Annotated in this window: 57 protein-coding genes and 1 riboswitch (2 of these 58 cut by a window edge); of the genes, 33 read left to right on the top strand and 24 right to left on the bottom strand. The window is 69.4% G+C overall.

Features of this window, described 5'->3' with window-relative positions; genetic code table 11:
- Positions 1 to 1,194, bottom strand: the 5' portion of a protein-coding gene (locus F9C11_RS08780) for a DUF2339 domain-containing protein (protein WP_409186853.1). The gene continues 543 nt to the left of window position 1, outside the view; the window shows 1,194 of its 1,737 coding nt (coding positions 1–1,194); the start codon lies at positions 1,192 to 1,194; the stop codon falls past the left edge of the window.
- A gap of 925 nt (positions 1,195 to 2,119) precedes the next feature.
- Between F9C11_RS08780 and dusB the strand changes: the two genes are divergently transcribed.
- Positions 2,120 to 3,292, top strand: coding sequence for a tRNA dihydrouridine synthase DusB (gene dusB, locus F9C11_RS08775; RefSeq protein WP_409184382.1), 1,173 nt, complete (start codon positions 2,120 to 2,122; stop codon positions 3,290 to 3,292).
- Positions 3,293 to 3,992: 700 nt separating this feature from the next.
- Here the strand turns inward: dusB and F9C11_RS08770 are convergent.
- Entirely contained in the window at positions 3,993 to 4,412 is a 420-nt protein-coding gene (locus F9C11_RS08770; protein ID WP_409184381.1) for an Hsp20/alpha crystallin family protein, read from the bottom strand.
- 164 nt (positions 4,413 to 4,576) lie between these two features.
- Here F9C11_RS08770 and F9C11_RS08765 point away from each other — a divergent pair, with 164 nt between their 5' ends.
- From F9C11_RS08765 to phoU, 6 genes are all read left to right on the top strand, one after another.
- A complete protein-coding gene (locus F9C11_RS08765) occupies positions 4,577 to 5,410 on the top strand; it encodes an alpha/beta fold hydrolase (RefSeq protein ID WP_409184380.1) in 834 nt (277 codons plus the stop codon).
- 148 nt (positions 5,411 to 5,558) lie between these two features.
- Positions 5,559 to 6,122 carry an isopentenyl-diphosphate Delta-isomerase gene (gene idi / locus F9C11_RS08760; protein WP_409184379.1) on the top strand — a complete coding sequence of 188 codons (564 nt, stop codon included), beginning with the start codon at positions 5,559 to 5,561 and terminating at the stop codon, positions 6,120 to 6,122.
- 114 nt (positions 6,123 to 6,236) lie between these two features.
- On the top strand, positions 6,237 to 6,896 hold the full coding sequence (locus tag F9C11_RS08755) for a GGDEF domain-containing protein (protein ID WP_409184378.1): 660 nt from the start codon (positions 6,237 to 6,239) through the stop codon (positions 6,894 to 6,896).
- Between the two features lie 712 nt (positions 6,897 to 7,608).
- On the top strand, positions 7,609 to 7,854 hold the full coding sequence (locus F9C11_RS08750) for a hypothetical protein (protein WP_409184377.1): 246 nt from the start codon (positions 7,609 to 7,611) through the stop codon (positions 7,852 to 7,854).
- A 2,351-nt stretch (positions 7,855 to 10,205) separates the two neighbouring features.
- Positions 10,206 to 11,588, top strand: a complete 1,383-nt coding sequence (locus F9C11_RS08745; RefSeq protein WP_409186852.1) for an LCP family protein — start codon at positions 10,206 to 10,208, stop codon at positions 11,586 to 11,588.
- A gap of 84 nt (positions 11,589 to 11,672) precedes the next feature.
- Positions 11,673 to 12,347: a phosphate signaling complex protein PhoU gene (phoU, locus tag F9C11_RS08740; protein WP_037808604.1), complete on the top strand. Its 675-nt coding sequence runs from the start codon at positions 11,673 to 11,675 to the stop codon at positions 12,345 to 12,347.
- A 105-nt stretch (positions 12,348 to 12,452) separates the two neighbouring features.
- Here the strand turns inward: phoU and pstB are convergent, their stop codons facing one another.
- The 6 genes from pstB to F9C11_RS08710 form a co-directional block, all read right to left on the bottom strand.
- Positions 12,453 to 13,229, bottom strand: coding sequence for a phosphate ABC transporter ATP-binding protein PstB (gene pstB, locus F9C11_RS08735; protein WP_009084706.1), 777 nt, complete (start codon positions 13,227 to 13,229; stop codon positions 12,453 to 12,455).
- Positions 13,230 to 13,232: 3 nt separating this feature from the next.
- Complete coding sequence (gene pstA, locus F9C11_RS08730) at positions 13,233 to 14,147, bottom strand: phosphate ABC transporter permease PstA (RefSeq protein WP_409184376.1); 915 nt, start codon at positions 14,145 to 14,147, stop codon at positions 13,233 to 13,235.
- Positions 14,148 to 14,150: 3 nt separating this feature from the next.
- On the bottom strand, positions 14,151 to 15,071 hold the full coding sequence (gene pstC / locus F9C11_RS08725) for a phosphate ABC transporter permease subunit PstC (RefSeq protein ID WP_409186851.1): 921 nt from the start codon (positions 15,069 to 15,071) through the stop codon (positions 14,151 to 14,153).
- A gap of 188 nt (positions 15,072 to 15,259) precedes the next feature.
- Positions 15,260 to 16,390, bottom strand: coding sequence for a phosphate ABC transporter substrate-binding protein PstS (pstS, locus tag F9C11_RS08720; RefSeq protein ID WP_409184375.1), 1,131 nt, complete (start codon positions 16,388 to 16,390; stop codon positions 15,260 to 15,262).
- Between the two features lie 240 nt (positions 16,391 to 16,630).
- Positions 16,631 to 17,530, bottom strand: a complete 900-nt coding sequence (gene mshD, locus F9C11_RS08715) for a mycothiol synthase (protein WP_409184374.1) — start codon at positions 17,528 to 17,530, stop codon at positions 16,631 to 16,633.
- Positions 17,531 to 17,552: 22 nt separating this feature from the next.
- Entirely contained in the window at positions 17,553 to 18,284 is a 732-nt protein-coding gene (locus tag F9C11_RS08710; protein ID WP_409186850.1) for a winged-helix domain-containing protein, read from the bottom strand.
- 174 nt (positions 18,285 to 18,458) lie between these two features.
- Here F9C11_RS08710 and F9C11_RS08705 point away from each other — a divergent pair, with 174 nt between their 5' ends.
- The 11 genes from F9C11_RS08705 (at position 18,459) to F9C11_RS08655 (ending at position 26,735) form a co-directional block, all read left to right on the top strand.
- The gene (locus F9C11_RS08705; RefSeq protein ID WP_409184373.1) at positions 18,459 to 19,361 is read left to right on the top strand and encodes a DUF2993 domain-containing protein; all 903 of its coding nucleotides are present in this window, start codon (positions 18,459 to 18,461) and stop codon (positions 19,359 to 19,361) included.
- A gap of 5 nt (positions 19,362 to 19,366) precedes the next feature.
- Positions 19,367 to 19,801, top strand: a complete 435-nt coding sequence (locus F9C11_RS08700; RefSeq protein ID WP_409184372.1) for a TlpA family protein disulfide reductase — start codon at positions 19,367 to 19,369, stop codon at positions 19,799 to 19,801.
- 409 nt (positions 19,802 to 20,210) lie between these two features.
- Complete coding sequence (locus tag F9C11_RS08695) at positions 20,211 to 20,645, top strand: DUF4395 domain-containing protein (protein ID WP_409184371.1); 435 nt, start codon at positions 20,211 to 20,213, stop codon at positions 20,643 to 20,645.
- A 31-nt stretch (positions 20,646 to 20,676) separates the two neighbouring features.
- Positions 20,677 to 21,513: a sulfurtransferase gene (locus tag F9C11_RS08690; RefSeq protein WP_409184370.1), complete on the top strand. Its 837-nt coding sequence runs from the start codon at positions 20,677 to 20,679 to the stop codon at positions 21,511 to 21,513.
- Entirely contained in the window at positions 21,513 to 21,818 is a 306-nt protein-coding gene (locus F9C11_RS08685) for a DUF1416 domain-containing protein (protein WP_409184369.1), read from the top strand. Before F9C11_RS08690 ends, F9C11_RS08685 begins: the two co-directional genes overlap by 1 nt.
- A 102-nt stretch (positions 21,819 to 21,920) precedes the next feature.
- Positions 21,921 to 23,255 carry an MFS transporter gene (locus F9C11_RS08680; protein WP_409184368.1) on the top strand — a complete coding sequence of 445 codons (1,335 nt, stop codon included), beginning with the start codon at positions 21,921 to 21,923 and terminating at the stop codon, positions 23,253 to 23,255.
- Between the two features lie 129 nt (positions 23,256 to 23,384).
- Positions 23,385 to 23,996 carry an FABP family protein gene (locus F9C11_RS08675; protein WP_409184367.1) on the top strand — a complete coding sequence of 204 codons (612 nt, stop codon included), beginning with the start codon at positions 23,385 to 23,387 and terminating at the stop codon, positions 23,994 to 23,996.
- Positions 23,997 to 24,012: 16 nt separating this feature from the next.
- The gene (locus F9C11_RS08670) at positions 24,013 to 24,615 is read left to right on the top strand and encodes a 5-oxoprolinase subunit B family protein (RefSeq protein ID WP_409184366.1); all 603 of its coding nucleotides are present in this window, start codon (positions 24,013 to 24,015) and stop codon (positions 24,613 to 24,615) included.
- Positions 24,615 to 25,466, top strand: coding sequence for a biotin-dependent carboxyltransferase family protein (locus F9C11_RS08665; RefSeq protein ID WP_409184365.1), 852 nt, complete (start codon positions 24,615 to 24,617; stop codon positions 25,464 to 25,466). Before F9C11_RS08670 ends, F9C11_RS08665 begins: the two co-directional genes overlap by 1 nt.
- Before the next feature lie 2 nt (positions 25,467 to 25,468).
- Positions 25,469 to 25,891 carry a hypothetical protein gene (locus F9C11_RS08660; protein WP_409184364.1) on the top strand — a complete coding sequence of 141 codons (423 nt, stop codon included), beginning with the start codon at positions 25,469 to 25,471 and terminating at the stop codon, positions 25,889 to 25,891.
- Entirely contained in the window at positions 25,884 to 26,735 is an 852-nt protein-coding gene (locus F9C11_RS08655) for an aminoglycoside phosphotransferase family protein (RefSeq protein ID WP_409184363.1), read from the top strand. Before F9C11_RS08660 ends, F9C11_RS08655 begins: the two co-directional genes overlap by 8 nt.
- Here the strand turns inward: F9C11_RS08655 and F9C11_RS08650 are convergent.
- Positions 26,623 to 27,468 carry an aminodeoxychorismate lyase gene (locus F9C11_RS08650; RefSeq protein WP_409184362.1) on the bottom strand — a complete coding sequence of 282 codons (846 nt, stop codon included), beginning with the start codon at positions 27,466 to 27,468 and terminating at the stop codon, positions 26,623 to 26,625. The two genes, F9C11_RS08655 and F9C11_RS08650, sit on opposite strands and share 113 nt — an antisense overlap.
- Before the next feature lie 31 nt (positions 27,469 to 27,499).
- Here F9C11_RS08650 and F9C11_RS08645 point away from each other — a divergent pair, with 31 nt between their 5' ends.
- From F9C11_RS08645 to F9C11_RS08635, 3 genes are read left to right on the top strand one after another with little or no spacing between them, the layout of a single operon-like run.
- Positions 27,500 to 28,621: a YgfZ/GcvT domain-containing protein gene (locus F9C11_RS08645; RefSeq protein WP_409184361.1), complete on the top strand. Its 1,122-nt coding sequence runs from the start codon at positions 27,500 to 27,502 to the stop codon at positions 28,619 to 28,621.
- A 49-nt stretch (positions 28,622 to 28,670) separates the two neighbouring features.
- Positions 28,671 to 29,237 (top strand): aerial mycelium formation protein, encoded by a 567-nt coding sequence (locus tag F9C11_RS08640; protein ID WP_409184360.1) that lies wholly within the window; start codon positions 28,671 to 28,673, stop codon positions 29,235 to 29,237.
- Positions 29,234 to 30,178 (top strand): asparaginase, encoded by a 945-nt coding sequence (locus tag F9C11_RS08635; protein ID WP_409184359.1) that lies wholly within the window; start codon positions 29,234 to 29,236, stop codon positions 30,176 to 30,178. Before F9C11_RS08640 ends, F9C11_RS08635 begins: the two co-directional genes overlap by 4 nt.
- On the opposite strand, the gene F9C11_RS08630 is transcribed toward F9C11_RS08635, so the two are convergent.
- Complete coding sequence (locus tag F9C11_RS08630) at positions 30,159 to 31,055, bottom strand: hypothetical protein (protein WP_409184358.1); 897 nt, start codon at positions 31,053 to 31,055, stop codon at positions 30,159 to 30,161. The genes F9C11_RS08635 and F9C11_RS08630 overlap by 20 nt on opposite strands.
- A gap of 207 nt (positions 31,056 to 31,262) precedes the next feature.
- On the opposite strand from F9C11_RS08630, the gene F9C11_RS08625 reads away from it, so the two are divergent.
- The 3 genes from F9C11_RS08625 (at position 31,263) to F9C11_RS08615 (ending at position 32,957) form a co-directional block, all read left to right on the top strand.
- The gene (locus tag F9C11_RS08625) at positions 31,263 to 31,445 is read left to right on the top strand and encodes a DUF3073 domain-containing protein (RefSeq protein ID WP_037716129.1); all 183 of its coding nucleotides are present in this window, start codon (positions 31,263 to 31,265) and stop codon (positions 31,443 to 31,445) included.
- 114 nt (positions 31,446 to 31,559) lie between these two features.
- On the top strand, positions 31,560 to 32,420 hold the full coding sequence (locus F9C11_RS08620) for a 3-hydroxybutyryl-CoA dehydrogenase (RefSeq protein ID WP_409184357.1): 861 nt from the start codon (positions 31,560 to 31,562) through the stop codon (positions 32,418 to 32,420).
- 69 nt (positions 32,421 to 32,489) lie between these two features.
- Positions 32,490 to 32,957: a hypothetical protein gene (locus F9C11_RS08615; protein WP_409184356.1), complete on the top strand. Its 468-nt coding sequence runs from the start codon at positions 32,490 to 32,492 to the stop codon at positions 32,955 to 32,957.
- Here the strand turns inward: F9C11_RS08615 and F9C11_RS08610 are convergent.
- Genes F9C11_RS08610 through F9C11_RS08595 form a run of 4 tightly spaced genes read right to left on the bottom strand, consistent with a single transcriptional unit; the run spans position 32,950 to position 37,043 of the window.
- Complete coding sequence (locus F9C11_RS08610; protein ID WP_409184355.1) at positions 32,950 to 33,735, bottom strand: ECF transporter S component; 786 nt, start codon at positions 33,733 to 33,735, stop codon at positions 32,950 to 32,952. The genes F9C11_RS08615 and F9C11_RS08610 overlap by 8 nt on opposite strands.
- Positions 33,732 to 35,330, bottom strand: coding sequence for an ABC transporter ATP-binding protein (locus tag F9C11_RS08605; RefSeq protein WP_409184354.1), 1,599 nt, complete (start codon positions 35,328 to 35,330; stop codon positions 33,732 to 33,734). Before F9C11_RS08605 ends, F9C11_RS08610 begins: the two co-directional genes overlap by 4 nt.
- Positions 35,327 to 36,406: a CbiQ family ECF transporter T component gene (locus F9C11_RS08600; protein WP_409184353.1), complete on the bottom strand. Its 1,080-nt coding sequence runs from the start codon at positions 36,404 to 36,406 to the stop codon at positions 35,327 to 35,329. Before F9C11_RS08600 ends, F9C11_RS08605 begins: the two co-directional genes overlap by 4 nt.
- On the bottom strand, positions 36,393 to 37,043 hold the full coding sequence (locus F9C11_RS08595; RefSeq protein WP_409184352.1) for a hypothetical protein: 651 nt from the start codon (positions 37,041 to 37,043) through the stop codon (positions 36,393 to 36,395). Before F9C11_RS08595 ends, F9C11_RS08600 begins: the two co-directional genes overlap by 14 nt.
- Positions 37,044 to 37,055: 12 nt before the next feature.
- A riboswitch (cobalamin riboswitch) is annotated at positions 37,056 to 37,186 on the bottom strand.
- A gap of 47 nt (positions 37,187 to 37,233) precedes the next feature.
- On the opposite strand from F9C11_RS08595, the gene F9C11_RS08590 reads away from it, so the two are divergent.
- Together F9C11_RS08590 and F9C11_RS08585 are read left to right on the top strand one after the other, a co-directional pair.
- Positions 37,234 to 38,127 carry a Gfo/Idh/MocA family protein gene (locus F9C11_RS08590; RefSeq protein ID WP_409184351.1) on the top strand — a complete coding sequence of 298 codons (894 nt, stop codon included), beginning with the start codon at positions 37,234 to 37,236 and terminating at the stop codon, positions 38,125 to 38,127.
- 164 nt (positions 38,128 to 38,291) lie between these two features.
- On the top strand, positions 38,292 to 39,023 hold the full coding sequence (locus F9C11_RS08585; protein WP_409186849.1) for a GNAT family N-acetyltransferase: 732 nt from the start codon (positions 38,292 to 38,294) through the stop codon (positions 39,021 to 39,023).
- 53 nt (positions 39,024 to 39,076) lie between these two features.
- Here the strand turns inward: F9C11_RS08585 and F9C11_RS08580 are convergent, their stop codons facing one another.
- From F9C11_RS08580 to F9C11_RS08545, 8 genes are all read right to left on the bottom strand, one after another.
- The gene (locus F9C11_RS08580; protein WP_409184350.1) at positions 39,077 to 40,291 is read right to left on the bottom strand and encodes a cytochrome P450; all 1,215 of its coding nucleotides are present in this window, start codon (positions 40,289 to 40,291) and stop codon (positions 39,077 to 39,079) included.
- Between the two features lie 91 nt (positions 40,292 to 40,382).
- Entirely contained in the window at positions 40,383 to 40,811 is a 429-nt protein-coding gene (gene arfB / locus F9C11_RS08575; RefSeq protein ID WP_409184349.1) for an alternative ribosome rescue aminoacyl-tRNA hydrolase ArfB, read from the bottom strand.
- Positions 40,812 to 40,844: 33 nt separating this feature from the next.
- Positions 40,845 to 41,915 carry a phosphoribosylformylglycinamidine cyclo-ligase gene (gene purM / locus F9C11_RS08570; RefSeq protein ID WP_037354000.1) on the bottom strand — a complete coding sequence of 357 codons (1,071 nt, stop codon included), beginning with the start codon at positions 41,913 to 41,915 and terminating at the stop codon, positions 40,845 to 40,847.
- A gap of 31 nt (positions 41,916 to 41,946) precedes the next feature.
- Positions 41,947 to 43,494, bottom strand: coding sequence for an amidophosphoribosyltransferase (gene purF, locus F9C11_RS08565; protein WP_409184348.1), 1,548 nt, complete (start codon positions 43,492 to 43,494; stop codon positions 41,947 to 41,949).
- 583 nt (positions 43,495 to 44,077) lie between these two features.
- Positions 44,078 to 44,467, bottom strand: coding sequence for a hypothetical protein (locus F9C11_RS08560; protein ID WP_409184347.1), 390 nt, complete (start codon positions 44,465 to 44,467; stop codon positions 44,078 to 44,080).
- Positions 44,454 to 44,693 carry a DUF397 domain-containing protein gene (locus F9C11_RS08555; RefSeq protein ID WP_409184346.1) on the bottom strand — a complete coding sequence of 80 codons (240 nt, stop codon included), beginning with the start codon at positions 44,691 to 44,693 and terminating at the stop codon, positions 44,454 to 44,456. Before F9C11_RS08555 ends, F9C11_RS08560 begins: the two co-directional genes overlap by 14 nt.
- A 469-nt stretch (positions 44,694 to 45,162) precedes the next feature.
- A complete protein-coding gene (locus F9C11_RS08550) occupies positions 45,163 to 46,041 on the bottom strand; it encodes a helix-turn-helix transcriptional regulator (protein WP_037354011.1) in 879 nt (292 codons plus the stop codon).
- Between the two features lie 169 nt (positions 46,042 to 46,210).
- A complete protein-coding gene (locus F9C11_RS08545; protein ID WP_409184345.1) occupies positions 46,211 to 46,591 on the bottom strand; it encodes a sterol carrier family protein in 381 nt (126 codons plus the stop codon).
- 59 nt (positions 46,592 to 46,650) lie between these two features.
- On the opposite strand from F9C11_RS08545, the gene F9C11_RS08540 reads away from it, so the two are divergent.
- Positions 46,651 to 47,304, top strand: coding sequence for a type VII secretion system-associated protein (locus F9C11_RS08540; protein ID WP_409184344.1), 654 nt, complete (start codon positions 46,651 to 46,653; stop codon positions 47,302 to 47,304).
- Positions 47,305 to 47,423: 119 nt separating this feature from the next.
- On the top strand, positions 47,424 to 48,212 hold the full coding sequence (locus F9C11_RS08535) for a lysozyme (RefSeq protein ID WP_409186848.1): 789 nt from the start codon (positions 47,424 to 47,426) through the stop codon (positions 48,210 to 48,212).
- A 46-nt stretch (positions 48,213 to 48,258) separates the two neighbouring features.
- Here F9C11_RS08535 and F9C11_RS08530 read toward each other — a convergent pair whose 3' ends face one another.
- Positions 48,259 to 48,393, bottom strand: coding sequence for a hypothetical protein (locus F9C11_RS08530; protein ID WP_378303814.1), 135 nt, complete (start codon positions 48,391 to 48,393; stop codon positions 48,259 to 48,261).
- On the opposite strand from F9C11_RS08530, the gene F9C11_RS08525 reads away from it, so the two are divergent.
- The 3 genes from F9C11_RS08525 (at position 48,386) to F9C11_RS08515 (ending at position 51,272) form a co-directional block, all read left to right on the top strand.
- Positions 48,386 to 49,276: a lysozyme gene (locus tag F9C11_RS08525; protein WP_409184343.1), complete on the top strand. Its 891-nt coding sequence runs from the start codon at positions 48,386 to 48,388 to the stop codon at positions 49,274 to 49,276. The genes F9C11_RS08530 and F9C11_RS08525 overlap by 8 nt on opposite strands.
- A gap of 186 nt (positions 49,277 to 49,462) precedes the next feature.
- Positions 49,463 to 50,317, top strand: a complete 855-nt coding sequence (locus F9C11_RS08520) for a hypothetical protein (protein WP_409184342.1) — start codon at positions 49,463 to 49,465, stop codon at positions 50,315 to 50,317.
- Between the two features lie 4 nt (positions 50,318 to 50,321).
- Positions 50,322 to 51,272, top strand: coding sequence for a pentapeptide repeat-containing protein (locus tag F9C11_RS08515; protein ID WP_409184341.1), 951 nt, complete (start codon positions 50,322 to 50,324; stop codon positions 51,270 to 51,272).
- Positions 51,273 to 51,314: 42 nt separating this feature from the next.
- Here the strand turns inward: F9C11_RS08515 and purL are convergent, their stop codons facing one another.
- Complete coding sequence (gene purL / locus F9C11_RS08510; RefSeq protein ID WP_409184340.1) at positions 51,315 to 53,642, bottom strand: phosphoribosylformylglycinamidine synthase subunit PurL; 2,328 nt, start codon at positions 53,640 to 53,642, stop codon at positions 51,315 to 51,317.
- 108 nt (positions 53,643 to 53,750) lie between these two features.
- On the opposite strand from purL, the gene F9C11_RS08505 reads away from it, so the two are divergent.
- Positions 53,751 to 55,385, top strand: coding sequence for an ABC transporter ATP-binding protein (locus F9C11_RS08505; protein ID WP_409184339.1), 1,635 nt, complete (start codon positions 53,751 to 53,753; stop codon positions 55,383 to 55,385).
- Positions 55,382 to 56,575: the 5' portion of an ABC transporter ATP-binding protein gene (locus tag F9C11_RS08500; RefSeq protein WP_409184338.1), read on the top strand. The gene runs 549 nt beyond the window's last position; only the first 1,194 of its 1,743 coding nucleotides appear in the window; its start codon is at positions 55,382 to 55,384; its stop codon lies beyond the right edge, outside the window. The genes F9C11_RS08505 and F9C11_RS08500 overlap by 4 nt, the downstream gene beginning before the upstream one ends.

Below are 56,575 nucleotides of genomic sequence, written 5' to 3'. Positions count from 1 at the left end.
TAGCGCGAACCGGTTCCGAGTGAACTTCGCCGCGAAGGCGAGCACTACCGCTTCGCCAAGCAGGACAGCTCCCCCATCGAACTGCGTGACGGTCGCCTGCATCGCGGCGACGAGGCCAGCGATTCCGGCGACAGTACCGGAATTCCCCCGCACGATGGGCCAGGTCGCGATGAGCACAACCGCCGTTCCGCCCGCCAGAAGCACGGATTCCGGCCGGTTCAACACCAGCGCGGCAACCAAGATCGGCAGCGGCGCAACAGCAAGGACGGACAGCGAGTAAGGCTCATTATCGTTGCGTCGCAACGTAATCATCGCTGCCGCCGCGCTGACTACACCGGCGGCAATCACTGCCCACACCGGCAGGGTCCGCAGCCCGACACCGATCAGCGCCGATGTCAAGGGAGGAATGGCTGCAGTAAACGAAAGTGGCCACCATGACCGACGGAGCTGGACAGGGACGGTCGCGATCTGGATCATGAGAAGGAACGTCACGAGTTCGTCGCTGAAGCCCCAGGTGATCAGGGGCGCGCACACACCGCATCCTCCCACCACGGCATTCGCCAAGAGAGAGGAATCCCATTTGACCGCAAGCAAAAGGCCGCCCACCGCGATCGCCAAGCCGACCGCGAGCCCGGCGGGAACCGGCAGGAAATCGTACAAGGAGGTGGCAGCGACAGTGTCGAGGTAGAGCGTCGCGATCCCAGTGGCGACAAGGGCGAACGCACCGGTGCGCGCAGCCGGTTTGCGGTGCAGCCAAGCACCCGCGCCGACAAGGATGCCACCGAACACCGCGCCAACTGCTACCCGCGGCAACGGACCGAGCCAGCCGCGCTGGATGGCCAGAATCAGCAGCAGGACGACCCCGAGCAGAGTCACCGCACCACCGATCCACGCCAGCAGCCGCGAACCGGCGCCCTCACGGCTGAGCCGCTCCCGGAGTGTCGGAGGCGGGGTGTACAGCGGTGGGGCGTAAGGCCGTTGACCGTAAGGCGACTGGGCGAAGGGCGGTTGGCCGTACGGCGGCCGTGGGGCAGTTGCCTGCGGGTGTTCTTGGGCGGACTGGCCGGCCGCGAACTGACCGGCGGCGTGCGGTCCGTGACCCGGATGGGCAGCGGACTGTCCGGCTGCGGCATGGTCCGCGGCGGGCTGGCCAGGTTCGGGTCGCGGCGTCGACGGGTGGGTCGTGCTGGCCATGGGCTGGGCGGAATACGGAGCTGCGTAAGGGTTGTACGGGTAGTAGCCCGGGTGGGGGTGGAACGTCGTCCCGTGCGCGGCCGAGTAGGCCGGGTACAGGTACGGGCCGGTGCCCTGCGTAGTTGGGTAGCCCTGGGCGGGTGCGTGGCCCGGAGCAGTCGGGTAGCCCTGTGCGGCGGGGTGACCAGGCGCGGGCGGCTGGACTGGTCCGGCAGCGCGGGCAGGCTCAGCGGCTTGGCCCGGCTCGGCGGGCTGGCCCGGATCACCGAGAGGACCGGGCGTGGCTGTCTGGCCCGACGCGACAGGGTGGCCAGGTTCGGCCACGGCCCCAGGCTGCTGCGGGTGGCCGGGTTCGGCGATCGGACCCCGCTCGGCAGGGTGGCCTGACGCGGTCAGCTCGCCCGGCTCGGCGTCCTGACCAGACGCAGCCTCGCCCGGCTCGGTGTGCTGACCAAGGGCAGCAGCCTTGCCTGGCTCGGCGTGTTCACCGAGCGCGGCAGCCTGGCCCGGCTCAACGTCCTGGCCAAGCGCGGCAGCCTCGCTCGGCGCGGCGGAGGAGCTTTCCGCACCCGAGCGGTCGGAGCTGACGGGCTGAGCGGTGCCGGACGGGTAGCCCGGCCGCGACGCGTCCCCAGCCGACTCGTCGCTGCCCGGGTGGCCTGGTGCCGACTGGGAGGCCGGGTTGAGCGCGGGCGTCTCGTCGGGCTGGTCGGTGGCCAGCTCGGGCTGGGGACGCACCGCGCGGAGTTCGGCGCCTACGTGGGTCAGGCGACGGCCGAGGGCGTCCAGTTCGCCGGCCAGGCGGTGGAGCGTTGCAGCTTCCGTGGTCATACCGGACATCGTCGGCGAAACGGCACGATGATCGGATCCGTAGCACTACTCAACGCTGGACACGAGACGGTCTCGCGACCGCGGACCTGCCCGGATGCGTGTGCCGTACGTCACGGGCGACAATGGACGCGTGACTGCCACATTGAGCGCGCCCACGTTGAAGATCGGCCCCTACCAGGTCGATCCGCCCGTGGTGCTCGCTCCGATGGCCGGGATCACCAACGTCGCCTTCCGACAGCTGTGCGCCGAGTACGGTGCCGGCATCTACGTCTGCGAAATGATCACCGCCCGCGCGGTCGTCGAGCGGCATCCCGGCACCATGCACATGATGACCTTCGGCGAGCACGAAAAACCGAGGTCCATGCAGCTCTACGGGGTCGACCCGAAGACGATGGCCGAAGCGGTCCGGATCATCGTCGGCGAAGGGCTGGCCGACCACGTGGATAGTAACTGGGGTTGCCCTGTCGCCAAGGTCACCAGGAAGGGTGGCGGGGCGGCGCTTCCCTACAAGCGGAAACTGTTCGCCGACATCATCTCCGCCTGCGTGAAGGCAGCCGAACCGGCCGGTGTTCCGTTCACCGCGAAGTTCCGCGTCGGGATCGACGACGACCACCACACGTTCCTCGACGCCGGGCGCATTGCCGAAGCCGAGGGCGCGGCTGCCGTCAGCTTGCACGCGCGTACGGCCGCGCAGCGCTACTCCGGGCAGGCCGACTGGTCGAAGATCGCGGCGCTGAAAGAGGCCGTCACCAGCATCCCGGTGCTGGGCAACGGCGACATCTTCAGCGCGGACGACGCGCTCCGCATGGTCGCCGAGACCGGTTGCGACGGGGTGGTCGTCGGGCGCGGCTGCCTCGGTCGGCCGTGGTTGTTCGGCGAGCTCGAAGCCGCCTTCCAAGGGCGCGAGATTCCGGCCGGACCGAACCTCGGCGAAGTCGCGCGCGTCCTGCGGCGGCACACCGAGCTGCTCATCGAGCACGACGGCCACGACAAGGCCATGCGCGACATCCGCAAGCACATGGCCTGGTACCTGATGGGCTTCCCGGTCGGCTCCGAGCTGCGGCGCGGCTTCGCGATGGTGACGAGCCTGAACCAGCTGGACGACCTGATCGCGCAGCTGGACCACGACGCTCCGTTCCCGAGCGCCGCGACCGGTCCGCGCGGGCGGCAGGGTTCGCCGGGCAAGGTGACGCTCCCGCACGGCTGGCTCGACGACCCGGACGACGACTGCGTTCCCGAAGCCGAGGACATGCACTCCGGCGGCTGAAAGTTCGGCCATCAGACGGCCAGGTCGACCCAACGCAGCTCGGTCATCCGGTATCTGCGGCAAAGGGCACGGACCGTGACCACCAGCTAAGAATCCGTCGTGACAAAGGGAATTCGCCGTCAGGGTCGCGACAGCGACCGCACATCGGCAACCTGCCGAACGCACGACCTGATCTACGCGAGTCTCAGCGACGCGCCCAACCCGCCACTACGAGAGGCTCGCTGCACAAACCCAGTCCGAGCAGGAGATTTGCCGTTTCCCGCCGCAGCCGTCGGCGGATCGCCTGGGCCGCGGTCGCCATGTCCGCCTTCGGCGTCGGGTTGTTCTCCGCCGCGACGTACCTGACCGGCGATCCGACGCTGAGCCGGATCCCGCGATCGCTTGGCACTTGACGATCGTGCTGCACGCCCTGTCCGCGAGCCTGGTGCTGCTGATCGGACCGCTCCAATTCGCGGCGACATTGCGCGCCCGACGGTCCAGACCTACGTGCGAGCATGATCTTCGCCGCGGTCTCCACTTCGCAGCGGCGACGGCATCTCCGCCCAAATCGCCTTCTACCTGTTGGCCATCGCGTGGCTCTACACGCTCTACCGCGGCGACCACCGGCGGAAATCCTCCGTTGACCTGCACAGATAGCAACTGTCCCCAGGTTATCCACAACCCACTGTGGATAACCTGGGGACAAATTGGGGTCACGACCTCAGGCGTCGATCTCCTGCGGCGCGCCGCCGACGGTGATCTTGCGCGGCTGGGCCTTCTCGGCGACCGGGATGCGCAGCGTCAGCACGCCGTCGACGTAGTCCGCGGCGATGCGCGTGGTGTCGAGCGTGTCGCCGAGGAACAGCTGGCGCGAGAACTTGCCGCGCGGGCGCTCGGACACCTGGACCTGCGCGTCCTCGACCGCGACCGGCGTGCGCTCGGCGCGGACTGTGAGCACGTTGCGCTCGACGCTCACGTCAATGGAGTCGCGGGCGATCCCCGGGAGGTCGAACTGGACGACGTACTCGTCGCCGGCGCGGTAGGCGTCCATCGGGACGGAGCGCGGCGCGGTGCCCTGACCGCCGAAGAACTGCTGGGTCAGGCGGTCGAACTGGGCGAACGGGTCGGTGCGGATCAGCATGTCGAATCCCCTTTCGGACAACTGCGGCCAGCTGCTGGGGCGCTGACCAAGCCTTGCAAAGTTGCTAACGAGCGACTCAACTTATTTGTTCCCTTATGGCTCAGATCACAGGGATGGCGCGAGACCGGCCAAAACTGTCGGTGCCGGTCCGTAGAGTGCGTCTCGTGATCGACCAGCTGACCATCCCGACCGACGCGGGATCCTTCGACGCCATCGCCGCCGGCCCCGAAGACGGCCGCCCGGTACTGCTGCTGCACGGCTTTCCCCAGGCCGCCGTGGAGTGGGAACACCAGGTGGCGACGCTCGGCGTGCTCGGCTACCGCGCGGTCGCACCGGATCAGCGCGGTTATTCGCCGGACGTGCGGCCCGAACGCCCGGCCGAATACGGCATCGCGACGCTGGTGTCCGACGTCCTGGCCATGGCCGACACGCTCGGCTGGAGCAAGTTCGACCTGGTCGGCCACGACTGGGGCGGCGCGGTCGCTTGGTGGACGGCCGACGAGCACCCGGAGCGGCTGCGCAGCCTCACCGTGGTCTCCACGCCACACCCGGGCGCACTCGCCGAGGCGATGCGGACGGACGAGGACCAGCACCTGCGGTCGGCCTATATGACGGAGTGGCGGCAGACGCCCGCGACCGAACGCCGAATGCTCGCCGACAACGCGAAGGCGTTGCGCGACATCTTCGACCGGCGCATCCCGCCGAGCAAGATCGACGAGTACGTGCAGCGGCTGTCCGAACCGGGTGCGCTCACCGCCGCGCTGAACTGGTACCGAGCCGGGCGTCCGGGCGGGAAAATCGGCAAGATTTCGGTGCCTGCGATGTACGTGTGGTCCACAGAGGACGTCGCGTTCGGATCCACGGCCGCGCTCGACACGGCGAACTGGTGCACCGGGCCGTACCGGTTCGAAATGCTGGAGGAGGTGTCGCACTGGGTAGCGGAAGAAGCGCCGGAGGCATTGACCTCGTTGATCGTCGAGCACCTCGGAAGCCGGTGACGGCGGGGGCTTCCCGTGCCACCGTTCGGCTGGGTGTCCGGCGAGCTGCGGTTTCGAGCGTTGCGTGAAGATCCGACACTCGAATCGGGCGAAACGGCCACCCGGCTCGCGGTATCGGCCGGGTGGTGCGTGGTGTTCAGTATCCGGAGTGGACACCAGCACTGAAGCCGAAACCGAACGCGTCGTCTTCGTGACCGAGGACGGCATACCCACCGGGGAGACCGGGCCGAAGCTCGCCAGCCATCACGCGGACACGCGGCTGCACCTCGCGTTCTCCTGCTATGTCCTGCGCCGTTCGGACAACGCCCTGCTGATCACCCAGCGCGCGCTGCACAAGAAGGTGTGGCCGGGGGTGTGGACCAACAGCGTGTGCGGGCATCCGGCTCCCGCTGAAGCGTTGGAGGCCGCAGTGCGCAGGCGGGCTTCGTACGAACTCGGGCTGCCCGCGCTCGAGGACCTCGAGTGCGTGCTGCCCACGTACCGCTACCGCACGCCGCCCTTCCAGGGGGTCGTGGAGAACGAGTTCTGTCCGGTGTTCGCCGCCTGGACGGACGTCGATCCGCGGCCGAATCCCGAAGAAGTGGGCGGCTGGCGATGGATTTCCTGGGCTGATTACACACAGTGGATCGCGGATCCGGGTACTGCCGCGAGTTACTGGGCTCGTGATCAATTCGCGCAGCTCAAGGACAAAAAGCCCTTCTCCGCGCTCTAAGCCCGGAACTGCGCTGCGTGACAACGGCGGAACTCCGTCGTCCACTTGAGCGAAATTCACCTTCGTCCGTACCGATCACTCAAGCCACCGCTCCTTTACGACGAAAACGATGGAGTGGCGGAGGTCAGAGTGTCGGCGGACGACGAACTCGGAACGGGGGAGACCGCGCCAGACCTGCTCTCGTTGCACGAGTCGATCGCGGACCTGTTCGCGACACGCGGCGATTGGCACCGGGCCTACCGGCACCTGCGCTCCGCGCTCGACATCGCGCGAGCGGGCAGCCTGCGCGATCCGCTCACTTCCAGCTACAACCGCCGGTACCTCGACCAGCGGCTGCCCGAACTGCCCGCCGCGGTGGCCGTCGCACTGGTCGACCTCGACCGGTTCAAGTCCGTGAACGATACGTACGGTCACCTTCTCGGCGACCGCGTCCTCTGCCGAGTCGCCGATCTCCTGCAGGAGGGACTGCCCGCCGATGCGTTCTGCGCACGGTACGGCGGCGAGGAATTCGCTCTCGTCCTGCCGGGACTCGATCACCGGGACGCAGTCCGGCTCGCCGATGCCGCGCGCCGTCGGGTCGCCCGTCATCCCTGGTCAGAACTCCGCCCGGGCCTGCGGGTGACGATCAGCGTCGGCCTCGCGCACGGCACCGGATCGGGACCGCGCCAGCTCCATCGGGCCGACAATCTCCTTTACGCCGCGAAGCGGGCCGGACGCAACAAGGTCGCTTTTCACGACCGCGAGACCGCTCAGGTAATTACGCACTCTGAGTAACGCACGGCTGCGATTACTCCATTCATTGAACCCGATCTTCACCTGTTCGTCCGCTTCAGTGCGTCTTAGGGCGACGCAAGGTGAAGAAATTCGCGGGAGGGTGTCGTCACGAACGGCGGGTATCCGTACGATAACGAAAAGCTCCCCCGGTACGACGAGTCCTGGGAGACCCGGCGAAGCCGCCGGGTGTTCAAAGGTAAGCCGCCCCAGCCAGGCGCCTGACGTGCGAGAGGAGACCGAGTGCCCGACGAGCGCACCACCCCAGGCACCGGTCGCCATTCCGACACCACCGCACGTCCCCGCGGCGGACGCCGCCGTTCGATGGACACTCACGGCGGCATCAGCGTGTCCGACGTGGTCGCACGGCACACGGGTGAGCGACCGGCCTTCGCCGACGATCCCGGCACGCGGCATGCGGAACCGGTGAGCCGGCTCGCGGAACCGGGCACCCGGCGGGCAGAGCCGGGCCGTCGCCGCGCGGACCCCGAGCCGGGGCGACGGCGGGCGGAGCCGGACTCCGGTTTCCTCGGCGCGGGCGGCGGTTCGCCGGTCGAGCCGGGTCGGCGGCGGGCGAATGGGCACGCCAACGGGGTCAGTCGGCACGCGGAGCCGGGAGACGGCGCGGAGCTGAGCGGCCTGGTGAACGGGCGGCACGGCGAGCCCGCGGAAGACGACGCCGCAGCGGCCGGTGGACGCGCGAACGGACACGTCAATGGGATCGGCGGTCGGCACGGTGGGCCAGCCGTCGGAGATTTCGGCCGACGAGCCAAGCGGCGCAGCGAGCTTGCGGACGATGACGCTGTATCGGACGACGGGCACGTCAACGGGGTCGGCAGTCGCCTCGGCGAGCCAGCTGCAGGAGATATCAGCCGACGGGCCGAGCGGCGCAGCGAGCCTGCGGAAGAAGACGCTGTATCGGATGGCGGGGTCGGCAGTCGCCACGGTGAGCCAGCCGTAGGAGATATCGGCCGACGAGCCAAGCGGCGCGCCGAGCCCTCGGAAGGAGTTGGCAGTCGCCCCGGCGAGACGGTCGGAGACGCCAGCTCAGGGAGACGGGCCAAGCGCAGCAACGAGTCTGCAGAAGAGGTGCCCGCTGGCGGGTGGACGAACGGGGTTGGCGGCCGACACGGTGAGCCAGCCGGAAACGACGCTGATTCCGTCGGGAGACGAGCGAACGGGCGCGGTTACCGAACCGCTGGGATGGCGGAAGACGACGCTGCTTCGACTGGTCGAGGCAGCGTCAATGGCGTCGGCAATCGGCACAGCCGAGAAGTCGCGGACGGTTCCGGGGCGAGCGGGGCAGCAGACGTATCCGCGGCCCAGGTCAACGGGGTCGGCGATCGGCGTGCCAGTTCTTCGGACGACGCGGGGGTCCCCGGCGGACGTCGGGCGAACCGGCTCGACGGGCCCGCGCGAGTGGGCGGGCGGGCGCTGCTTGGTGGAGCGGTGCCGGACAGTATCAGCGACCCGGATGCGTCCGGTGGAGGTGCGCGGCGTCGGGGGACTTATCGCGCTGAGCCGGGTGAAGGGCTTGGAGAGACGGGCAGTCGGCGGGCTCAGCCTGCTGACGTTCGGCACGCCGCGCCGGACTCGGATGAGCGGCTCGGGGAATCCGACGCACGTCCTGAGGCTGGTCTGGTCCAGAGGGCTGGCCATCGCGGGGAGCCGGGTGGGTCCGAAGCTTCGCCGGTGGAACCGGGCGGACGGGTTCGGCCTGGTTCGGGCGAGGCCGGGGAACCGCGGGGGCTTCGTGGTCAGGGGATCGCCGGAGTCGGCGAGGGGCTAGCTCGGTCCGCGGAGGACGGTGGGCTGCCGGGAAGCGCCGAGGTGGGTTCTCCGGAGCTGGGGATGCGACCGCGGCGTCGGCGGGCGGACGGGCTTCCGCCCCGGCCTCGGCAGGGCGGCGGCGTTCCGGTGTCGCCGGAGCCGCCCGGGCCTCGGCGGCCGCACGGTGCGGAGAACGCTCCTGGTCAGCGGATGGCCGGTCCGGATTCCGGCGGGCATCGGTTGCCTAGCCCGGAGTTGGACGGGCCGCACACCGACGGGCCAATCTCCGCCGCGCGACGGAAGCCCCGTCCGGAACCGGACGCGCAACGCATGGCCGGACCGCGACCAGCGGGGCCGGACTCTCCTCGACCAACGCCGCCCGGGCCTGGCTCGGCGGCGCAGCGGATGCCTGGTCCGCAGCTGGACCCCCAGCCCATGGCTGGGCTGGATGCCGATGGGTCAGCCGGACCCGGCTCGGCCGCACAACGAATGTCCCGTCCGGAACCGGACGCACAACGCATGGCCGGACCGCGACCAGCGGGACCGGATTCTCCTCGACCAACGCCGCCTGTGCCCGGCTCGGCAGCGCAGCGGATGCCTGGCCCGGAACTGGACCCGCAACCCCTCGCCGGGCTGGATTCAGACGGGCCAGCCGGACCCGGCTCGCCCGTGCAACGCATGGCCGGACCGCGCGCAGCAGGGCCAGACTCCCCTCGACCAGCGCCGCCCGCGCCCGGCTCGGCGGTGCAGCGGATGTCTGGTCCAGACCTGGACGCACCGCGAGCGGCTGGGCCGCGCCCGGCAGGGTCGGTTGTCGATGGGGCAGCGGGGCACGGGCAACGGGCAGCCGGTCCTGAGGCGCCGGGTGGGCTCGATCCCGACGGGCAGCGCGCGACCGGGCAGGATTCCGGCGGCCACCGGGTGCCTAACGCGCCCAGTCGGCGACCGGCCGGTCCGGGAGTAGCTGGGCGCCGGTCGGGCGAACCGGCTGGCGGCGCGGAACCTGAGGACGAGCTTGAACGGACGCAGCTGAGTCCGGCCCTCGCGCCGGACCAGCGGCGGGGTAAGGGAGCGGCGCGGGGGCGTGCGGGGCTCGAGCAGACCCAGCTCAGCCCCGCGCTCGACGGTGACCGGCCACGCCCGACGAATGGCTCCACGCCAGCCGGGAGGCCAGACCCAGAACGAACCCAGCTCAGCCCCGCACTCGACGGTGACCGGCCACGCCCGACGAATGGCTCCACGCCAGCCGGAGGGCCAGACCCGGAACGGACCCAGCTCAGCCCCGCGGTGAACGGGGGGCGTCCTCGGCGCAGACCGGTGCCGAAGGGGCGGCAAGGCGCGTCGGAGGAGGAGCGGACCCAGCTCAGCCCGGCGCTCGCCGGGAACTCGGCGGACCGGACGCAGTTCACGCCGGTCAAGGGAGTCGGTCTCGGGGCGAAAGCTCAGCTCAGCCCGGACGAACCGGGTCCGGCCGTCGAAGGGCCGAATGGCAAGCGGCCTCGGCGTACTCCGGCGAAGCCTGCCGCGGCGGTTCGGGCGGAGATGGATCCGCTCACGATGACCGACGAGATGGAGGCTATCGACGAGGCCACTCAGTACCGTCGCAAGATCGATCACAGTCTTGCTCGGTTCTCCGCCGCGCATGACGACGCCGCCGCGGAGGAAGCGAAGCGGCGCGAACGGCGGGAGCGTCTCACTACCCGTTCGATGGCCTTGCTCGAGCAGACTCGGACTGCGCTGCAGCGGGTGGTGCTGCTCGACAAAGAGGAAGAAGAGCAGCCTGCCGAAAAGCCGGAGCAGACGCGGCTGCAGGAGAAGAAACAGCGGCATACCGCGCGCAACGTCCGGATCGGGCGGATCGCGTTGATCGTGGTCGTCGTGCTTATTTTTGTCGGCACGGGCGTCGCGTGGGGTGCGGTTACCTGGTTTGACGCCAAGTTCGCTCAGGTATCCGCGCTGGACGAGAACTCTTCCGACATCCAGAACGCCGAGGGGCAGGCCAACGACGAGAACTTCCTCATGGTCGGCTCCGATTCCCGCGACGGTGCGTCCTCCGAAGAAAACGTCGGCGACGCGGCCAATATCCCCGGCGCGCGGTCGGACACAGTCATGGTCGCGCACGTTCCCGCGGACCGGAAACGGGTCGTCGTCGTTTCGTTCCCTCGCGACCTCGAAATCGACCGGCCCGATTGCAACCGGTGGGATCCGGCCAAAGCCCAGACTACCGACGAGGTCGTGCCCGAGCAGAAAATCGCGAAGCTCAACACGGCCTACGCGATCGGCGGTCCGCAATGCATGACGAAGGTGATCCAGAAAGTCACCGGCCTGCGGATCAACCATTTCGTCGGCATCGACTTCAACGGGTTCAAGGAAATGGTCGACGCGGTGCACGGGGTGACCGTGCACAACGAGAAACCGATCGACGACACCGTGCTCGGCAAGGTGCTGGCCGAAACCGGCGACGTGACCATTTCCGGCGACCAGGCGCTGAGCTACGTGCGCGCGCGGCACGTCAAGGGCGACCCGACCTCCGACTACGGCCGGATCAAGCGGCAGCAGGCGTTCATCGGGGCACTGCTCAAGAAGGTCATGTCTTCGGATGTCGTGCTGGACCCGGGGAAACTGTCCGGCTTCATCACCGCTTTCGCGCACGCGACGTTCGGCGACAACCTCGGCGTGCAGCAAATGATGACGCTCGCGCAGTCGATGCGCGGACTCGACCCGGCGAACATCAACTTCATGACCGTGCCCACCGTCGGCCTGCCGAACAAGCGCGGCAACGAAGTCCTGGTCCAGGAAAAGACCAAGAGCCTCTTCGACGCGTTGCGCGACAACACCCCGCTCCCGGGCAACCAGCCCGCCGGCACCGCGGCGAACGCGCCGCCCGCCAACGCGGATTCGCGTAAGAGCGCCAACTCCGGCTGAGCACTTCGGATTCGTTAGGCGGGGTTCATATGCGGTTCACCCAGCGATGCGGTATTCGGACAGTCCACGACGTAGGGTGTGCTCATGCGTGAGGCCTACCATGTCGAACTCGATCAGCTCGCCGAAAACCTGGCCGCGATGTCGGTCCAGGTTGCCGACGCCATGGAGCGGGCCACCAAAGCACTGCTGGAGGTCGACCTCGGCCTCGCCGAGCAGGTGATCAGCGACGACGCGAAGGTCGACGACGCGCGTGCCGAATGCGAGGAGCAGGCGTACGCGCTGCTGGCGCTGCAGGCCCCGGTCGCGACCGATCTGCGCACCGTGCTCGCCGCCATCCACGCGGCGGAAAGCCTGGAGCGCATGGGAGATCTCGCCCTGCACGTCGCCAAGGCCGCCCGCCGCCGCCACCCCGACCCGGTGCTGCCGGAAGCGGTCAAGCCGTACTTCGCCGAGATGGGCCGGGCCGCGGTCAAGCTCGCCCGCCAGGTCGAGGCGATCATCAAGACCAAGGACGTGTCCGCGGCCAAGGACCTCGAGGCCGAGGACGACCAGGTCGACGACCTGCACCGGCACCTGTTCACCGTGCTGATGGACCGCGAATGGCCGCACGGCGTCGCCTCCGCGGTCGACGTCACGCTGCTCGGCCGCTTCTACGAGCGCTACGCCGACCACGCGGTGTCCGTCGCCAAGCGGATGATTTTCGTGGTCACCGGCCGGATGCCCGGCTACGGCACCGACGACGAGGACCTGACCATCTGAGACACCACGACAAAAACCGCCGCCCGAGCCAACGGGTGGCGGTTTTTTAGTGCCCGGAAAACGGCCGCCCTGGCAGGGAAACCAGGGCGGCCGTCCACAGTGGAATCAGCCGAAGCGGCCCGAGATGTAGTCCTCGGTGGCCTTCTCGTCCGGGTTGGAGAAGATCTTCTCCGTGTCGTTCAGCTCGATCAGCCTGCCCGGCTGGCCGACGCCGGCCAGGTTGAAGAACGCGGTCTGGTCCGAAACCCGCGCCGCCTGCTGCATGTTGTGCGTCACGATGACGATCGTGTAGTCCTTCTTCAGCTCGCCGATCAGGTCCTCGATGGCCAGCGTCGAGATCGGGTCCAGCGCCGAACACGGCTCGTCCATCAGCAGCACGTCCGGCTGCACCGCGATCGCCCGCGCGATGCAGAGCCGCTGCTGCTGCCCGCCGGAAAGGCCGCCGCCCGGCTTGTTCAGCCGGTCCTTGACCTCGTTCCACAGGTTCGCGCCGCGCAGCGCGCGCTCGGCGACCTCGTCGAGCTGCTTGCGGCTCTTCACCCCGCCGAGCCGGAGACCGGCCACCACATTGTCCTTAATGGACATCGTGGGAAACGGGTTCGGCCGCTGGAACACCATGCCGATGGTGCGCCGCACCTGCACCGGGTCCACCGCCGAGGCGTAGATGTCCTCGCCATCGAGCAGCACCTGCCCGTCGACCCGAGCCCCCGGGATGACCTCGTGCATCCGGTTCAGCGTGCGCAGCACGGTCGATTTGCCACAGCCCGACGGCCCGATGAACGCGGTCACGTTCCGCGGCGGGACGTTCAGCGTGACGCTGTCCACGGCGTGGAACTTGCCGTAGTAGATGTCCAGGTCTTTGACGTCGATTCGCTTGGCCATGACTCACTTCTTCTTCGGGGCGACGATGCGGGAAAGGACCGTGGCGAGCAGGTTGATCACGGCGATGATGAGCACCAGGGTGAGCGCGGCTCCCCAGATCCGGTCGAAGCCGACGCTGCCGGGGTCCATCGAGTTGGTGGCGCGTTCGTTGTTCATCACCAACGGCAGCGACGCCTGCTCCCCGCTGAAGATGTTCCAGTTGACGTAGGACGTGTACCCGACGAGCACCAGCAGCGGCGCGGTTTCGCCCATCACGCGGGCGAGCGCCATCATGATGCCGCCGAGAATGCCCGACAGCGCCGTCGGAAGCACGATCTTCATGATCGTCTTCCACTTCGGGACGCCCAGCGCGTAGGAGGCCTCGCGCAGGTCGTCCGGCACGATCCGCAGCATTTCCTCCGCCGAGCGGACGACCACCGGAATCATCAGCAGCACCAAGGCCAGCGACACCGCGAACCCGCTGCGCGGCAGGCCGAGCGTGGTGACCCACAGCGCGTAAATGAACAGAGCGGCCACAATGGACGGAACACCGGAGAGGATGTCCACCATGAACGTGGTGGCCCTGGCCAACTTGCCGCGGCCGTATTCGACGAGGTAAATCGCGACCAGCAGGCCGATCGGCACCGAGATGACCGCGCACACGAGACCCTGCAGCAGGGTGCCGATGACCGCGTGCAGCACGCCGCCGCCGACCTCGTCGCCGAGCACCGAACCGAAGTCCTGGCCCCACCAGTTGCTGTACGGGATCCGCTTGATCCCGTTGGCGATCACCGTGTACAGCACCCACACCAGCGGGATCACGGCGATCAGGAACGACAGCCACACCAGCACGGTGGCCACGCCGTTCTTGACCTTGCGGGCCGCGCTCACCTGTTGGAAAGCCGGTGTCGTCGCGGGCCGTTCGAGGGTGGTCGACACGCCTCACTCCCCCTTCTTGCCGACGATCGAGCGCGCGGCGAAGTTGACCAGGAACGTCAGCACGAACAACACCAGGCCGGCCGCGATGTACGCGCCGGCCGAGGTCGGGTTGTTGAACTCGCTGTAGTTCTGGGCGATTTTCGAGGCGAACGTCGCGCCGCCGTCGAAGAGGCTCCAGTCGAAGTTGCGGCCCTGCGGGATCAGCAGAATCACCGCCAGGGCAATGGTTTCACCGAGCGCGCGGCCGAGGCCGAGCATCGACGCGCCGACGAAACCGGCCTTGCCGAACGGAAGCACCGTGGTGCGAATGACCTCCCAGCGCGTGGCTCCGAGCGCGAGCGCGCCCTCGACCTGCGCGGTGGGCGTGCGCTCGAAAACCTCGCGGGTGAGGGACGTGATGATCGGCAGGATCATCACCGCCAGCACGATTCCGGCGGTGAAAATGGTGCCGCGCACGTTCGGCGCGATGTTGCCCGGCGCGAAAATCGGAATCCACGAGAAGGTGCGGTTGACCCACTCGGAAAACGGCTCGATCGCGGGCGCGAACACGAGAATGCCCCACAGGCCGAAAATGATCGACGGCACCGCGGCGAGCAGATCCACGATGTAGGCGAACGGCCGGGCCAGTTTCGGCGGCGCGTACTGGGTGAGAAACAGCGCGATGCCCAGCGAGATCGGCATCGCGATGATCAGCGCCACCAGCGAGGTCGCCACGGTGACCTCGGCGAGGTCGGCGATCCCGAAGGCCATGTTGGCCGGGTCGTTCGTCGACCACCCGTGATTGAACAGGAAGTTGACCTTGTCCGCCTTCAGCGCCGGAATCGCCTGGACGACCAGGAAAATCCCGATCAGGGCGATCAGGGCGACGACGAAGATCCCGGCCCCGGTGGTCAGGTTCTGGAAGATGCGGTCACCGGCTCGCACCTTCGTCGGCTTCTTCCGCGCGGGCGGCGCTTCCGGCGCCGGCGCGGGTGGCTTGTCCGAAATCGGATCCTCCGGGAACGCTCGGGCGGACGACGAACGCCCACCGGGGTCGCCGGTGGGCGTTCGCGTCGAGGATTGGTCGCTCATCGACAGTCTCTAGTCAGCCTTCGTACCAGCTAGCCGTTGTTTCAGGAAATTTCCTTGACGGCCTTCAGCACCTTGTCCTGCAGGCTCTGCGGGATCGGCACGTAGCCCTTGGCCGACAGCGGCTGCTGGCCGTCGGTGGCCGACACCGTCAGGAACGCCTTGACAGCCTTCGCGACGTCCGGGTTCGAGTACTTCGAGCACACGATCTCGTACGTGGTCAGCAGCAGCGGGTAGGCGCCCGGCACGTTGCTGGAGTAGATGCCGTTGAGGTCCATCGCCAGGTCGTTGGTGCCCGGGTGGAAGAACTTGGCGGCGTCCAGGGACTTGGCCACGTTCTGCGCGTTCAGCTCGACGCCGCCGGAGCCGCTGTCGATCAGGGCCGGGGTGACGCCGTCCTTGGCGAACGCGCTCTCCACGTAGGTGATCGAGCCGTCCGCGCCCTTGACGGTGCTCGCGACCCCGTTCGAGCCCTGCGCACCGTTGCCGACGCCGCCGTTGAACTTCTTGCCCGCGCCCTGGGTCCAGACGTCCTTGGCGGCCGCGCCGAGGTACTTCTGGAAGTTGTCGGTGGTGCCCGACTCCTCGGAGCGGGAGACGACCTGGATCGGCTTGTCCGGCAGGTTCAGGCTCTCGTTGCCCTTGACCGCCTTGATCGCCGGGTCGTTCCAGTTCTTGATGCCGCCGTTGAAGATCTTGGCGATGACCTGCGGGGTCAGCGTCAGCTTGTCCACCCCGGACAGGTGGTAGCCGACCGCGATCGGGCCGACGACCAGCGGGATGTTCAGCGCGGGCGAACCGCAGCGCTTGGTGGCGGCCTCGAGGTCGGCGTCCTTGACCGGCGAGTCCGAACCGCCGAAGTCGACCTGGTTGGCGTTGAACTGCTTGACGCCCGCGCCGGAGCCGGTGCCGTTGTAGTTCACCTTCTGGCCGGGGCACTTCTTGGCGTAGGCCTGGTTGAACACCTCGATGGCGTTCTTCTGGGCCGACGAGCCCTCAGCGGACAGCGGGCTCTTGCCCCCGCAGTCGACCTGGGCGGTTCCGGTGGCGGCGGGAGCGGCGGAGTTCGAGCCCGCGCCGCTGTTGGACGCCGAAGGGTCGGAGCCACAAGCGGCGAGGACGAGCGCGGCGCTCGCCACGATGCCGACGGCACCCAGGGGCCGCATGATCTTCACTGCATTTCCTCCACTCGGAGATGTGCCTTTTTGAATCCGGTCGGGATCGGCGGGCGGGTGAGCCGCACCGGAACCGGACACTAGGCAGCCTCGGTGGACGGTCGTCCTTGGTTGGATGAACGGAAGGTGAACAAGTCACCGTTTGTGAGCAGGACTACTACCCCGAACGGGTGCCGTGGCCTGCTCGTGACCTGCTAGTACGCGGAAAGTAACACGGGTCACCGGTCGCGTCGACCGTGATCACTCACCGTACTGGACGTCGGTCTCGAAACGCTGGAACCCCAGCTTGTTGTACACGGCCAAGGCCGCGGCGTTGTCGCCCTCGACGTAGAGGATCACCCTCGGTAGCCCTCGCGAGCGCAGGTAGCGGAGTCCGGCCAAGGTCAGCGCCTTCCCCAGGCCACTACCCTGAGTAGCCGGATCAACGCCGACCACGTAGACCTCCCCGACCGGGTCGCCGTCGAACCGGCCGGGCACCGGGTCGTGCACCTTCGTCCAGTGGAAGCCGACGACCTCGCCGCTCTCGTTCTCCGCGAGGAAGAAGCCGGCCGGGTCGAACCAGGCCTGCCGCTCTTCGGCGCGCACCTCCGCGACGGTCAGCGCGCCCTGTTCCGGATGCCAGTCGAACGCGCGCGCGTTGACCGCGACCATCGCGTCCTCGTCCTGGCCCGGCACGAAGGTGCGCAGCCGAAAACCGTTGTGCAGCACCGGTTCCGGCCAGTCCGCATCGGACACCTCGACGTGCAGGATCAGCAACTCGCGCTGCCGGCCGAGGCCGAGTTTCGCCGCGATCGCCGCCGCACCAGGGTGATCGCCGTGCGCCCACACGCGGAGCCCCGCGTCGGCGCGCTCGACTACCGCCCGCGCGAGTGCGGTGCCGACGCCGCGACGCCGGAAATCCGGGTGCACGAACAGCTCCGCGACCTGGTGGCCGTGGGAATCGCCTTCGGTGTCAAGGTGCACGTATCCGGCCGGCGTGCCGTCGAAACGCGCCAGAAGATGTAGCCCGCCCTCGAATTCGCGCGGCAGCGGCCCGGTCGCGTCGACCTCGGGACGTCCGTCAGCCGCTTTGACTGCGAGCAGCACTTCGCGCGCCGCGTCGTCGGGATCGGTCGTCCAGTCGCCAAGGTCGATAGCCACAAACCGACCTTACCGGCGAACGTCAGTGGGAGGTCAGCTCCGAAGCGTCGGCCGGAGCGGCGACAGCGGGCTTCGCGCCCTTCGCCGGCCGCTCGAACTTGTAGCCGACGTTGCGCACCGTGCCGATCATCTGCTCGTGCTCCGGGCCGAGCTTCGCGCGAAGCCGCCGTACGTGGACGTCGACCGTGCGCGTGCCGCCGAAGAAGTCGTAACCCCACACTTCCTGCAGCAGCTGCGCGCGAGTGAACACGCGACCGGCGTGCTGGGCGAGGTACTTGAGGAGCTCGAACTCCTTGTACGTCAGCTCTAGCGTGCGACGGCGCAGCTTCGCCGTGTACGTCGCTTCGTCGATGACAAGGTCGCCTACGCGCAGTTCGGCGTCCGCCTGCAGGCCGATGCCGTCGCGAGTGGTGGCCAGCCGCAGCCGCGCGTCGACCTCCGCCGGACCAGCGGTCGGCAGCAGGATGTCGTCCGTGCGCCATTCGGAGTTGACCGCGACCAGGCCGCCTTCGCCGACGACAGCGATGACCGGCGTGCCCGATTCGTCTTCCGCGCCCTTAAGCAACCGGCACAGGCTCTTCGCGGACGCGAGATCGCTGCGCGCGTCGAGCAGGATGACGTCGCGGTGGCCCGCGTCGAGCAGGGCCGTCACTTCCGGCTCGCGTACGCGTACGGTGTGCGGCAGCAGGTCCAGCGCGGGTAGTACGGAGGTAGCGTCGAGTTCCCCCGTCAGCACCAGCAGGTCCAAGCTCATGATCCGCACCGCCTTCAGATTCGTCGCCTCGAACGTGGCGTCGGTCGGTGCTAAGTGAGAATAGCGGGTGAACACCCCGGCACCTAGCGCGTGCTGGATCGATCACACCTGGGCTAACCGTCCGGACGTGACCCGCACCACGACGAAATCCACCCGAACAGGAGAACCGAGGCGATGGCGAGCAGGCCCGTGACGCGGGACGACCGACCGGCCAGCAACCCCGGCGGCGGCCGCCGCGGCAGGCGCGTACGGCGGTGGCTCATCGTGCTGGGAGTGCTGGTGCTCCTGCTGGTCGGTGCGGATTTCGGAGCGGCGGCCTTCGCCGAGCACACGATCTCGCAGAAGGCCCGCGCACAGCTCGGGCTGAGCGACGACCCGTCGGTCACCATCCACGGTTTCCCGTTCACCGTGCAGGCGCTCTCCGGTGACTACAGTCACATCTCCGTTTCCGCGGACGGCGTGCCGGTCGGCAGCGAACTTCGCGACCTGCGCGTGAGCGCCGAACTCGAGGACGTCATCGCGCCGCTGTCGGACCTCACGTCCGGCAACACCAAGGCGGTGAAGATCGGCAAGCTCACCGGCGCGGTGACGATCAAGGCGTCCGACCTCGCCCGGGTCTCGCCGCTGAACAAGATCCAGAACCTGAAGATCGAGCAGTCGACCCAGGCGTACGTCAAATACGGCGACACCGAGCAGGGCAAGCAGCCGGACCCGACGCCGACCAACGCCGACGGCGAACCGGCCGACGGCACCAGCGCGGGCGTGCGGATTTCCGGCGACGTCCAGGTGGCCGGGCAGAAGGTCGAGATCTTCTGCTTCGCGCTGATCCAGCTCAAGGAGAAGACGATCTCGATCGTGCCTTACCGGTTGCAGTTCGGGAATGACCAGAGCACCACGATCGTTCCGGAAGCCGTGCAGAAAGCTCTGTTGCCGAACTTCCGGGCGTCCATCTCGACGACCCGGCTGCCGCTGTCGGTCACCCCGACCGCGGTCCGCGTGGACAGCGGTTCGGTGACCATCAAGGGCGAAGCGCAGGACGTGAACTTCGCCGACCTGTCCACCAACCACGGAGGCTGATCCCGGTGACCGGAGTGTGGGTGCTGCTGGCGACGCTGGTCGTCGCGACGGCCGCGGGCCTGGTTCTGCGCGCCCGCAACGGCCGGATCCGCGCGGCCAAACCGGCCGCCGCGACCCGCGTCCTCCCCGCTCCGGTCGCCGAGGCCCTTGATCCGGAATCCGCCGTCACCCTGGTGCAGATCTCCACCACGTTCTGCACCCCGTGCCGGCACACGCGGGCGATTCTGTCGTCGCTCGCGGAGAAGACCGACGGCCTGCACCACGTCGACCTGGACGTCACCGAACGTCCCGAGGTCGCGCAGGCGCTGTCGGTGCTCAGCACGCCGACCACGCTCGCGCTGGACCCGGAAGGCCGGGAACTGCTGCGCGTGGGCGGCGTGCCCAAGGGCCCGGAGCTGCTCGAGGCGCTCCGCCCGCACCTCGCCGCCGCATCGCGCTGACGCGCGCCGCCCCGCCCCGGCCGCCCCTCGCAGCGCCGGCCCTCGCCGCCCCGCCGAATCCGCACCCGGCACCTCCTCGCCGCCCCGCCGAACCGCGCGCACGCTGCTCGACCGCCGCGCCTGCACCACGGTCCGCGGTGGTTGATTCTCAGGATCCGGACCTCGTCCCAAGGAATGAACATGGTTCCGGGAGCGAGCGAGCCTGGGTACCCTCCCCCCTGTGGACGAGCTGCCCATCACCCTCCTGACGCAGCGCCGCGCGGTCGATTTCTGCCGCGTGCGCAGCAGCTTGTGTCTGCCTTTTCCCGGTCGGCGCTGAAGCACGTCTCGCGCCGTCTCGCAGTTCGCCCCGTCTTCGCCGCGTGCTGTCGACGCACGCCCTTCCCCTCGCACTGAGCAGGAGGAACCCATGTCCGCCGGACCGGCCGTAGACCCGCGAGGTCCCAGGTTCGCCGCGATCGTGACCACGGTGGTGCTCGCCGTCGTGCTGATCACGCAGTGGTGGCCGTTGCTCGCACTGCAGACCGTGGTCTTCGCGATCGGGGCGTTCGTCGGGCTCAAGCCCGCGCCGTACTCGGTGCTGTACCGGCTCGTGGTCGCGCCGCGGCTCGGGCCGACCACCGAACGCGAGGACGCCGCCCCGCTGCGGTTCGCCCAAGCGGTCGGGTTCGTGTTCGCGCTCGTCGGCACGATCGGCTTCGCGACCGGTGTGACACCGCTCGGCGTCGTCGCGACCGCGTTCGCGCTTTTCGCCGCGTTCCTCAACGCGGCGTTCAACTACTGCCTCGGGTGCCAGGTGTACCTGCTGCTCAAGCGTTTCAGCCCCGCGCGGGCGTCCTCGTAAAACCCCAACCCAGAAAGAGAGCCAGCCTCCCATGAGCCGAGAAGACGTCCTGGTCACCACCCAGTGGGCCGAGGAAAACCTGGACACCCCGGGCGTGGTGTTCGCCGAGGTCGACGAGGACACGACCGCTTACGACAACGGGCACATCCGCGGCGCGGTGAAGCTCGACTGGCGCAAGGACCTCCAGGACGGCGTCCGCCGCGACTTCGTCAACAAGGAGGGCTTCGAGAAGCTCCTGTCGGAGAAGGGCATCTCGAACGACGACCGCGTGATCCTCTACGGCGGCAACAACAACTGGTTCGCCGCGTACGCGTACTGGTACTTCAAGCTCTACGGCCACGAGAACGTGCAGCTGCTCGACGGCGGCCGCAAGAAGTGGGAGCTGGACGGCCGCGAGCTGAGCTCCGACGAGGTCAAGCGCGAGCCGACCAACTACAAAGCCAAGGACCAGGACCTGTCGCTGCGCGCGTTCCGCGACGAGGTCGTCCAGTCGATCGGCTCGAAGAACTACATCGACGTGCGCTCGCCCGACGAGTACTCCGGCAAGCTGCTCGCCCCGGCGCACCTGCCGCAGGAGCAGTCGCAGGTGCCGGGCCACATCCCGGGCGCGCTGAACGTGCCGTGGGCGAAGGTCGCCAACGAGGACGGCACCTTCAAGTCCGAGCAGGAGATCAAGGACCTCTACGCCGAGGCCGGCTACGACGAGAGCAAGCCGACCATCGCGTACTGCCGCATCGGCGAGCGTTCGTCGATCGCCTGGTTCGCCCTGCACGAGCTGCTCGGCCAGCAGGACGTGAAGAACTACGACGGTTCGTGGACGGAATACGGTTCGCTGGTCGGCGTTCCGGTCGAGTTGGGAGCTAAGTGATGGCAGACGGCTGCAGCGCACCGGCACAGGTCGCGACCCCGGCGGACTTCGACACGAACGGCCAGGTCGTGCTGGCCGGCAAGGTCACCGGAGCCGACGGACCGGTCGGCGGCGCGTTCGTCCGGCTGCTCGACGGCGGCGGCGACTTCGCCGGCGAGGTCGTGTCCTCGGCGGACGGCGATTTCCGGTTCTACGCGGCCGAGGGTTCCTGGACGGTGCGCGCGCTGCACCGCACGGGCAACGGCGAGGCCACCGTGACCGCGGAGGGCCCAGGCCTGCACCAGCTGGCCATCTCGGTTGCCTGACAAGGTTTTCTCACAGAAGGGCCCCTCGGATATCGAGGGGCCCTTCTCGCGTCTGCGGGAATGCTTGACCTCAAGACGGCTTGAGGAGCCAAGCTCGCGGGCGTGTCGCAAACGAAAACCATTACGCGGAGCCCGCTGCTGGCCGCCGCCGTGTTCCTCGGCAGCTTCATGGCGTTGCTCGACGCGAGCGTGGTGAGCGTCGCGCTGCCGACCGTCCAGCGCGACCTGCACGCCGAATTCACTGACCTGCAATGGATTGTGGACGGGTACACCGTCGGGCTCGCCGCGTTGATGCTCACCGGCGGCACGCTCGGCGACCGGTACGGCCGCAAGCGGATCTACCTCGGCGGGCTCGCCGTGTTCACGCTCGCCTCCCTGGCGTGCGGCCTCGCCCCGACCCTCGGACTGCTCATCGCCGCCCGCGTGGGACAAGGGATCGCGGCCGCCGCGGTCATCCCGGGCGGCCTCGCGCTGCTGGCGCACGCGTATCCGGAGCCGCGGGAACGGGCCCGGATGCTGGGGGCGTGGGGCGGGGTGGCCGGATGCGCGCTGGTCGTCGGCCCGCTCATCGGCGGACCGATCACCGACGCGCTCGGCTGGCCGACGATCTTCCTGATCAACCTGCCCATCGGGGTGTGCGCGGTGCTCGCCGGACACCGCGGGCTCACCGAATCGTCCGACCCGGCGCACGGCGCGCTGGACTTGCCCGGCCAGCTGCTCGGAGCGTTGTGGATCGGGGCCTTCACCTACGCCGTGATCGCGTCCGACGCCGTGGCCGCCGCGCTCGGCGCGCTGGGGCTGATCGCGTTCGTCGTGGTGGAACTGCGCGCCCCGCATCCGATGCTGCCGATCCGGTTGTTCGGCAAGTTCCGCTTCGCCGCCTCGATCTTCACCTCGTTCGTGATCGGCTTCGCCTGCTATCCGCTGCCGGTGCTGATCGCCGTGTACCTGCAGCAGGCCTGGGGCAGCACCGCCTCGGAAGCAGGCGTGCAGATGCTGCCGTACGTCGTCGCCAACGCCGTTCTCGCGTTCTTCTCCGGACGGCTCGCCGGCCGGTTCACCGCGGAACGCGTGCTGCCGGTCGGTCTCACCATCACCGCGGCGGGCAGCTTCGCCTTCCTCCTGGTCGATCCCACGAGCCCGGATTGGCTGCTCAGCGTCCCGTTGACGCTGTCCGGCGTCGGGCTCGGCCTGAGCATCACCCCGACGAACGTAGTCGGTCTCGCCGGGCTTCCGGTGCGGCGCACGGGCACCGCGGCGGGCACGGTCAACGCCGCGCGGCAGGTCGGAATGGCGCTCGGCGTGGCCGCGCTCGGGGCGCTTCTCGATCATGGCAGCACGCTCACGACCGGGCTGCAGACCGCGATGTCGGTGGCCGGAGCGGCGCTGCTGGCGGTGACCGTCCTCACCGCCGCGACCCTGCGCAGCGCTAGCTGAGCCGGGGCGGACTATTGTCCTCGCTGTGGAGACCTTGTTTACGACCCTGTTGATCATCGCGGGCATCGCCACCGTGTGGTTCGCGGTCTACGTCGTCTACCGGCTGTACGCCGACCAGCGCTGAGCAGCATGACGAGCGGCGACGAAGCCATCGCAGCGGCCGAGAAGCGGGCGGAAAGCACGCGCGACCGCAACCTGCCGTTGTGGGACGACCTGCCGATCCCGAACGACACGGCGAACCTGCGCGAGGGCCCGAACCTGAACGACGCGTGCCTCGCGCTGCTGCCGCTCGTCGGCGTCTGGCGCGGCGAGGGCGAGATCGACTACCCGACGATCGACGGGCCGATCAAATTCGCCCAGCAGCTGACCGTCTCCCACGACGGCCGCCCGTTCCTGTTCCACGAGGCGCGCTCGTGGCTGCTGAACGAGGACGGCAGCGTGCTGCGGCCGGCCGCCCGCGAAACCGGGTTCTGGCGCCCGCAGGAGGACGACACCATCGAGCTGCTGCTCACGCACAGCTCCGGCATCGTCGAGCTGTACTACGGGAAACCGCGCAGCCAGACGGCCTGGGAACTCGGCACCGACGCGGTCATCCGCACCGCGACGGCCAAGGAGGTCACCGGCGCGCAGCGGCTGTACGGCCTGGTGAACGGTGACCTCGGGTACGTCGAGGAGCGCGCGATGGTCGGCCAGGAATTGCAGCCGCACGCCTCCGCGCTGCTGCGCCGCGTGGTGGGCTGAGGCTCCGGGAGACGCCGTGCGCTGGCGGCGGTACGGCGAAGACGCCGCCCTGCTCGACTGCGCCTCGCTCGAGGAGATGAGCGCGGCCCGGGCGACCCTCGCGCAAGCCGCGCTCGACGGCGTCGACGAGATCGTTCCCGGGGCCCGCACTCTGCTGGTGGTCGCTTCCCCGAGCGCCTTGGAAGCCGCGCGGTCGTTGCTGGCTTCGGCCGATTTGGAGCATCCGCCTGCCGGGGACGCTCGCGAAGTCGTCTTGGACGTGCGCTACTCCGGCGAGGACCTCTCCCTGGTCGCCGAGGACGCCGGGCTCCGCGTGGACGAGGTCGTCACCCTCCACACCAGCGCGGTCTACACGGTCGCGTTCACCGGTTTCGCGCCCGGTTTCGGTTACCTCGCTGGACTTCCCGCTCAGTTGCGGCAGCCGCGGCTCACTTCTCCCCGGACCCGCGTTCCCGCCGGGTCGGTGGCCATCGCGGACGAGTTCACCGGCGTCTACCCGCGGGAATCGCCTGGTGGCTGGCGGTTGATCGGCCATACCGAGGCGACGCTTTTCGATCCTTCCGCCGCGCAACCGGCGTTGTTCACGCCCGGTCTCCGCGTCCGGTTCCGGAGCGTGTGATGCGTGCTTTGGAGATCGTCTCGCGCGGATCGCTGGCTCTGGTGCAAGATCTCGGCCGCCCCGGTTACGCACATCTGGGCGTCCCACCGTCGGGTGCTCTCGACGTCGCCGCACTACGGCTCGGCAACCGGCTGGTCGGCAATCCCGAGGACGCCGCCGGCATCGAAACGGTGCTGGGCGGACTGACCGTCCGGGCGGCGGTTTCGTGCACCGCCGCGGTGACCGGACCGCCGGTCGCGGTGATTGTGGACGGACGCGAAACCGGCTCGCACACGCCGATTCCGTTGCGGCCAGGCCAAAAACTGACGATCGGCCGCCCCGCCTCCGGACTGCGCTGTTACCTGACGGTGTCCGGCGGCATCGCCGTGCCGCCGGTTCTAGGGAGCCGGTCGACTGATGTCCTGTCCGGACTCGGCCCCTCGCCATTGGAAGCTGGCACGAGAGTCCCCCTCGGTCCGGTCACCGGTGTTCCGTCCGGTGCCGACGTGGTCGCCGCCCCGCCCGTGCCCTCCCAGCTGACCGTGCCGGTTGTGCTCGGCCCGCGCGACGACTGGTTCGCCGACCCCGCGAGCACGCTCAACACACAGTGGACGGTGACCGCGGAATCCAACCGAGTGGGGGTCCGCCTTGACGGGCCGCCACTACGTCGAGTGTCCACTTCGGAATTGCCCAGCGAAGGCGTGCTCACCGGCGCGATCCAGGTCCCGCCGAACGGATTGCCGCTGGTCTTCCTGGCCGATCACCCGACCACGGGCGGTTATCCGGTGATCGCGGTCGTGAGACGGGCGTCACTCGGAGCACTCGCTCAAGCACGCCCCGGAACCTTGGTGCGGTTCCGCGCGTCCTTGTGAGCGTGGAACGGGTAACGATCACCGGCGGCGCGGGTTTCCTGGAGCTGAACACCGGAGGACGGGCGGAGCTGCCGCAGTCGCTGCGCATCGCGCTCGCGACCGGCCAGGTACGCCTCCCGCTGGCCGAAACCCTCCGCGAACTGCTGACGTTGCTCGTCGACGGCCACTACCGGGTGAGCGGCCCGCAACGATTCGAGGCGGCGAACCTGGTCCCGGCGAACGACTGGCCGGACGACGACGATGCCCGGGTCGCGTACTACCGAACGGCGATCCGCGCCGGACACCGCCCGGTGGCGGTGGTCCTGTCCGGCACGCGGCCGATGCTGGTGGACGGGCACCACAAGATCAGCGCTTACCGGGCGGAGGGGGTCACGCCGTCGGTGGTGCTGATTTCGGCTGGTCAGCCGGGGGCAGGGGGTGAGTGAGAAGTTCCTCGGGGGGCAGGACAGGGTCGTCCGGGTCGGCACCACGGTCCGGCGCGAGCGCAAGCCGTGGAGCGACCGGGTCGCCGAGTTGCTGCGCCACCTCGAAAACGCCGGATTCCGGCAGGCCCCGCGCTACTTCGGGACCGAGGGCGACACCGACGTGCTGGAGTTCCTCCCCGGCGAGGTCGGCAATTACCCGCTCACCTCGGCCGCCCGCAGCACCACCGCCTTGATTTCCGCCGCGAAGCTGCTGCGTGCGTACCACGACGCGACCGCCGAAATCGCCGCCACGATGCCCGGCGGGTGGATGCTGCCGGACCAAGAACCAGCCGAGGTCATCTGTCACGGCGACTTCGCGCCGTACAACTGCGTGCTGCGCGGCGAAGAAGTCGTGGGCCTGATCGACTTCGATACCGCGCATCCCGGCCCGCGCGCACACGACCTCGGCTACGCGGTCTACCGCTTCGCGCCGCTCACCGATCCGGCCAACGAAGACGGCTTCGGCTCGGTCGAAGAGCAAGCCGTCCGCGTGAAGCTGTTCTGTGACAGCTACGGAGTGACCGACCGCGCGGCAATCCTCGCTTCAGCCGCCGATCGGCTGCGCGACCTGGTGCAGCTCATGCGCACCCAAGCCGCGTCCGGCCACGAAGGCTTCGCGAGCCATCTCGCGGCCGGACACGATCAGGTCTATCTGCGGGACATCGAGTACCTCGAAGCGAACGCCGAAGCGCTCAGTACTCGCTCTCGTAAGCCGCCACCAGCTCCTCGTGCACTGCCGTCGAATCCGGCAGTTCCGTCCCGTTCAGCGTGTGCACCCGGGTCACCTTCCGGACCGACGACGTGAGGAAAACTCCGTCCCCTCGCAGCAAGTCCTCCACCGAAAGCGGCTCCACCTTCACCGACCAGCCCGCCTTCTCCGCGCCGCGGAACAGCGCGTACTGCGTTGTTCCTGGCAGGATGCCAACAGTGGACGGCGGGGTGTAGAGCGTCCGTTCCTTCGCCAGCACGACCGTCGACGTCGGTCCTTCGAGGACCGAATCGTCGGTAGCGGTGAAGATCACATCTTGGGCTCCGCGCCGGGCCGCCTCGCGCAGGGCGGCCATGTTCATCGCGTAGGAAACCGTTTTCGCGCCGAGCAAAAGCCACGGGGCGCGCTCGGCGAGTTCGGGGCCGAAACCGCGTTCCAGGGTCACCACCGAAACGCCTTCGGTGCGCGCCCGCAGCACCTTCTCGTCGACCTCCAGGCCCATCGCGAACGCCGTCGGCTTGCCTTCCGGATCGCCGTCGACACCCCGCGTGTACACGAGTTTCAGCGCGATTTCCGGGCCTCCCTGCCAGGCGTCGACGACCGCCTGCGCGGCTCGGGCGAAGCCTTCGAGGTCCGGGGCGGGCAGGTCGAGCATCGCCGCGGAACGGGCGAGCCGGTCGAGGTGCGGACGCATTTCCCGCGGCTTTTTCACTGCCACGAGGATCGTTTCGAACACCCCGTCTCCGCGCAGCAGGCCGAGGTCGTCCACCCGGAGGTGAGCGGCTTCGGGGTCGGCCAGTGAACCGTCGAGGAAGGCGAGAACGCGCATCCTCACACGGTACTCACTTACTCTTGGGGCTATGCCGTACAGCTCGCCGCTGCTCGAAATCCCCCGCGCGGTCGCCGCGCCCGAGGGCCATCCGGAAGCCGGAGTTCCGTGGCACTGGGGCGATCCGTTCGCCGAGCAGCGCACCGCCGCCCGGGGAGTGGTCGTGATCGACCGCTCGCACCGTGAAATCCTCGCTGTCACCGGCGAGGAACGCTTGTCCTGGCTGCATTTGGTGATCTCGCAGCACGTCACCGAACTCGCCGATAACACCGGCACCGAAGCGCTCGTTCTCGACAGCCAGGGCCACGTCGACACCCACTTCGTGCTCGCGCACACCGGCGAGACGGTGTACCTCGACAGCGACCCCGGCCCGCTCGTCACGAGCGCGTTGCCCAAGGGCGGCAAGCAAACCCTGCGCGAGTACCTCGAAGCGATGAAGTTCTGGTCCAAGGTCGAAATCCGCGACGTGACCGAAGAACTCGCCGTTCTCACCGTGCTCGGCCCGGAGACCGACAGCGTGCTCGGCGTCGAACTCGGCGCCGAACCGTATTCGGTGGCCGCGCTGCCCGAGGGCGGTTTCGCGCGCCGGATGCCGTGGCCGACGCGAGCGGGTGCGGACCTCGTGATGCCGCGCGCTCAGCTCACTCAATGGTGGCAACGGCTCACCGACGCGGGCGCGCGTCCGGCCGGCTCCTGGACCTTCGACGCGCTGCGCGTGGAATCGCGGCACCCTCGCCTCGGCGTCGACACCGACGAACGGACGATCCCGCACGAGGTCGGCTGGATCGGCTCGGCCGCGCACGTCGCGAAGGGCTGCTACCGCGGCCAGGAAACCGTCTCGAAGGTGCACAACGTCGGCCGCCCGCCGCGGTATCTCGCGCTGCTGCACCTCGACGGTTCGCCGGAGATCACCCCGGAGACCGGCGATCCGGTGAAGCTCGGCGAGCGCGTGGTCGGCCGGATCGGCACGGTCGCGCAGCACCACGAACTCGGGCCGATCGCGCTGGCGCTGGTCAAACGTTCGGTGCCGGGCGGGGCGGAACTGCTGGCAGGCGACGAGGACCGAGTGGTCCAGGCCACTGTCGATCCGGACTCGGTGCCCGGCGAGCACGCGGCGCCCGGACGGGAAGCGGCGCAGAGACTGCGGGGCTGAAGTGAACTCGACGGTAGCGTCGTCGCCGAATGTGGAGCAGGATGTGCCCGTGATCGAAGTGCGTCCCGGCGGGCGACGACGGATCGACCGCGTCCTCGGCCCGGGATATCTCACCGGATTAGGCGACTTGCCGCTCCCGGTGCTGCGCGAGCGGCGCGACGAGGCCGCGCAGGAAGAGACGGACCTGTCCTACCTGCGCCGGCTCCTGCACGCCCGCATCGACATCGTGCGCGCCGAACAGGAGCGCCGTTCGTCCGGCGGGGAAAGCAGCATCGTCGACCGGCTCGCGTCGATCCTCGCCGACAACGCGCTCGGCCCGGCCGCCGGTTCCGGCCGCCACCAGCAGCTCGAGCCGTCCCGCGCGGGCGAGCACCGCAGACACGCGGAGGCGCTGATCGGCGACACCGGGCTCACCGACGTCGGTTCGCTCTCCGACGACAAGCTCGCCGCCGCGCTGGACACCTACGCGGCCGAGGAAGCCTCCGTGTCCTCCTTCCGCCGCCAGGTCCAGACCGTGATGGACACGCTCAACGCCGAGATCGCCGCGCGCTACAGCAGCGGCGCGGCCACCGTGGACCAGCTGCTGGACAGCGAACTGGGGCGCGCCGAGGAATGACCGGCCAGCCGATCCTTGTCGAGGTCGTCCGGAACGGGTTCGTCGAGAGCGTCCACCACGGATGCCTCGTCGTCACCGCGCCGGACGGTTCGGTCCGGTTCTCCGCGGGCGACGTGACCAGCCCGTTCTTCCCTCGCTCGGCGAACAAGCCGCTGCAGGGCGTCGGGATGCTCCGCGCCGGGCTCGGCTACGACGGCGCGGACCTGGCCCTGGGCTGCGCCTCGCATTCCGGCGAAACCGGACATGTCGAACGGGTGGCCGCCATGCTCTCCGCAGCGGGGCTCGACCCGGCGGCGCTGGCCTGCCCGGCCGAGTTCCCGATCGGCGAGGACGCCCGGCGCGCGGCCGACGAGCCGCGGAAGATCACCATGAACTGCTCCGGCAAGCACGCCGCGATGCTCGCCACCTGCGTCGCGAACGGCTGGCCCACCGACGGGTACCCGGAGCCGGACCATCCGCTGCAGGTCCAGCTCGCGAAGACGGTCGAGGAGCTGACCGGCGAATCCATCGCCGCGGTCGGGGTGGACGGCTGCAGCGCGCCGTTGTTCGCGTTCTCGCCGACTGGCCTCGCGCGGTCGTTCGGCAGGCTCGTTCAGGCCGAACCGGGCACCGACGAGCGTCGAGTCGCGGACGCGATGCGCGCGCACCCGTGGCTGGTCGCGGGCACCGGCCGGGAAGACACCCGGCTGATGCGGGCCGTGCCCGGGTTGCTGGTGAAGAGCGGCGCGGAGGGCGTCCTGGCGTTCGCGCTGGGCGACGGCACCGCGGGCGCGATCAAGATCGCGGACGGCGCCAAGCGCGGCTGGGTCCCGCTGGCCATGGCCGTGCTCGCGCACCTGGGCATCGAAACCCCGGAAGAGCTGTCCGACCTGGCTCACCCGCCGGTGCTCGGCGGCGGAAAGCCTCAGGGCGAGCTGCGGGTCAGTTGGAGTGCTCCTTAGCCGCGAGGTCGCCCCAGAACTCGCGCAGCTGCGAAAACAGCTCGGCCAGCTCCTCGACGTTCCCGGTGCGCAGCGCGTCGAGGATGTCGTGGACCTCTTCCGCGGTGGAATCGGCGTCGAGCAGCGAATCGGCGAACAGCTGCACGAGACCGCCGTAGTCCAGTTCGACGATCGAGTCCGGGTCGAAGCTCTCCAGCCACTGCCGGGTCTGCGAGAGCACCCGGCCGGGGCCGGAGTCGCCGAAGGTCGTCTCGATCAGCTCGCCCGCCTCGGACGCCCGGCGGAGCGCGGCCGACATCGGCGTGCGCCAGGACGCTTCCCGCGCCGGATCGGCCGGGCCGCTGCCGAGCACGAGCTTGCGTTCGTCCGGGTCGACCAGCGAGAACCAGGGCAACGGCACGGTCCAGGTGGTGGTGAGGGTGTGCGCGGCGGGGGCGGTGAGGTCGGTCATCGCGGCCTTCGTCTGCGCGCGAGCCCGGTCCGCGGTGACGCCGCCCGCTTCCAGCACCGCGATCCGCAACGCCGGCTCGGCGTCGGCGAGGAAGGTGCTCAACGCGGCGGCGGAGCGGGCGCGCAGTTCGAGCGGGCACGCGAACGGGCCTTCGCCCGTGTGGCCGGCCGGGACGTCGGCCGGGTCGAGCACGAGCACGTCGGTGACGAGGCTCGGCGAGGGCCGTCCGTCGCGCAGCTGCGCGGGCAGCAGCCGCGCCGGCGCAGCTGCCTGTGACTTGAGCCACATCCACTGTTCGCGTTCGCCGATCCCGACCCGGCTGAGCCCGCCCGCGGAAACGGCCTCGACCAGCTGTTGCGCGGGAGGATCGCCCAGCGCGCGCAGAGGTTCGTACACCCGCAGATAGGCCACGAAGGGTCGGAGCACCCGAGCATCGTGGCACGCCGACCAGCGCCGATCCGCATCGACGTGCCGGTAACCGGCGTCCGGCGGACACTGTCGCGACGAGCACACCGTGCCACGTCGCATCCAACCCCCGGGACACGGTACGGTGTCAGCAGGAAAGAACTGTCGAGACGATGCGGGGCCGCCGATTCCCCCGGCCGCCCCGCCCCTGTGCGAGGGGGTCGAGCCATGGGGCGCGGCCGGGCTAAGGCCAAGCAGACGAAGGTGGCGCGCGAGCTCAAATACAGCTCCCACGAAACCGACTTCGATGCTTTGCAGCGCGAGCTGTCGAGTAGTTCCTCGGACAACCACGAGGACGACAAGCGGTACGAGGACCCGTACGACGACGGGTACGACGAGTACCGCCGTTGACGCAGGCACATGACACGCGAGGGCGGAATCGGACCGGGTGTCCGAGACGCCCTCGCGCGTTGTGTGCTGCCCGTTTTTCTTGCCTGCCGGTGAGGTGACGAAGGAGTTGGACGGGTGAGCGACATCGCACGAGTAGGTGTGGTCGGAGCCGGGCTGATGGGCTCCGGCATCGCCGAGGTGCACGCCAGGTCCGGATTGGACGTGCTGGTCACCGAGGTGAACCAGCCCGCCCTCGACGCGGGCAAGGCGCGCATCGAGAAGTCGCTGCAGCGCGGCGTCAAAAGCGGCAAGCTGGCCGCCGAGGACGCCGAGGCGGCACTCGGGCGGCTGCGCTTCACCACCGACCTCGCCGAGTTCGCCGACCGCGATCTCGTCGTCGAGGCCATCCTGGAACAGGAACAGGCCAAGGTCGACGTGTTTCGGCAGCTGGACAAGATCGTCGAACGCGAGGACGCGGTGTTCGCGTCCAACACGTCGTCGATCCCGATCATGAAGCTCGGCATGGCCACCGGCCGTCCGCAGCAGGTCGTCGGCATCCACTTCTTCAACCCGGTGCCGGTGCTGCCGCTGGTCGAGCTGGTCCCGTCGCTGCTGACCAGCGAGGAGACCGCCCGCCGGGCCGAGGAGCACGCCACCGGCGCGCTGGGCAAGACGGTGATCCGGTCGCAGGACCGGGCCGGGTTCATCGTGAACTCGCTGCTCGTGCCGTATCTGCTGTCGGCGATCCGGATGATCGAATCGGGCTTCGCCTCGGCCGAGGACATCGACCGCGGCATGGAGCTGGGCACGGCGCATCCGATGGGTCCGCTGCGGCTGTCCGACCTGATCGGCCTCGACACCATCAAGGCCATCGCGGACTCGATGTACGCCGAGTTCAAGGAGCCGCTGTACTCGTCGCCGCCGCTGCTGCTGCGCATGGTGGACGCCGGGCTGCTCGGCAAGAAGACCGGGCGCGGGTTCTACTCGTACTCCTGACTTCAGTTGCGGCTCCGGGGCAACCTTTACCCGCTGTGCGCGGCCGGGCGGCTCGCTTGACTGTGCGGCATGACTTCGACGTTCGTCTTCGCCGCCGGTGCCAACGGCGTGTCCGCCGCCCCGCCGGAACTCGTGCTGCGCGGGTATCGCGGGGTCGGGGTGCCGCAGCCGGAGCAGCAGTTCCGGCAGTCGTATCAGGCTGGTCTACGACGCCGCGGCACTCTGCGCGGACGCCACCGACGGCGAGTTCTACGCCCTGCACAACTCGATGGCTCCGGACGACATCATCGGCCGCAGCTCGACCGACTCGCGCGGCACGCCGGAGCGGTGGGGTCGCGTCCCGCGGTTTACGTCCGGCATCGCCAAGACCGTCTGGTGCCGCTCGCCCTGCAGGACCGGATGATCGCCGAGGCCGACGCGCGCACGCCTGGCAACCAGTTCGAGGTGCACGACCTCGACACCTCGCACTTCCCGAATGCGGCCGGGATGGCGCAGTTCGCCGAGGTGCTGGACAGGGTCGGCCAGTCGCTCAGCTGAACGCCGCTCGTCGGGCGGCCCGGCGCAGCACAGTCAGGATCGCCGGGCCCAGCACGACGATCGCGGCCAGGTTCGTGAGCGCGCGGCCGGTGTCCCAGCCCAGGGTGGACGTCAGCACGGTGAAGACCAGGAACCGGTGCAGGTTCTCGCCGAGCGGGCCGCCCGGGACGAAGTCCAGCGCGGTGTGGCTCGCCAGGAACGGCCAGGTGAACAGGCTCATCGCGAGGCCGTAGAAGTAGGCGGCGACCACGCCGTAGAACGCCAGCAGCGCGATCTCCCACCGGCCCCGCACCCGCCGCGGCAGCAGCCCGGCGCCCAGCCCGACCAGCGCCGACGCCAGCATCTGGAACGGCAGCCACGGTCCGACTCCGCCGGTGAGCAGCGCGGACGCGAACAGCGACGTCGACCCCAGGACGAACCCGAAGCCCGGCCCGAACACCCGTCCGGCCAGCACGAGCAGGAAGAACACCAGCTCGATCCCACCGGTGCCCGCGCCGAGCGGACGCAGCGCGGCGTTCACCGCGGACAGCACGCCGAGCAGCGCGAGCGCCTTCGCGTCGAGTCCGCCGCTGGACAGTTCAGCCAGCACGATCAGGATCAGCACCGGGAGCGTCACGAGGAAAACGAACGGCGCGTCGATCACGTGCGCGGACGTGCCGACGGAGCTGCGGGCCAACAGCGGCCAGCAGAACATCGCCAGCCCGACCACGACGGCAACCGTCAGCACCAGCGCTGTGCGGTGCCGGATGCGGACGGCTGGGCCCAGGAAATCGGTCACGCCAGCGCCTTCGCCACCGCGTCCACCGTCAGCCACGGCTCCGGCGCGAGGATCTTCGCCACCTGCGGCGCGAAGGCGGGCGAGGCCACGACGACGTCCGCGGTCGGGCCGTCGGCGACCACCTCGCCCTCGGCGAGGACCACGACGCGGTGCGCGGCGGAGGCGACGAACTCGACGTCGTGGGTCGCCAGCAGCACCGCGTGTCCGTCGGCGGCGAGGTCGGCGAGGATGGCCGCGAAGTGCCGTTTCGCCGGGTAGTCGAGGCCGCGGGTCGGCTCGTCCAGCAGCACGACCGGCGGGGCGGCGGCCAGCTGCACGGCCAGGACCAGGGCGAGGCGCTGGCCTTCGGACAGGTCGCGCGGGTTGGTGGCGTCGTCGATCCCGGGCACGAGGCGGTCGAGGAGCTTCCGGGCGGTGCCCGCGGCGACCTCCGATTCGACGTCGGCTTGGCGGCATTCCGCACCGACCGAATCGAGATACAGCAGGTCAGACGGGGTTTGCGGGACCAGCCCGACCCGCGCGCGGGCAGCCCGCGACCGGAGCGTCTTCGGATCCGCGCCGAGGACGTCGACCGTGCCGTCGGATCGGGGCCCGCTGCCCTGCAACGCCCACAGCAGCGAGGACTTGCCCGAGCCGTTCCGGCCCATCAGCGCGACGACCTCGCCCCGGTTCAGCCGCAGGTCAACGCCGCGTACCGCGTTCACGCCGCCGTATCGGACCCGCACGCCCCTCGCGGTGAGGACTGCTTCGCCAGTGCTTTGCGTGACCTGGGCCGGGCGGTGCGCGGCGAGGCGTTCCCGGAGCGGACGGGCGAGGCGGCGGGCGTCGCGGACCGACAGCGGCAGCGGCGACCAGCCGGCGAGCCTGCCCAGCTCCACGATCGGCGGGGCGACGTCGGTCTCGGCGAAAACCTCCGCCGGCTGGCCGGAGACGACGGTGCCGTCGCCGGGCAGGTAGAGCAGGCGGTCGGCGTACTGCGCGACGCGTTCCATCCGGTGTTCGGCGACGACGACCGTCGTGCCCAAGTCGTGCACCAAGCGCGTGATCGCGGCCAGGACCTCCTCGGCCGCGGTCGGATCGAGCGCCGATGTCGGTTCGTCCAGCACCAGGACGCTCGGATGCGCGGTGAGCACCGCGCCGATCGCGACGCGTTGCTGCTGCCCGCCGGAGAGTGTCCGAAGTGGACGGTCGCGGAGTTCGGCGATGCCCAGCAGGTCCAGGGTTTCCTCGACGCGCTTGCGCATCACGTCCGGCGCGACCGCGAGCTGCTCCATCGCGTACGCGAGTTCTTCCTCGACGGTGTCGGTGACGAATCCGGCGAGCGGGTCCTGCCCGACCACGCCGACCACCGAGGCCAGTTCGCGCGGCGGATGCGTCGCCGTGTCGAGCCCGGCGACCTTGACGCGTCCGGCCAGCGTGCCGCCGGTGAAATGCGGGACGAGGCCGTTGATCGCGCCGAGCAAAGTCGACTTGCCGGCCCCGGTGCGGCCAGCGACGAGGCAGAGTTCGCCCTCCTCGATCGTCAGGTCCACGTCCTGGAGCACCGGCCGCTCGGCCCCGTCGTAAGTGACGCTGACGTGCGAAAACTCGATCATCGGGCAACCTCCGACACCAGCGCCGGACGCGGCGCGAACCAAGCGGGCGCCACGCTGATCAGCACCGCGACGGTCGGCAGCAGCGGCAGCTCCGGCCAGGTCAGCGGGCTGGCCGGCGTGATGAGCGAAACTGGGTCGGCGAGCAGCACGAGTACCGCGGTCGCGACGCCGCACAGCGCGACCAGCGTTTCCGGCAGCCGCCATGGATCGGGCCGGTAGGTCGTGCGCCGGATCTGCCGTCCGCCCAGCACGAATCCGGCGGCGGCAAGCAGCAGACCGGCGATGAGCATGGGCACGCCGAGCCACGAAGCGGACCCGTCGAGCACGCCGTAAACCCCGACCGCGACGCCGACCAGACCGGCCAGCACGCAGGTCGCGATCAGCATCCGGACGCGCGGCGAGAGGTAGCTGCGCCGTCCGTAACCGCGGGAGTCCATGGCCGCCGCGAGCTGCAGCGACCGGTCCATGGCGTCGGCGAGCACCGGCACGAAAATCCCCTTCACGAACCGCAGACCGCGTGTCTTCCCGGAACGCAGCCGACGCGCCCGGCGCACCCGCTGCACGCTCTCGACCAGCTGCGGTGCCACGGACAGCGCGACGGTGACCGCCGTCCCCACCTCATACAGCGCCCCGGGTACGGCCTTGAGCAGGCGTTTCGGGTTCGCGAGCGCGTTCGCGGCACCGACGCAGAGCACGATCGTCGCGAGCCGGAGCCCGTCGTAGAACCCGCCGAGCAGCTCCTCGGCCGAGGTGGGGCCGAGGAGCTGGATGCCGGCCGCGACGCTCGGCAGCGGGATGGCCGGCAGCGTGAACAGGACGTGGCCGCCGTCCTCGCCGCCGATCAGGATCCGGAACAGCACGCGCGACCCCAGGATCACCCCAGCGATCCAGGCGTACATCCGGAACGCCAGCGCCCAGGGCGCGTCGCCGCGGCGGAGCACCACGACGAACCCGGCCACCGCGATCACCAAGGCAAGCAGAACCGGGTTCGTGGTCCGGCTCGCGGCGACGGCGAGCGCGAGCGCCCACACCCACCACGCGCCGGGATGGAGCGCTCGCGGGCTACTCCGCGGCACGCCGGCGGCGCACCGCGACGACCGTCCCGGCCACCACGAGCAGCACGACGACCACGATGCCGAGCACCAGGCCCCACGGGAACCCACTGTCCGAAGTGGACGCCGGAGCCGGGGCGGGCGCGGCGGCCTTGCGCACCGGCGCGGTGCGCGGCGGCGGATATTCGGTATAGGACTTGCCGATCGCGAACGACCAGCCCTCGAACGCACCGGCCGGCGGCTTCCAGCTCTGCGCGCCGACCTGCGCCGACTCCCATTTGCCGCCGTTCGTGGCGGTCCAGAAGCTCCACGACGCCTTCTCCGGCGGCATGCCGGTGCAGGTCTGATCGGCGGGTTTGCCTTCGATCTTGCACATCACCGCCAGGCCGTACTTGCCCGCGCCGGTGAGTTCGAAGCCGGCGTTCTGCAGGGCGGTGACGCCGTTTTCCTGCTTGCCCGGAGCGCACCGGATCAGGGTTTCACCGCCGAGCCCCTGGAAGTCGACGATCACCGTGACGCCGTTGTCGTCCTGGCAATAGCCGTCGATGCCCTTGCCGGGCGTGGTGGCCGAAGCGGAGGACGCCCCGCCTAAACCGGTAGCGACGAGAAGAGCGCAGCCGGCGAGGACTCGCCCCCAGTGCCGCGCGTGCACGAACCGCATGTCAGATGTACCTCGCATCGATCGGACCACGACGGGCGATCCGGCTCGCGGTCCCTCCCGGGGCCGCTCACGGTTGCGGGCCAGCGCCGGATTCTCACCGGCTTCCCCCGTTCGTGGCGAAGAACTTGTCGACGTTAACGCACCGCAGGCCCCGCCGGAAGCGACCGCGGACACACCTACACTTCCGGGCGTGGGACAGGACCAGCTGCGCGTCGGCCTCGTAGGAACCGGACCGTGGGCCACCACGGTGCACGCCCCCGGGCTCGCGGATCATCCAGGGACCGTGCTCAGTGCTGTGTGGAGCCGCCGGCCGGAAGCCGCCGCCGCGCTGGCGCAGGCCTACGACGCGGTGCCGACCAGCGATCTGGACGAGCTGTTCGAGCAGGTCGACGCACTCGCGTTCGCCGTGCCGCCGACCGTGCAGGCCGAGATGGCGACCCGGGCCGCGGAGGCGGGCAAGCACCTGATCCTGGAGAAGCCGATCGCTGCTGACCTGGCCACGGCGCAGCGGCTCGCCGACGCGGTGGCGTCCGCTGGCGTCGCCTCGCTGGTGATGCTGACGCTGCGGTTCGCCCAGCAGACGCGCGACTGGCTGGACGGCGTCACCGCGGCTGGCGGCTGGCGTGGCGGCAGCGTGCGGTGGCTGTCCGGCGCGCTGCTCGACGGCAAGTACGCGACCTCGGCCTGGCGACAGGACCCGGCTGGCGGCGCACTCGCCGACATCGGCCCGCACGCGTTCGACCTGCTCGACGCCGCCCTCGGCCCGATCACGGACGTTCTCGCCGCGCACCGCGGCCCCGAAGACCTGTGGCAACTGCTGCTCGAACACGAAGGCGGCATCACGAGCACCGCGACGCTCAGCCTGCGCCTGCCGGTTCAGCCGACGGTGGTCGAGTACTCGGTCTTCGGCGAGCACGGTTTCCGCACGCTCGGCCGCACCGGAACGGCGAACGACGCGTACACCGCGCTGCTGGACGATTTCGCCGCGATGGTGTCGAGCGGAACGACCACGCATCCCTGCGATGTCCACCGAGGCGTGCACCTGGCCCGGATCGTGGACCAGGCGCGCGCCGCCCTTCGCTGAGCCCTTAATTCGCTTGCCCGGTCTGAGACGATAAGCGGGAAGTTCGTTTCGGACGAAGGAATGCCTATGTGCTCCGCCACGGCCCGCTCCGGCCGCGTGGCCTGAGCTGTTCGGCCTGCCGTTTTCGTGCTGCATTCCTTCTTCCCGAAAGGCTTCTCCCAGAGATGTCCGCCCTTCAGGCTTACGTCCGCGCGACCGCACCGCTCGGCCGCGAAACCGAACGAATCGGCCCGTTCCTGGCGACTTACGCCAAGGACAGCTCCCATCCGATGGAGAACTACGCCATCCCCGACGACGGCGCGCAGCCCTCACCCGAGGATCTCGCTCGCCTGATTTCCGCTTACCGGCAACGAAATCTCCTGCCCAGGCTGGAGTTCTTCACCGACGCCGCCCCGAATGTCGAGGCTTCCCTTGCCGCCGCGGGATTCACTCTCGAACGACGCGTGCCGGTAATGACCTGCACTGCTGAAGAACGCGTGGATTGCCTTGCGCCAGAACACATTCAGCTGCGCGAACCGTCGTCCGACGAGGAATTCCGCCGCCTGCGGTCGGTGCAGAACGTGGCCTTCGGAGAGCCGCCGGAGGTGTCCGACGCCGATGTCGAACGCAACCGCCACCACCTGACCGTCCTGGCCGAACACGGCGAAACCATTGTGGGCGGCGGAATCGCCCTGGACATCGTCTCCGGAACGACGGAAATCGTCGGCATCGCAGTGGCGGCAGACCACCGAGGCCAAGGCATCGCGGCGGCAATCACGGCCCACTTAACGCACCTCGCCCACGCCCGCGGCGCACGAACGGCATTCCTTACGCCGGGCGACGTGGGGATCGGGACGGTGTATCGACGTGCTGGGTACCGGGTTGCTGGTGAGTGTGTGCACCTGTCGCTGAGCTAGCTGGCTTGTTCCTTGCCGCCGCCCGGCATCGCCGTTGCGGCGGCAAGGAACCGCTACCACTCGACCAACACCTCCCGCACCCCACGAATCACGCCATAGGTGCGCTGCGGCCGGGCTTCCGGGTGAAGCCGCATGTTCGGCAGGGCCGCGAGCAACTCCTGCACCATGACCCGCAACTCGACCCGGGCAAGATGCCGGCCGAGGCACCGATGCGCCCCAGCACCCCAGCCGAGATGAGCTGGCCGCGTCCGCCCTCGCTCCGGACGGAAGACGTCCCCGTCGAGGAAATGCCGCTCGTCGCGGTTGGCGCTTCCCCACGTGAGCAGCACTCGATCGCCTGCGTCGAGCAGCACCCCGCCCAGCGTGGTCGGCCGCGTGACCGCCCGCCCGGTCGCCGCCACAGCGGGCTCATAGCGGACCGCTTCCTCGATGAACTCGTCCAACGCCTTCTGGCTGCCGCGCACCCGCTCCCGCAGGTCCGGGTTCTCGGCCAGCAGCAACGCCATCGTGGCGGCCGCGTCAGTGGTGGTGAGCTGACCAGCAGCGACCATCAGCGAGGCGAAGCGCAGCACCTGCCGTTCGCTGACGGTCTCGCCGAGGTCAGCATGGATGACGTCGGACAGCATGTCCTCCCGCGGCGTGCCAACCCGTTCCCGGATGTGGCCGAGCAGGAGCTTCGCGTACTCGCGACCACGCTCCTCCGCTTCCTCCCTGCTTTCGGCGGCGACCAGTCGCTTGGCGTGTTCAGCCAGCCGCCCTCGCTCGCCTTCCGGAACACCGAGCAAGGCCGCGACGACGAGCGGCGGAACCACCTGCGTGTAGGCAGTTACGAGTTCGGCTCGGCCGTCCTTGGCGAATCCGGCGAGGGCCTCTCGGCACAACCGCCGGATGAGTGACTCGTGTTCCTTTGCCGCAGCAGGCGTGAAATAGGGTCGGAGAATCCGCCGCCACGCCAAGTGTGCCCGGCCGTCGAATTCAAACAAAGGCGCTCTCGGTGGCGGATTGTCTTCGGATTCAGCATCCTCGGCTACGACATCCGCAGCGCCGAGGCCATGCACATACGAACTGAATATCTCGCCATCGCTGGCCGCTTCCCGGATCTCGTCGTAGCCGGTCAGCAGGTGGAACCCGCCATGCGCGGAGCTTCTCGCCACGGGGCAAACCCGCCGGATAGCGCCGAGACGTGCGTAAACGTCTTCGGCGACCGCGGGATCGAGGTGGTCGAAATCGACTTCGGCGGGAATTCGCCGTTCCGGGGATCGCGTCACTCCCCAGGAATAGCGAAGGCGGAAAACAAATCACAAGAAGGCAATTCAGCGAAATTCCCAGCCAAGCCTTCACCCGCAGTGATCAACAACTCTAATCGTCGTACCGGCCGCCCCGGCCGCGCTTCACGTCGCTGCGTCGTTTTTTCGCCGCCAACCGGCGTTCCTTCGAGCCTCGCGACGGCTTGGTCGGGCGCCGCTTGGCTGGCGGTGGTGCCGAAGCCTTCGTCAGCACCTCCGCCAACCGCTCCCGGGCCGCGTCGCGGTTCATTAGTTGGGAGCGGTGTTCGCTGGCTGCGATGGTCAGCACGCCGCCGACCAGGCGGGGGCCCAGCCGGGTCGTGATGCGTTCTTTCAGCGCGGGCGGGATCACTGCGGAGCCCGCGACGTCGAACGACAGCTCGACGCGCGAGTCCGTCGTGTTCACGCCTTGTCCGCCCGGTCCTGAGGATCGGGAGAAGCGCTCTCGCAGTTCGGCGCCCGGGATCACGAACCGGGCGCCGACGCGTACGTCCTCCGCCATGTCCTCAGTGTCTCAAGACAGGGCAAGCGGCTTTCAGAATCGCGGGTGGTCGCCGGACAGGACCGCGCGCGGGCCGTCCGGGTCTTCGGCGGGCTGGACGTCTCCGAGGATCCACGCGGGCACGTGCCGGGCGGTGAGCACCGCCAGTGCCCGGTCGACGTCCTCCGACGACACGATCGCCACCATGCCGACGCCCATGTTGAACGTCTTCTCCAGCTCCGCCCGCTCGACCTTGCCGCGCTGCCCGATCAGCGCGAACACCGGAGCCGGCGTCCACGTGCCGCGTTCGAGCTTGGCGACCAGGCCGCGCGGCATCACGCGGGCGAGGTTGGCCTCCAGGCCGCCGCCGGTGATGTGCGCGAACGTGCGCACCTCGGTCTCGGCGACCAGCGCGAGGCAGTCCTTCGCGTAGATCTTGGTCGGCTCGAGCAGTTCCTCGCCCAGCGTGCGGCCGAATTCCTCGACGTGCCCGTCCAGCGGCATCCGCGCGATGTCCAGCAGCACGTGCCGGGCCAGCGAGTAGCCGTTGGAGTGCAGCCCGGACGAGCCCATCGCGAGGACGACGTCGCCGGGGCGGACCTTCTCCGGCGACAGCAGCGCGGACGCCTCGACCGCGCCGACGCCGGTGGCCGACAGGTCGTAGTCGTGCTCGCCCATCAGGCCGGGGTGCTCTGCGGTCTCGCCGCCGAGCAGCGCGCAGCCCGCCTGGACACAGCCCTCGGCGATGCCGCCGACCAGCGCCGCGATCTTCTCCGGCACGACCTTGCCGACCGCGATGTAGTCCTGCAGAAAGAGCGGCTCGGCCCCGGTGACGACCAGGTCGTCGACCACCATCGCGACCAGGTCGATGCCGACCGTGTCGTGCTTGTCGAGCGCCTGCGCGACCGCGATCTTGGTGCCGACGCCGTCGGTCGACGACGCGAGGATCGGCTCTTTCCACTTGTCGAGCTTGAGGGAGAAAAGCCCGGCGAAACCGCCGACCCCGCCGCGCACCTCGGGCCGGGTGGCCCGCTCGGCGTGTGGCTTGAGCAGCTCGACGGCCTGGTCACCGGCGTCGATGCTGACCCCGGCGGCTGCGTACGTGGCGCTCGTGGACTCGCTCACGGAAGCGGACTCCCTACTGGACATGCTTGGTTCACGGACGCCGGACGGCGTCTTCGGCACCGTACCCGGCGGCACTGACAGGAGTCGCCGCGCCACCGGCGGCGTCCATGCTTTCGAGCAGGTGCTTGCCGATGAGCGCGTCCTCGGGCAGCGGAATCGGGTACTCGCCGGAGAAGCAGGCCGTGCACAGCCGCGACTTCGGCTGCTCCGACGCCGCGACCAGGCCGTCCAGCGAAATGTAGCCGAGCGAATCGGCCCCGATCGAACGCCGGATGCCGTCCAGGTCCACGCCGTTGGCGACGAGTTCGGCACGCGAGGCGAAGTCGATGCCGTAGAAGCACGGCCACCGCACCGGCGGCGACGCGATCCGCACGTGCACCTCGAGCGCCCCGGCCTCGCGCAGCATCCGCACGAGCGCGCGCTGGGTGTTGCCGCGGACGATCGAGTCGTCCACCACGACCAGCCGCTTGCCGCGGATGACGTCGCGCAGCGGGTTCAGCTTCAGCCGGATGCCGAGCTGCCGGATGGTCTGCGACGGCTGGATGAACGTGCGCCCGACGTAGGCGTTCTTGACCAGACCGGTGCCGTACGGCAGGCCCGAGCCCTGCGCGTACCCGATCGCGGCCGGGGTGCCGGACTCCGGCACCGGCATCACGAGGTCGGCGTCGACCGGGTGCTCGGCGGCCAGCTTGCGGCCGATCTCGACGCGTGTGGCGTGCACGCTGCGGCCGGCGATCGACGTGTCCGGACGCGCGAGGTAGACGTACTCGAAGACGCAGCCCTTGGGCTCCGGGTTGGCGAACCGCGACGAACGCAGCCCCTCGGCGTCGATGGCGATCAGCTCGCCCGGCTCGACCTCGCGCACGAACGACGCGCCGCAGATGTCGAGCGCGGCGGTTTCGCTCGCCACGACCCAGCCGCGCTCCAGCCGGCCGAGCACCAGCGGGTGCACGCCGTGCGGATCGCGGGCCGCGTACAGGGTGTTCTCGTCGGCGAAGACCAGGCAGAACGCGCCCTTGAGGGTCGGCAGCAGGTCCAGCGCGGCGGCCTCGATGCCCTTGTCCGCGGCGTTCGCGGCGAGCAGCCCGCAGACGAGGTCGGAGTCGCTGGAGGACCCGGTGAGCCCGGCGTGCGGCTTCAGCCCCGCGGCGACGGTGCGATCGCGCAGTTCGGCGGTGTTGACCAGGTTGCCGTTGTGCGCGAAGGACAGGCCGCTGCCGGTGTCCGTGGTGCGGAAGATCGGCTGGGCGTTCTCCCAGATCGTGGCCCCGGTCGTGGAGTACCGGCAGTGCCCGACGGCGATGTGCCCCTGCAGCGACTGCAGGACCTGCTCGTCGAAGACCTGGCTGACCAGCCCGAGGTCCTTGAAGACGACGATCTGCGAGCCGTCCGAGACGGAGATGCCCGCTGCCTCCTGCCCGCGGTGCTGCAGGGCGTAGAGGCCGTAGTAGGTGAGCTTGGCGACTTCTTCCCCGGGAGCCCAGACGCCGAAGACGCCGCACTCCTCACGGGGTTCCCGTTCGGGTTGATCTTCGTGATCTTCGGGTCGAGCAGGACTGGCGGAGGGGTCGGAAACCACCGGGGAGCTCCCAGGAAGACGCGGGCGGGGCACGTTCAAGTGTAAGGGGTGGACGGGGCTGGGAGGCCGGGCGCGGGGTGGTTCTGCCCACTCTGGGGGATGGGTTTGTGAGCGGTGGTCTTGGTTTGGAGCGGGGGTCTTTGCTGGGGTTCGGCTCGTCGCCTGGCGGCGACATTGCTGAGGGGGGCTGGGCAGGCACCCCGAAGCCGAGTGTGCTGACGGTCTGAGGGTGGTTGTCAAGGCGGGAAAGATGCCTTGACAACCACCCTCAGACCGCAGGGAGGCTTCGTATCGGGGTGCAGGGCGGGGGGTGGCTGCATGGAGCTGTTGGGGGTGCGGGATTGCGTTTTTTCGGTGGGAGGGGCTTGTGTCTCGAGGTGGTGTTGCGGCGGGGGCGGGGTCGTGAGGGGAACCCTGGGGCGCGAGGGTGGCCCTCACGGACGGTGGCCGGGGCGGGAGTGCGCGGCGGCGGGGGCGGGGGCGGGGCGGAAATGAGCCAGGCCCCGCACGAAGTGGATTGGGCCACTTCGTACGGGGCCTGAAACTGGGGGCGCCGGTGGGGAACAGCGCGGAGGAGGTGGAGCTAACGGGCGGCTAGCCACTTCGAGCGGCCGCCTCGGCCGGGGACCCAGCAGCCGTTCGTGGAGACGGCGGTGGGGGCCGGTGAGCGCTCGGGGAGGGCTAGCACTTCGCCCAGTACCTGGTTTGCTTCGCCGCGCGAGCGCCACAATGTCGCGGTCGGGGCGAAGATGTTCTGCTCGCTGCCAGGGAGGCGAGTGGCCTCGACGTCGTCCTCCGCGTTCAGGCGGACCACGTCTACTACGTTGTCGTGGACTCGCACTCCGACCACGGCCTGCACTTCCCCGCTCCCGTCCGTCGGGTGGACGAACTGGTAGCCGCGGGCGATCAGTTGCTGCAGGCCCTCTTCGAGGTCGAAGGTCGAGCCGACGACGTCGGTCTCAGCCGAGGACATCGTCGAATTCGCCGTCCTTGGCTCCCGCCAGGAAGGCGGCCATCTCGGCCCGCGTGTAGACGAGCGCCGGGCCCTCCGGGAAACGGGAGTTCCGCATCGCGATCTCGCCCGAGGACAGCGGGGCCACTTCGACGCAGTTGCCCACCGCGCCGCTGTAGCTCGCCTTGCGCCACTGCGCTCCGGTCAGACGGTCGGCCGGAATACCGTTCTCGAACCGCTCAGCCATGATGCCACCTTCCGGGAAGGACGATGAAAAGCTCAGGAATCTGCATGTGCATCTGCCTGTGACTTCGACGCTAGCACGCGCGCATGCAGCGGTAAATGCACGTGCAGAATTTTCTGCAAATTTCTCACTGCGTGACGACACGGTTCAGTAGAAGTTCCCAGACGGGTGATTCGAGCACTACCCGAGCGGGCTAATTGCTACCTGGAGTCACGATATTGGCAGGCTGTTAACGGAATGCGTTCGGGACTCGCCGCCGCTGAGTGCAGTGAGTGAATGAGGGACACTTACCGTGATGACCGGAGCATCGATCGGGAGGGCCTGCACCCCGGGTTAGCGGGAGGCGTTTCCGGACTTATGCACGCTCGGTGATGAGAATGCGGTGCGGTGTTCTCTATTCGGCTAGTCGTCGCCGGATGGCCGGGACGGAATTCCCGGCGAGGAGAATTCCCCCGGAGACCTAGGAGCCGACTTAGATCTCGGCCTTGCGCTTGGCGATGCGGGCCCGGCTGCGTTCGGGAGTTTCCGCGTCGACCGCGAGCAGGTCCAGCGCCCGGCCGTACTTCTCGATCTCGTCGCGCTTGTCCAGGTAGTGCGCGCCAGTCAGGTACTCGACGTAGACGATGTTCGGCAGTTCCGCCTCCGCGAAGCGCAGCAGCGAGAACGCGTGCTCGGCCGACAGGCCGCTTCGGCAGTACGGAAGGATCTGCACCGACACGTGCGGCAGCGTGGTGACCTCGAGCAGGTACTCCAGCTGCTGCCGGAACACCTTCGGGCCGCCGATCGGCCGGTACAGCACCGATTCGTCGAGCACCGCCCAGATCCGCGGCGCGTCGGGGCGGGCCAGCATCTTCTGCCGCCGCATGCGCAGGGCGACCAGCTGGTCCACGCGTTCGTCGGCCATCTCCGGACGGCCGTGGCTGAAGATCGCCCGCGCGTACGGCTCGATCTGCAGCAGGCCCGACACGAACAGCGGCTCCCAGATCTGGATGCGGGACGCCGCTTCCTCCAAGCCGACGAGGTCGGTGAACCACCCGGGCACCGTCTCCCCGAACTTGCGCCACCAGCCCGCTTCGTTCGACTGCTTGACCATGTCGAGGAACGCTTTGCGCTCTTCCTCGTCGGAGACGCCGTACATGGTGAGCAGGTCGGCGACGTCGCGTTCCTTGAATCCGACGCGGCCGAGTTCCAGCCGGGAGATCTTGGATTCCGAACCGCGGATGTTGTAGCCCGCCTGCTGGCGCGTGATCCCGGCTTCCTCGCGCAGGCGGCGAAGCTGCGAACCGAGGATCATCCGGCGCGCTGTCGGGCCGAGGCTCTGCTCGCCGGCGGACACGCCTACCGCGTTCATGACCAGGGCCCTTCCATCGCCGCTCGTTCGCAGGGGGAATCGAAATCCGACTACCCAAAGTACACGCAAGGCCCGGCCCCGGACAGCGTGGCACAAGCCTCGGCTCAGGGGATTCTACGGAGTGTGTGCCCCAGAAGACACACCTGTGAGAACAATTTGCCGCGGTAAATCAGATCCGGACGACCGGAAGCCAGTGCGAAAGGTCCGCCCGGCTGCCCGATGCGGAGACGCGGGCGGCGCTGAGCGCGTCGTCCCAGTCCAGGAGGCCGGTGGCCAGTTCGAGCCACGTCCGCGGATCGGTCTCGACGACGTTCGGCGGCGTGCCTCGGGTGTGCCGCGGGCCCTCGATGCACTGCACCGCGGCGTACGGCGGAACCCGGACCTCGACGGTGTGCCCGGGTGCGTCCTGGGCGAGCGTCCGCAGCGTCGCGCGCACCGCGGCGGCCAGCTCAGGACGGGCCGGATCCGGTCCGGCACCGCGCAACCAGTCCGAAACGGCCAGCACCGCGGCCCGTAACTGAGCGGGATCGACCGAACGCGAAGAGGCCATGCGACAACAGTAGAGTGGCCGCGGACGGACTTTCAGGCACCCGGCACCGAGGGACGGCGATGGCGCAGCGGGACGAGGCAGATCGGATGGTTTCCCGGACCCCGGCGGGCAAACGCGCGCGCCGGAACGCTTATCCCCGTCGCGGACCGCAGGGAAAACCGGAGATCACTCCCGAGATGCGGGCCAACGCGCGGGCGAACCCGAACAGCTGGCTGTACGTCATCGACGAGGCCTTCGACGCCCGCGGCCCGGTGCCGTCGTGGGCAGTCGTCGGCGCGTATCCGGTGAACGGGACGGGAGAGGTCGTCGAGGACTTCCACCCCAACGACCGGTACCGGCCCTCGCCGAAGGCGCTCGGTTTTCCCGAGCCGCGCAACGAACTCGAGCGGCTGCTGCAAATGGTCCGGACCGAACACCGGCCCGCCGAGGACCTGCCGCGCGTCATCCTCGATTCGACGCTGCTGGTCTACGCGCTGTCCCCGGTGCAGCGCACGGTGATCGGCTTCCACAACACCGACGGCCGCGTCATGGTCCCGGCGTACACGTCGAAGTCGCTGGTGCCGCGCGAATGGCCGCACGCCCGCGCGGTGCTCGGCCGCGACATCGCCGGGCTGCTCGCCGGACATCCGCTCGCGATCAATCCGCACGACCTGATCACCGCCGTCGTCCCGGCCGAGCACCTGCTGAAAGCGCTGGCCGAAGAGCGCCGCTGACCTGGGCAGACCACTCTGCCGAGTGATCATGATTCGCCGAAACCCGCGCATCGGGGCATCGTGACGCAGTAGGAGTACACGCGTCCGGTGAGGAGTCCTGGGTGAAGCGTCATCTGCTGCTGCGCTGGAGCGCGGTTCTCTTCGCCGGGATCACCGGCACGTCCCTGTGCGAAACCGCCGAGGCGGCGCCGAGCTACGCCGGGGCCGCGGACAACTACGCGGGTTCGCAAATCGCGAAGCACGAAGGCGTCCTGGGAGCGCCGAACCTCGCGTACACGACCGGAGACCAGTACCTCGGACACGACGTGAGCGGGCACCAAGGACCGGTCGACTGGCCGGCCGCGGCGAGAGACGGCGCGAAGTTCGTGTACGTGAAAGCGACCGAGGGCACCGGGTTCGTCAGCGGCCAATTCGCCCAGCAGTACAACGGTTCCTACCAAGTCGGGCTCGTCCGCGGGGCCTACCACTTCGCGCGCCCGGACGTGTCCGACGGGGCCGCGCAGGCCAACTACTTCCTCGCGCACGGCGGCGGCTGGTCGGCCGACGGCCAGACGCTTCCCGGCGCGCTCGACATGGAATACAACCCCTACGGGGAAACGTGTTACGGCAAGGACGCGAACGGGATGGTCGCGTGGATCCGCGCGTTCTCCGACACCTATCGCGCCCGCACCGGAAGGCTGCCGACGATCTATACGTCGACTAGCTGGTGGAAACTCTGCACCGGAAACAACCCTTCTTTCGGAGGGAATCCGCTCTGGATCGCGCGCTACAACTCGTTCATCGGCGAGCTCCCGGCGGGCTGGGCACAGCACGCCATCTGGCAGTTCTCGAACAGCGGGACCCTGCCCGGGGACCAGAACTGGCTCAACGGAGCCCAAACGGCGCTACGCAATCTGGCATTCGGGTGAACGTTCGTGACGTCGTCACGAATTAGTCATCACCCCCCGATGAAAATCACCCACTCGCCCATTCATCTTCACGGAACTTGATGACAAACGCCGATTCGTCCTCAAGAATCTCCCCCGTGGCGGCTACCTGCACATAGCCGCCCTCCGCGAGGGTATCTGTGAAGGGATCGACGATGTCCACTTCCCGAAGAGGACGGCGCACCACGCTGCTGTCCGCACTGACCGTCCCGGTTGTCGCGCTCCTGCTCGGCGCGTCGACGGAGGCGACGGCCGCCCCGGCGGCTTCCCCGCTTTCGGCGAGGGAGATCAACGCCGTCAATGCCGACATCCAGGCGAACAACCACGCCATGGGGTCGCAGATCCGGCGCGTCGAGGGGGATCAGTCCACCCCCGAGACGAAAGCCGCCGCGCAGCAGCCGCAACCCGCGGCCGCGCTGCCGAACCAGGTGGCGGCCACCGTCGCCGGCATGGACGTCGCCAGCTACCAGGGCAACGTCAACTGGGCCAGCTGGTGGAGCCAGGGCAAGCGATTCGTCTGGACCAAGGCGACCGAGAGCACGAGCTACACGAACCCGTACTTCGCCCAGCAGTACAACGGTTCCTACAACCAGGGCTTCATCCGCGGCGCCTACCACTTCGCCACCCCGAACACCTCGAGCGGCGCGGCACAGGCGACCTACTTCGTCGCGCACGGCGGCGGCTGGTCCCGGGACGGCAAGACGCTGCCCGGCGCGCTGGACATGGAGTACAACCCCTACGGCGCGACCTGTTACGGCCTGAGCAAATCCGCGATGACGGCGTGGATCAAGGACTTCCACGACACCTATCACGCGAAGACGGGCCGCTGGCCGGTGATCTACACGTCGACGAGCTGGTGGAACCAGTGCGTCAGCGGCGATTTCTCCAGCACCGCACCGCTGTGGGTCGCGCGGTACGCGTCCTCGGTCGGCACGCTTCCGTACAACTGGGGCTACTACACCGTGTGGCAGTACACCTCGAGCCCGCTGGACCAGGACACGTTCAACGGCGCCTACGACCGGCTGCAGGCACTCGCCAACGGCTGACCTGAGCGGCGCGCACGGACGCGGCTCCCGGTTCTCCCCTCCTCCTGCCGGGCGGGGCGGCCGGGAGCCGCTTTTGTGCGCGCGTTGCCCGCCTTGCACAATGCAGACCTGGGGCGGAGACGGAACCGCCTGAGCCGGCGGGGCGTCAGACCGCGGCGCGAGTCGGTGCAGCAGGAAGGCGGAACCATGACTTACCCACCGCAGCCCGGACAGGGCGGGGACCCCTACGGCCAGGGCTGGCAGCAGCCCGGCTCGGGCGGGGTGCCGCAGCAGCCGGGGTGGGACCCCAACCAGGGCCAGCAGCAGCCGGGCTGGGACCCGAACGCCCAGCACCAGCAGCAGCCCGCCTGGGATCCGAACGCTCAGCAGCAGCCGCAGCAGGGCTGGGACCCGAACGCTCAGCAGCAGTACCCGGGGTATCAGCAGCAGCCGTACGGCGGCACCCAGCAGTTCCCGCAGCAGGGCTGGGACCAGGGGCAATACCCCGGCGGACCGGGTGGCGAGCCGCCCAAGAACAACAAGACCGGCCTGTGGATCGGCATCGCCGTCGCGGTCGTCGTGGTGGTCGCGCTGGGCATCACCGGGTTCGTCGCGCCGGGATTCTTCCTGAGCAAGGACGACAAGGGCACCACGCAGGCGCAGCCGCCCGCCCCGGCCCCGTCCCAGTCGTCGGAGGCCCCGCTGCCGAGCGACTCGACCTCGCCGTCCACGGATTCGAGCGACGAGCCCGACTCCGGCGGATCCGGTTCGGGCGAGGCGCGGCAGGTCATCAACGACTTCCTCGCGAAGCTCAACGCCAAGGACGCGGCAGGCGCGACCGCGATGGCCTGCCAGGGCACCGAGAGCATGTCCAAGCGCAGCATCGACGAGACCACCAGCGGCGACCCGCAGCTCAAGCTCGGCAAGGTCACCGAGGGCAGCGCCACGACGAGCGCCCGGCTCAGCGGCAAGCTGTCGGGCAAGGACGCCAGCGGCACGATGGTCGTGATGAACCGCGGCGGCGGCTACTGCGTGGGGCTGTACCTGATCCTGGCGTTCTGACCCGGTGCGCTCGCCGCTGCTGTGGACGCTGATCGCGTCCGCGGTACTGCTGTGCGGGGTCGGTGGCTGGCTGCTCACCGACCCCGCGACGAGCCGGAGCGAAGCGCTGAAAACCGGCGGACTCGCGGGCGGCGCGGTCGTGGCGCTGTATGCGTTGTGGCTCAACGACCGCCGCCGCCGCGTCGAAGAGGCGCGGCAGGTGATCGAACAGCAACGGCACGACGTCGACCGCGAGCGGATCTCCGACGAGCGGTTCGCGAAGTCGGTGGAATTGCTGGGGCACGAGGCCGATCAGGTGCGCGTGGGTGCGTTGCACGCGCTGGCCGGGCTGGCGCGTTCGCGGCCGGAGTATCGGCAGACGGTGCTGGACGTGCTGTGTTCCTATCTGCGACGGCCGTTTACGCACCGCCGTTATGAAAATCCTGAGCTCTCCGGCACTCCGGAAGAGGAACGCGAGCTGCAGGTGCGGCTCACCGCGCAACGGCTCATCCGGGACCTGCTGCCACCGTCCGATGTGGACGGACCGGGTCCGGACCTCGACCTGACCGGCGCCGTGCTCGAGTATTTCGACCTTTCCCGCCGCCGGATCGGCGGCTTGCTGCTGCGGCACGCTTCGCTGTACAGCAGCACGAACCTCAGCGGCAGCGTCTTCACCGGACAGGCCTACTTCACCGCGGCCGGTACCGGACCCGGTCGACTGGTGGGCGTTTTCCGTTGCCGCGACGCGACTTTCCTCGACCGGGCGTGGTTCTCCGGCACTGAGTTCTCGGAGCGGACCAACTTCTCCGGCACGACCTTCGCCGGGCGAACCACCTTCAATGGGGCGACGTTCGCGAAGGAAGTCTTGTTCGACGGGGCGAGGTTTTCCGACTTGGCCGCGGCGGAGGTGCACCTGCCCGCAGGCTGGACGCTCGAAGCACAGAGTCACGGCTGCATAGCGGTTCGGTCGTCGTGAGTGCCTGTCCCGGTTAGAACCGGGACAGGCACTCACGAGGGCTCAGTCGAACAGCGCCGGAAGGGTCTTCTCCCAGGTCTCGCGCAGTTCTTCGAGGGTGAACTCGGTGATGCCCTGGATCTCCAGCGTCCCCGAATCCGGGTCGACGACACCGGTCTTGCGCCACGGCAGGCCGCGCGCGGTGCACATCTCGGTGAACCGCAGTTCCTCCGTGCGCGGGACCGCCACCAGCACGCGGCCGGACGACTCGGAGAACAGCTGCACGAACGGGTCCTGGTCGCGGTCGAGGAACACCCGGGCCCCGCACTGTCCAATGAGGACAGTTTCGGTGAGGGCCTGTGCCAGGCCGCCGTCGGACAGGTCGTGCGCGGCGGAGATCATGCCGTCGCGCGAACCGGCCACCAGGATCTCGGCCAGCAGCTTCTCGCGGGCCAGGTCCACCCGGGGCGGGACGCCGCCGAGGTGCCCGTGCAGTTCGCGGGCCCAGGCCGAACCGTCCAGCTCGTCGTGGGTTTCGCCGAGCAGCAGCAGGGTCTCGCCGGCCTCCGCGCCGATGCCGGTCGGGATGCGGCGGGTGACGTCGTCGATCACGCCGAGCACCGCGATCACCGGGGTCGGCAGGATCGCCGTGTCGCCGGTCTGGTTGAAGAAGCTGACGTTGCCGCCGGTCACCGGGATGCCCAATTCGACGCACGCGTCGGCGAGACCGTGCACGGCCTGCTCGAACTGCCACATCACGCCCGGGTCGGTCGGGGCGCCGAAGTTGAGGCAGTCGGACACCGCGACCGGGGTCGCGCCGCCGGTGGCGACGTTCCGGTACGCCTCGGCCAGCGCGAGCTGCGCGCCGCGGTACGGGTCGAGGTAGACGAACTTCGCGTTGCAGTCGGTGGCGACCGAGACGCCGCGGTTGCTCTCCTCGTCGATCCGGATCATGCCGGAGTCGGACGGCTGGGACAGCACCGAATTGCCGCGCACGTAGCGGTCGTACTGCGCGGTCACCCATTCCTTCGACGCCTGGTTCGGCGACGCGATGAGCTTCAGGAAGTCCGCGCGCAGTTCCTCGGGCGTCGACGGACGCGGCAGCTTCGCGGACGTGTCGGCGATCAGGCCGTCCTGGAACGCGGGGCGCTCGATCGGGCGGTCGTACACCGGGCCCTGGTGCGCGACGGTGTGCGCGGGCACGTCGACCACGATCTCGTCGTGCCAGGTGATGACGAGGTGCTCGCCGTCGGTGACCTCGCCGATGTCGGTGGCGATGACGTCCCACTTGGCGCAGACCGCCATGAACGCCTCGACGTTCTCCGGCGCGACGACCGCGCACATGCGCTCCTGCGATTCGCTGGAGAGCACCTCGGCGGGCGTCATCCCGGTGGCGCGCAACGGAACCCGGTCGAGGTAGATGTGCATGCCGCCGTCGCCTGCCGCGGCCAGCTCGGACGTCGCGCAGGACAGCCCGGCGCCGCCGAGGTCCTGGATGCCGACGACCAGGTTCTCCTTGAACAGGTCGAGACAGCACTCGATGAGCACCTTCTCGGTGAACGGGTCGCCGACCTGCACGCTGGGCAGCTTGCGCCGCCCGGCCGCGGATTCGTCGCCGGAGAAGGTATCGCTGGCGAGCACGGACACGCCGCCGATGCCGTCGAGGCCGGTGCGCGCGCCGAACAGGATGATCTTGTTGCCTGCCCCGGACGCGAACGCCAGGTGCAGGTCCTCGGTGCGCATCGCGCCCACGCACAGGGCGTTGACCAGCGGGTTGCCCGCGTACGACGGGTCGAAGACCAGCTCGCCGCCGATGTTCGGCAGGCCGAGGCAGTTGCCGTAGCCGCCGACGCCCGCGACCACGCCGGGCAGCACGCGCTTGGTGTCCGGCGCGTCGGCCGGGCCGAAGCGCAGCGCGTCCTGCACCGCGAGCGGCCGCGCGCCCATCGCCATGATGTCGCGCACGATGCCGCCGACGCCGGTGGCCGCGCCCTGGTACGGCTCCACATAGGACGGATGGTTGTGGCTTTCCACCTTGAAGGTGACCGCCCAGCCGTCGCCGATGTCGACGACGCCCGCGTTCTCGCCGATGCCGGCCAGCATCTTGGCCTTCATCTCGTCGGTGGCGGTCTCGCCGAAGTAGCGCAGGTGCTTCTTCGAGGACTTGTAGGAGCAGTGCTCGCTCCACATCACCGAGTACATCGCGAGCTCGGCGTCGGTGGGCCGGCGGCCGAGGATTTCCCGGATCCGCGCGTACTCGTCTTCGGCGAGGCCGAGTTCGACGTACGGCTGGCTCGTTTCCGGGGTCGCCGCGGCCACTGCGGTGGTGTCTGTGCTAGCAACAGGGCTGGTCACAGTGTTTGTCCGACTGTCCGTGTCAGGGTTCGCCACAAGGCCAAGACTACGTGTCGGCCGGGTCACACCCGCAGCCGCCCGGCCTGCTCGGGCGGGGATAAATGAGTCGCGCCGGACACTCCCGGCGGCTTAGCGTCAGTGATCGTGCTTTCCGCCACGTACCGCTTTCCCGAGATCCGACTCCCGGAACACCCGACGCCGGTCCGGTACCTGCTGGCGGTCCTGCGCGCGCGGCCGGGGCTGGTCCTCGCCGCGATCGTCACCGGGGCCGGCTGGTCGCTGCCGAGCGCCCTGCTGCCGCTGGTGGTCGGCCGGGGCGTCGGGGCGATCGCCGCAGGCGATTCGTCCGCGCTGTGGCGCTGGGCGCTGATCGCGGGCGCGCTCGGCGTGACGCAGGCGCTGCTCGGCACCGGGCTGCACTTCGCGTCGTACGGCCTGTGGATGCACGGCGCGGGCAGCACGCAGCGCCTGGTCACCGACCACACCACCCGGCTCGGCGCGTCCCTGCGGGAGGCGACCAGCACCGGCAACGTGGTGGCGGTGACGTCGTCGGACATGAACTGGGTCGGCAACGCGTTCGAGGTCGTCGGCCGCACGTTCGGGTCGCTCGTGGCGTTCGTGGTGATCGGGATCGCGATGCTCGGCACCTCTCCGGTGCTGGGCACGGTCGCGCTGGTCGGCGTCCCGCTCGCGGTGCTCGGCATCGGCCCGCTGCTCGCGCCGCTGCAGAAGCGGAAAACCGCGCAGCGGGAGAATCTGAGCGACGTGAACGCACTCGGCGCGGACATCGTGTCCGGGCTGCGGATCCTGCGCGGCGTCGGCGGCGAACGGCGGTTCCTCGCCCGGTTCCGCGAGGCCAGCCAGCTGGTGCGGCGGTCAGGCGTCGAGGTCGGCCGCAGCGAATCCTGGCTCGCCGCCGCGGAGATCCTGCTGCCCGGGCTGGTCACGGTGGCGATCACCTGGCTGGGCGCGCGGCTCGCGCTCGACGGCACGATCGGCGTCGGCGAGCTGGTGGCGTTCTACGGTCTTTCGGCGTTCCTGGTGGTGCCGGTCGCCACGGCGACCGAACAGGTCAGCTCGCTCAGCTCGGGGCTGGTCGCGGCTCGCAAGGTGTGCGGGCTGCTGGCGCTGCGGCCGAGGCTCGCCGAGCCGGTTTCGCCGCTGCCGCTGCCGGACGGTCCGCTGGAGCTGGAGGACACCGCCAGCGGCATCCGGATCGCGCCGGGCAAGCTGACCGTGGTCGACCTCGGCGCCGAGGCGGAGGCGATCGCCGCGCGGATGAGCCGGTTCGCCGACGCGGACGAGGGCGAGCAGGTGCTGGTCGGCGGGGTGCCCGCGGATCGCGTCGCGCTGGCCGAGCTGCGCCGGCGAGTGGTGTACGCGCACAACCAGGACCTGTGGTTTTCCGGGGTGCTGCGCGATCAGCTAACGCCGGAGCATCCGCGCGAGGTGGACATCTTCGCGGCGCTGCACGCGGCGGACGCCGAGGACATCATCGAGGCCCTGCCGCGCGGCGTCGACGAGCTGATCGGCGAACGCGGCCGCGAGGTGTCCGGTGGGCAGCGGCAGCGGCTGAGCCTGGCCCGCGCGCTGGCGATGGACTCCGACGTGCTGCTGCTCGACGAGCCGACGTCGGCGGTCGACGCGCACACCGAGGCCCGGATCACCCAGCGCACCAAGGAATTGCGGACCGGAAGGACCACGGTGGTGTTCAGCCAGAGTCCACTGTGGAGGAACGTGGCCGACGAGGTCGTGCACGGAAAGGCAGTGACGGTATGACGACGCGGCTCCCGCTGGCGTCGAAACGCGAGGTACGGCGCTGGGCGAAACGCGTGGCGGTCGAGCACCGGCGCGAGTTTTCCGTGATGCTCGGGCTGTTCTGCCTGGCCACCGTGGTCGGGCTGGCCGGGCCGCAACTGCTCGGCTGGCTCGTGGACGGCGTGGTCGAGCACGGCCCGACGCTGCAGGTCGACCTGCTGGCCGTGGGTTTCGTGGTGGTGCTCGTGCTGCAGGCGTGGGCGAGGAAGGCGGCGCGGCTGCGCGGCCGGATGTTCGGCGAGCGCGTGCTGGCGCAGACCCGCGAACGGTTCGTCACGAACGCGCTCGGCCTGCCGCTCGGCACCGTCGAGGCGGCCGGCACCGGCGACCTGCTCAGCCGGGCGACCACGGACATCAACCGGCTGGACGTCGCGGTGCGGTTCGCCGCGCCGGAAATCCTGATCGCCGCGGTGACGGTGTTGTTCACGACCGTCGCGATGGTCGTGACGTCGCCGCTGCTCGCGCTGGCCCTGCTGGTGGCGATCCCGCTGCTGGTGCCGGTGAACATCTGGTACCAGCGGAAGATCCCGACCGCGTTCGCGTGGATGCTCGACCGCTGGGGCGACCTGCAGTCGATCACCCACGAGACGGTGGAGGGCGCGCGGACCACCGAGGCGCTCAGTCTCACCGAGCGCCGCATGCGGGCCGGGCACCACGCGCTCGACCAGGCGACGCTCGGCGAACGCCGGATGCGGGCACTGCAGATGCGCTGGCTGCCGACGCTGGAGATCAGCTACGTCTTGCCGATCGCCGTGCTCCTGCTGCTCGGCATGCTGGCCTACAGCCAGGGCTGGGCCGGACTCGGCACGATCACCACGATGCTGGCGTACGCGCAGGCGATGACCGCGCCGCTCAGCGAGGCGATGTTCTGGCTGGAGGACCTGCAGGTGGCGGTGGCCGCGACGCGCCGGATCATCGGCGTGCAGCCGAACGAATCGGCGAACAAGGTCACGGAGGTGCCGCGCGGTCGGGACATCGAGGTGCGCGACGTCCGGTTCGGCTACACCGCCGACCGCGAGGTGCTGCATGGCATCACGCTGAGTGTGCCGCGCGGCGAACGGCTGGCGATCGTCGGGCCGTCGGGCGCGGGCAAGTCGACACTGGGCAGGCTGCTGGCCGGGATCTCGGCGCCGACGGCGGGGTCGATCCAG

The sequence above is a fragment of the Amycolatopsis sp. VS8301801F10 genome, assembly GCF_046195355.1.
GTDB lineage: Bacteria > Actinomycetota > Actinomycetes > Mycobacteriales > Pseudonocardiaceae > Amycolatopsis.
This window is presented reverse-complemented; position numbering and strand designations above follow the sequence as displayed.

Excerpts from the sequence above, each read along its gene's own strand:
- arfB (WP_409184349.1), bottom strand. The coding sequence starts at position 40,811 with ATGGCGGAGGACGTACGCGTCGGCGCCCGGTTCGTGATCCCGGGCGCC.
- F9C11_RS08650 (WP_409184362.1), bottom strand. The coding sequence starts at position 27,468 with ATGCGCGTTCTCGCCTTCCTCGACGGTTCACTGGCCGACCCCGAAGCC.
- F9C11_RS08625 (WP_037716129.1), top strand. The coding sequence starts at position 31,263 with ATGGGGCGCGGCCGGGCTAAGGCCAAGCAGACGAAGGTGGCGCGCGAG.
- F9C11_RS08605 (WP_409184354.1), bottom strand. The coding sequence starts at position 35,330 with ATGATCGAGTTTTCGCACGTCAGCGTCACTTACGACGGGGCCGAGCGG.
- F9C11_RS08710 (WP_409186850.1), bottom strand. The coding sequence starts at position 18,284 with ATGAGCTTGGACCTGCTGGTGCTGACGGGGGAACTCGACGCTACCTCC.
- dusB (WP_409184382.1), top strand. The coding sequence starts at position 2,120 with ATGCGTGTGCCGTACGTCACGGGCGACAATGGACGCGTGACTGCCACA.
- F9C11_RS08615 (WP_409184356.1), top strand. The coding sequence starts at position 32,490 with ATGACTTCGACGTTCGTCTTCGCCGCCGGTGCCAACGGCGTGTCCGCC.
- F9C11_RS08665 (WP_409184365.1), top strand. The coding sequence starts at position 24,615 with ATGCGTGCTTTGGAGATCGTCTCGCGCGGATCGCTGGCTCTGGTGCAA.
- F9C11_RS08545 (WP_409184345.1), bottom strand. The coding sequence starts at position 46,591 with ATGGCCTCTTCGCGTTCGGTCGATCCCGCTCAGTTACGGGCCGCGGTG.
- F9C11_RS08675 (WP_409184367.1), top strand. The coding sequence starts at position 23,385 with ATGACGAGCGGCGACGAAGCCATCGCAGCGGCCGAGAAGCGGGCGGAA.
- F9C11_RS08560 (WP_409184347.1), bottom strand. The coding sequence starts at position 44,467 with ATGTCCTCGGCTGAGACCGACGTCGTCGGCTCGACCTTCGACCTCGAA.
- F9C11_RS08520 (WP_409184342.1), top strand. The coding sequence starts at position 49,463 with ATGACTTACCCACCGCAGCCCGGACAGGGCGGGGACCCCTACGGCCAG.
- F9C11_RS08750 (WP_409184377.1), top strand. The coding sequence starts at position 7,609 with ATGGGATCGGCGGTCGGCACGGTGGGCCAGCCGTCGGAGATTTCGGCC.
- F9C11_RS08685 (WP_409184369.1), top strand. The coding sequence starts at position 21,513 with ATGGCAGACGGCTGCAGCGCACCGGCACAGGTCGCGACCCCGGCGGAC.
- pstB (WP_009084706.1), bottom strand. The coding sequence starts at position 13,229 with ATGGCCAAGCGAATCGACGTCAAAGACCTGGACATCTACTACGGCAAG.
- F9C11_RS08585 (WP_409186849.1), top strand. The coding sequence starts at position 38,292 with ATGTCCGCCCTTCAGGCTTACGTCCGCGCGACCGCACCGCTCGGCCGC.
- F9C11_RS08745 (WP_409186852.1), top strand. The coding sequence starts at position 10,206 with ATGGATCCGCTCACGATGACCGACGAGATGGAGGCTATCGACGAGGCC.
- F9C11_RS08705 (WP_409184373.1), top strand. The coding sequence starts at position 18,459 with ATGGCGAGCAGGCCCGTGACGCGGGACGACCGACCGGCCAGCAACCCC.
- F9C11_RS08525 (WP_409184343.1), top strand. The coding sequence starts at position 48,386 with ATGTCCACTTCCCGAAGAGGACGGCGCACCACGCTGCTGTCCGCACTG.
- phoU (WP_037808604.1), top strand. The coding sequence starts at position 11,673 with ATGCGTGAGGCCTACCATGTCGAACTCGATCAGCTCGCCGAAAACCTG.
- F9C11_RS08540 (WP_409184344.1), top strand. The coding sequence starts at position 46,651 with ATGGCGCAGCGGGACGAGGCAGATCGGATGGTTTCCCGGACCCCGGCG.
- F9C11_RS08770 (WP_409184381.1), bottom strand. The coding sequence starts at position 4,412 with ATGCTGATCCGCACCGACCCGTTCGCCCAGTTCGACCGCCTGACCCAG.
- F9C11_RS08555 (WP_409184346.1), bottom strand. The coding sequence starts at position 44,693 with ATGGCTGAGCGGTTCGAGAACGGTATTCCGGCCGACCGTCTGACCGGA.
- F9C11_RS08695 (WP_409184371.1), top strand. The coding sequence starts at position 20,211 with ATGTCCGCCGGACCGGCCGTAGACCCGCGAGGTCCCAGGTTCGCCGCG.
- F9C11_RS08690 (WP_409184370.1), top strand. The coding sequence starts at position 20,677 with ATGAGCCGAGAAGACGTCCTGGTCACCACCCAGTGGGCCGAGGAAAAC.
- F9C11_RS08645 (WP_409184361.1), top strand. The coding sequence starts at position 27,500 with ATGCCGTACAGCTCGCCGCTGCTCGAAATCCCCCGCGCGGTCGCCGCG.
- F9C11_RS08550 (WP_037354011.1), bottom strand. The coding sequence starts at position 46,041 with ATGAACGCGGTAGGCGTGTCCGCCGGCGAGCAGAGCCTCGGCCCGACA.
- F9C11_RS08635 (WP_409184359.1), top strand. The coding sequence starts at position 29,234 with ATGACCGGCCAGCCGATCCTTGTCGAGGTCGTCCGGAACGGGTTCGTC.
- F9C11_RS08595 (WP_409184352.1), bottom strand. The coding sequence starts at position 37,043 with ATGCGGTTCGTGCACGCGCGGCACTGGGGGCGAGTCCTCGCCGGCTGC.